The organism is Lentzea sp. NPDC005914, from assembly GCF_040629405.1.
GTDB lineage: Bacteria > Actinomycetota > Actinomycetes > Mycobacteriales > Pseudonocardiaceae > Lentzea.
In genome coordinates, this window is sequence record NZ_JBEXVQ010000050.1 from 1 (window position 1) to 57,272 (window position 57,272).

Below are 57,272 nucleotides of genomic sequence, written 5' to 3' on the forward strand. Positions count from 1 at the left end.
GGCCGCATCGACACACTGCTGCGCGCCGTCGCCGACGACGACGCCACCGCAGGAGTGCTGATCACCGATGCCGGTCTGCAACGGATCTACCACCCTTACGACGGCGGCGTCGACGTCATGCTCACCACGAACACCGAACGCGACCAACTGCGCTCGCGGCACACCGACTGGCTCTCCGCGCACCCGGCGGTGGCGGGAACAAGGGCCTCAGCAATCCGTCGGAAAGCGCGAGGTCAGGAAACGCCCTTGCGCAACGACGCGAGGAGGCGGTCGAGGTGCCCGCGTGCCGTGTACGTACGGATCGGGTCGATGTAGTCGCGAGACTCGATGATCTGACCGTCCCGCACCCGCATGACGAAGACGCAGGGCACCTTGGACCTGGAACGTGAACGCGTCTGGGCGACACCCACCGAAGTCCTCCGCATTGCAGAACAAGCCGCCGCACTCGGCGACGACACCGCCGGCATGCTCATCATCACCGCCGCATGGACAGGATGCCGCTGGGGCGATCTCACCGGACTGCGACGAGACAACGTCGACCTCGACCGTGGCGTCATCGTCATCGACCCGCGCACCGGGTCCCTGCACGAGAGTGCGCACACACGGTGGCTCGGCTCACCCAAAACCCCCTCGTCAGCCCGCACGATCACCCTGCCACCGTTCCTCATCACCATGCTGCGCAAGCATCTCGAACGGCACGACAACGAGTTCGTGTTCACCGCCGAAGGCGGAACCTGGTTGTGGCGCAGCACTTTCATCCGCCGCCTGCTCAAACCCGCGGTCAACGGCAACGAAGCACATCCGCGCGCAGGTGTCCGTACAGTGCCAATCCGACCCGGACTGACATTCCATGGACTGCGGCACAGCCACAAGACCTGGCTCATCGCCGGTGGCGCACCCGAGATCGCCCAGGCACGACGACTCGGCCACCACCTGCCCAACCGGGTCACCGAGGTCTACTCCCACGTCGCACCCGAAGTCGAACTCCGACTCCTCAACGATCTACAGCGGCGCTGGCACGAAGCTGGCCTCAACGTCAAAGCACACCCAACAGCACCATGGCCAACCGAACGCCATGTGCCCGGACCGCTTGCCGCGTAACAAACCTATGCCCCTTACACCGCTAGTGGGAGGGGCGCGACGATCACCCAGCCCAGCGACCAGCACACCGATCAAGCCGGAGAATCCTGCTCCAGATCTGCTCCATAGGGGCAGCACGACACGATCACCGAAGATCGACCCAGAACAGCAAGAAACCCGCCTGACCAGCGCAAATCGCCAGATCAGACGGGTTCTACCTACAAGTGGAGCTGAGGGGACTCGAACCCCTGACCCTCACACTGCCAGCGTGAGCCGGGGCAAGCCCTCACCTGCGACGATTAAGAAACCGCAGGTCATGCCGGTTCCGTTCACCGTCGTTGAGTGCAGTCTAACGCCGTTCGGCGCGAATGGACTCTCCGGATTTCTCCAGACCGATCCAGTGTGAGAGTCGCCTTAAATGGCCTTAACTCAACATCGAATCAGCTTCAGACAAGCCGCGTGGCGATGTCGAGTCCACACAGGAAAGAACAGTATCTGCAGTCATCACCGAACCCTGGAGTCAGCTGATGTCCATACAACACCCTCGCCGTCTCGTTGAGCCTCGTATCTCACGAAACGCCCTTAATATCACCCGTGATGCGTTCGCGGCCCTGAGCACCGGGCCTGATGCGATCCACCTTGACGGCGAGCTGTTCCCAGGGCTTCCTGATCGCCGGCTGCGGTTGGAGGAAGTCCGCAACATGCTGCTGGACCGGCAATGCCCGCAAGCCACCAGGGATGCCGTGTGGAGGCATCTGGTTCTGCGGGCTCGCACGGAGGAGGTGGCGTGGAGGACCGCTGCGGTCGGCATCGCCCTGCCCGCGTTGATCTCCGCGTCATCCAAGTTGACCTCGACCTTCGTTGGCGGTACCGCGGACGTGCACAGCGAGATCGTGACCGGGTTCCTCGCAGCCCTTGCGACGGTCGATCTACGACGACCAAGGATCATGCTTCGCATCAGGTGGGCGGTCTACCGAGCTGGCCATGCGGCTCTCGTGGAGGCCCGAAACCGGCCGACCCCGGCGGGCTTGGAAGCCTCCGCCGTGCCTGTGGCGGCTGTACCTGGCCATCCCGACCTCGTGCTCGCGCGAGCAGTTGCCGATGGAGTGCAGAGTCAGACCGACGCTGATCTGATCGGTGCGACCCGCCTGGAGGGTGTGTCCATCACCGACTGGGCAGAGCAGCACAACATGAGTCAGTGGGCTACTTACAAAGCACGACAGCGAGCGGAGGAACGTCTGCGGCACTACCTCGCAGGTACACGGTCGCCGCAACGCCCATGTACCGCTGCATGCACACCTGGCTGGGGCCACCGGCAGGCACAACGGCGGCCCCAGAACCCAGCTCGTCGGAGCGTTCACGCCGCCGAATCGGGTATGCGATCGTTCAGGAAGCCGAGCAGCTTCCGTTCTGCCCGCGCCAACTCTTCCTGACACCCGTACCTGCTCAGACCGCACCGACCTGCGACCACGTGCCGGTTCTCGCCATCGAGGTGTACCGCAGACAGCAATCCCGCCTGTTCCTCGGTCAGCGCGCTGCCGAGCACCGCGTCCGCGAGAATCAGATCTGGATGCCCATTGACCTTCCTTCGGATCCCGATCGCGTCGTCGACAGCGGTGTTCTGCCGGCGAAGCCGGCTCTCCCGGTTGCAGGCCTCGTGACCCTTGCGGAAGGCGCCGTAGTAGAGCTGTGAGTACACCTTCGACTGGTCGTCCTCAGCCAAATCCAGTGCCTGGAGGAATCCTTCCAGGATCTCCGAATCAAGGTCAGCCTTGTCACCGGGGTACCGCGGATTGAGTTTGCCGGCGATGTGCTTCAGACCGGGAACCATCATCCCGGCGGCCGCCATGATCCATGGTTCCGGCTCCGCGTGGGCGTGGCGAACGAGCTCCTTCCACACCGCGTCCTTGGTCAACCAAGCGGTCTGCCGCTTGAGCAACAACACACGGATCTCGTCGAGCGGCTCAAGCCGCGCCGGAAGTCCGCAACCGAGCCGCACACCGTCAAGAGCAAGGGCATTGGGGAAGGTCGTCAGCTCGGCGAAACGCCGCTCGACGACATCGAGGCAGGACAGAGCACGATCTTGCATTTGCGGTGATCCCTTTCCGTACTGGATTGTTCCCCGACACCCCCTAATCGCCCTGTTCGGAGTCAAAATGATGAGGAATCACCCGATTTGGTGATGCATCGCCAGCGTGTCGCTTCCAGGTTTCAGGCCATCGTGTGCAAGGGAGGCACACCAGCGAGGCTCCGTCACCGTGTCGCGTCTTGGAGCGCTGAGAAGGACACACGTTCCTGTTCAAGACGGACGGCGGTACCGAGCACATTCTCGACAAGATCGGTGTACAGCGCGGCCTCGTGTGGCTGGAGTGACCCGAGGTGTGCGTTGACCGGGGCGCTTTCGCTCACCCACTGGTCTTCGTGGGCCAGCAGTGTCGCCCGGTCCATCAACATCGAGCGAACGTGTCCGAACTTGGCCCGCAGCCGATCCAGGATGGCGAACCCGTGGGTGTCGATGTCACCCCAGTACACCAGTTGCCGCTCGGACAGCCAGGTCAGCGGCTCGAGTTGGGACAGCGCGTAGCCGCCCCCGAAGACCACGACGGAATCCGCCACTGGCGGGAACGCCAGGTACGTGACTTCGTTCTCCACCACGAACACCGTCGAAACCGGAAGAGGTCTCCTGGCGAGCTCGTCAACCCGGACGCCCAGTTCGCTGAACCCCTCGTGGCTGCCGAGCCAACGGAACCGCACGTAGCCGGGTTTCCGACGGAAGCGATATCGGCTGGCGAACTCCGAGTGCGGATAGGTGGAGTCGATCCGATGTGCGGGAAGCTGGTGGTCCAGGAGGAGGCCGAGAATCTTGCGGTGGCCTTCGATGAACTTGGTATCGACACCAGGAACGTCGACCTGGCGCACGTACATGTCGCGGGTCGCGTGGTTGTCGATCCAGAGCACGGTGGCGATCAGCTTGTCCCAGACACGGTCAAAACTCAGCGCCTCAAGAGGTTTCGCGACCATCCATCCGGCCGGTCCGGGCGCCAGTTCCTGTGTCGCGTGGAGCAGTTCGGTGAAGCGCCGCACGTCCGGTGTGCGGCGCAGCAGCGACCAGAGCTGGTCGTAGGAGTCGATCCAGACCCGGCCCGGCACTTCGTTCGTGCCAATGAGCCTCCCGCCCACGGTCCTCGTCTCGACTCGCTGCAAGCGCTGATCGACCTGGCGCCACTGGGAAACCCATTCCTGGACTTCGCCGAACCGGGTGGACAGGTCGCTGGCGGTGGGGCTGCGCAACGGGACTTCGAGCGGAACCCACTCGTCGCCGGCAGCGAACATCCTCAGGAAAACGCCGTTGTCCCAACGGCGTTTCAACCTGTTCACCACATCTGTGGGTGTCGACCAGGTCCGCGGCGCCGCCATCAGTCGCCTCGCTCAGGCGTGTCTTGCATCGCGTGCGCTAGTTGCCGCTGCTTGTACTCCTCGATCGTGAGGCTCTGCAGGCGCGAGTAGCTACCGGTCTTGTTGTCCACGAAGCCCACTGCGGACACGTGTGGCTCGATCACATGGATCTTCTGCAGTGGCGTGACGATCAGCAGCTGTAGTCCCAGCTGTGCGAACAGGTTCAACGCGAACCGGGTCGACTCGTCGGAGCCGCGACCGAACGCCTCGTCGATCACGACGAAGCGGAAGGTCTTCGACTTCCCTCGGCCGTGGTCGAGTTTGAACTGGTACGCGAGCGATGCCGCCAGGATCGTGTAGGCGAGCTTCTCCTTCTGCCCTCCCGACTTCCCGCCCGAGTCGGTGTAATTCTCGTGCTCCGAGTCGTCGGAGTGCCAGCGTTCGGAGGCCGAGAACATGAACCAGTTGCGGACGTCTGTGACACGTTTCGTCCACGCCCGATCTGTCTCGGTCTGGCCCTCACGTCCCTTGAACCGCTCAATGATCTTCTTGACCTGCAGGAACTTCTGCTCCGAGTACTGATCCGACTCGTCACCGCCAAGCGTGCCGGTTGTGCAGTCCCGCAGTTCAGTGCGGAAGTCACGGATCTCGACGTTGATCGTGGGCTGCAGATCCAACCGGATGTACCGGCCGGGGTTGTAGTCGATGCCGACCAGCGACTCGTTGATGGTCTCGACACGTCGCTTGATCAGGTCGACCTGTTTGTTCAGCTGGGAGTTGAACCCGGCGATGTCGCGGATGGTGTTGGTGTTGAGGTAGGTCTTGAAGTCTGTCTCGAACCTGGGCAGGTCGTCGTTGACGAGGCGGTCGTGGAACGCCCGGTACTCACCGGCCGAGTGCATCGAGTCGTCGGCTTCTTCCGTCTCCCGTGGGTACTTCTTGCGGAAGGCACTCATCTTGGCGATCGCCTTGTTGCCCGCCTTGGTCTGCTCACCCGTCCAGTACTCCACCAGTTTGGTGAGTTTTCTGTTCACCTCGTCCTGACAACGGTCGCAGTCCGCCGATGACCGCGGGTCCGCAGACTCCAGGTGCCGTGCGACGGCGTCGAAGATCTCCTGAGCCCGTGGATACGCGGGATCCGCGAGCATCTGCTCTACCGCGCGGAGCCCCGTCTCGGCTTCCTCCCGATCTCGGGAGAGACTGCCGATCCTGGTCGTGAGCGACTCCTGGTCCTTCTCCGCGGACTTGATGTCCGACGCGACGTGTTCAAGTTCCGTCGTCACCCGCTGCAACTCGTCGGATGACTGCTCGAGGCGGTGCTTCTCGTCAGTGAGCGCCGTGATGCCGTTGACCACCGTTTGCCAGTCGATCTCGGCGAACGAACCGAACTCGGTGAGCTTCGCCAGCGTGCCCTGCCGCTCCGTAGTCCTGCGGAAGTCCTCGCTCAGGCCTTGTTTCCTGCTCAGAAGGGCGTTTCGCTCGTTCTGCACCTTGCCTGCCTGGTCGAGCAGGGCATCGATCTTCTGCTCGTTGCTCCAGCCGAGAACGTAGGTACGCCGGTCGTCGATGCGCCGGGTGTCGTTCTTCTCGTGCCAGCCTCGCGCCCCCTTGATCTGTCCTTCACGCGTGATCGCCTTGGCTGCGCGGCGGAACTCGTCCATGGTGTCGACGCACTCGCAGTCGGCCCGATGCCTCAGTTCCCGTTCCAGCCATGCCGTGAAAGGAGATTCCTTGATCTCCAGCTTGGCGGCGAGAGTGCGGTCAACGGCGACCGTGTCAGCGTCGCGGCCAAGGCGATCAGGCACGCGGTAATAGACCAGCCGCGTGCCCAGGTTGTGGCCGTTGATCCAGTTCGACGCAGCGGTGTAGTGCTCGCTGGACACGAGCAGCGACAGACCGAAACCGTGCAGCAACCGCTCCGAGGCTCCCTCCCATTCCGCGCAGTCGGCACGAACCTGGATGAGCTCACCGGCGAAGGGCAGTTCCTCCTCGTCGACTCCTAGTTCGTCGCAGAGCTGTCCGCGCAGGTCCAGGCTGCGCTTCGGGATGTTGCTGCGCCGGTTCCGCAGGCTGACCAGTTCTTCGTTGAGCTCCTTTGCCTCAATCTCCAGGGTGTTGAGTCGCACGCCGAGCTCGGTGAGCCCGTTCTGCAGCTCGGCCTGGTCGTGGTCGAGAACGCTCGCCGCGCCGATGATGTCGCGTTGCCGGCCGGAGAACTGCTCCGCGGACTCGACCGGCCGGAGGCCCGCATCGGCCAGCAGCTGGTGGAAGCGGCCGGACCTGTCCTGACGGCGGCCCCGCTCCGCGGAGTCGGTCCTGAGTTGTTTCTCGATCTCCGCCAGCCTGCCGCCACCGAACCCCGCCCGCGCCACCTTCAGCTCGATCTCCTTGCCACGCAACGAGTCGAGCCGACCCTTGACCGCGTCGAGCTCGCCCTTGCGGCCGCCGAGATCCGACGTCAGCGTGGCGATCCGGTCGCGAAGCAGGTAGGCCTTGCGGTCCGCGAAGTAGAACGGCAGCGCTTCGCGCTGCTCCTTGAGCGACTTGATCTCGGTCGCGAGCTGGTCGTACACGTCGCACTCGGCGAGCAGCGGGCGAAGCTCGGCGAGCTGCTCGCGTGCCTTGCGCACCGCGTCATGCGCCTTCGTCAGGTCCTCGAAGTGATCGACCAGCCGCTTGGTCCAGTCGGCCGCGTCGAAGGGCTCCAGCATGTGGCTGCGGACGAAGTCGTTGAGATTGCCAACAGACTTCATCGACACGGTCTGATGGAACAGCTCCATCGCCTGCTCGGACGGGACGTCCAGTCGTCGCCGGAAGTCCTTGCTGTACTGGGGGAAGTGATCGTGCGTACTAGCACCGCCGCGACGCAGCCGCCGCTTGAGCGATGCGATGTCGCCGCCGAAGTCCGTGAAGTCCCCGGCGATCGTCAGATCCCGGTCCGCGGTCACGAAGAAGCGATTCGGCTGCCCTTCGCTGGCGCTGGCGAACCAGAACACCTGCGCGAGCGTGACCGTGGAGTCGTAGCCGACGTTGGTGAACACACCCAGGATGACCGAGAACGAGCGGCGGTCACGCAGGCCCACTGGCCTGGACGCGCCGGTCGCTTCACTGCGTTCCGACTTGTGGTAACCGAGAACGTACGACCGCAGGCTGCGTTCCTTGGCCTCGGCACCTGCCGCCTTGTTGTACGAGATGCGGTGCGCCGGCAGCAACAGGGTCGTGATCGCGTCCACGACCGTCGACTTCCCCGAACCGATGTCGCCTGTCAGCAAGGCGTTCTCGCCGCGCACGCCGAGGGCCCACACGCGCTGGTCGAACGTGCCCCAGTTGTAGACCTCGAGCCGGTCGAGCCGGTAACCGGCCAGCTCGGTGACCTCCTCGCTCACCGGTCCTCCCCTCCGAGCTGGCGCGCGTACTCGGCGAGGCGCTGGTCGAACTCCGAGAGCCACTGCCCGTCGACAAACGCCTTCAAGATCCGCCGTACTTCGAACGTCGCGTCCTGTCCCTTGATCCTGCGCAGGAACCCCAGGTCGACAACCTTGTTGAGCTGGGCGTCGATCTGGTCGACCATCCTCGCTTCGTTGCTGCTCTCCGGCATGAACAGCCGCACCATCTCCACGATCTGGTCACGGGTGAGGATCAGTCTCGTGTCGCTGTTGCCCGCGTCGAACTCGGCGAGCTTCTTGCGCAGCAGGGCCAGCAGCAGGCTGACCGCGAACGACAGCGCCCGCCGTGGGATCAGCCGGGGAACTGCGGCGTCCTCGTCGTCCACATCGGGTTTCGACCGCAGAAACGCGTACCCCTCAGCCTCGTCGATGACCACCGTGAGCCCCATGACGCCGACGTAGTCGCGCGCCTGTGCCTGAAGCGGGAGAAGGTGCTGCCATGCCTTCTCATGCGTATCGCGGTAGACCACCCCCTTGACCAGCTGCGTCACGGCCAACGACAGATCGAGTTCATCCTTGGCAGCGGATGTCATGCCCCCTCCATCTCGCCGGTCAGCATCTGGGTGAACGTGACCCGAGGAATGGTGGCCATTCGTTCGGCACCGTCGAGATCGCGCCAGTGCACCCGTTCCCGCACCTGCTCGTCGAACACCACGCGGAACGACGGATCGCTCAACGACAGGTACGTCACCAGCTCGGCCAACCCCTGCTCCAGTGGCTGCCTGTCAAGAACCTCGGCGAGACCGATCTGGTCCCGCGTGCGCAACACCCGGCGAACCCCCTCGCTCAGTCGTTCCGGGTCGACATAGACCTGCTCGAACAGCAGCGAGGAGTCGATGTCCTCGTCCGCGGCGACGATGTCGGCACTGTTCAACGCGACCTTCTCCGGCGGTGTGTACAGCGGTCGTTCCATCGGCAGCGTCACTACCGGAGCAGTCCCCTCGACCTCGATCACGAGATCCACATTGACTTGTTCCCGCACCTTGAGCGCGTTCGACTCGATGCTGCGCAGAATGTCCATGACCCGGCGGTTCTCCAACCACACCTGATCGTCGAGAAACCGGCGCAACTGCTCGGACAGCAGCCGGACCGTCGCCTGCGTGCGTTCCGCCGCGTCCATCCAGTCGTAATGGATGTGCCGCATCCTCGGGTCGGCTTCCCCGATGGCATCGAGTGCCTCCACGCGTTCGAGCAGTTCACTCAGCTCGGTCTGCTTCTCATAGGAGAGCAGGAAGTCGTAGAACGCCTGGAAACTCTTGCCCTGATCGGAGTCGGCGATGCTGTTGCGACTACCCAGCACCTCGTCGAGCAGGGCACCCTTGGCGCCGTCCCAGGACGCGATCCGTTCCCGCAGATCACGATCCAGTGCCCGGAAGTTGGCCTCGACCTCGCGGAAGTCGGCGAGCAGCTCCCGCGCGATCGCCGCAAACTGCTGGTAGCGATCCTTCTGGGCCGGCGAGTCGAGCACCGCGAAGTCCCCACGCTCGACCTGTGCGATTTCGACATCGATCTCGTGGCGTCGACGACGTAGTTCAGTCAGCCTGACCTCGGGATCGGTCTCGGCGCCGAACACCATTTGCCGAAGCAGCTCGAACACCGTGTTCAGCCGCGATTCGGTGCCGACGAACGATCGAGCATGGAGCGTTTCGACCCACGCCAAGGCTTTCTCGACAGCTGATGTCGCGTCGTAGTGCGCCTCCTCCGCACCAACGGGGTAGTACTTGCGCAACCATCCCTTGTCCGGGGCGGCCCAGTCGTCCAGGTACGCGCCAGCCGACTTCGGAAACCTGTGGTCGAGCCGCTCGTTCAGCGCGTGGAGCTCGTCCTCGAGCCTGCCGGCCAGTTCTCCGCGCGAGATGGACCGAACGTTGTCTTCGACGAACACCTTGCCCAGAAAGCTGAGGATGAACGGCGCGTTGTCCGCGAGCAGAAGTTTCCAGGCAGGGCTGTTCTTGCGCAGCGATTCGAGATCCTCGAACTCCACGACACCTGCCTTCCGCCTGCCACGGCGTCCGCCTTCTCGAGGGTAGGGGAAAGCACCGACAGAACCGGGACAACCCATCGATGACGCATGTCGACCTCAAGCACAAGATCGTTACGCTCCGTAGTACAACGGTGTGACTAGCCTGACTACTCGACTACGGCCGCGAGGGGAGAATTCGTGAAGAGACCGAACGGCCGATGGCGGATCGTGAAGATGACGAACTGGGACCAGGACGCCGTCGACCTCACCGAGCCAGGGTTCATCAAGTTCGCCAGGAACAGCACCGGCGAGTTCGGCTTCATTGCCATCCGCGGCTGGATGGACTGCCGGTGGACCAAACGCGACGGCCGCCCCTTCGTCGAGTTCAGCTGGGAAGGCCACGACGAGGGCGACCAGGTCAGCGGACGCGGCTGGGCCGCACTGGCCGAGAACGACTCCCTGACCGGACACCTGTTCATTCACCTGGGCGACGACTCGGGCTTCCACGCCACACCATTCGAGGATCGACATTGAGCGAATACCAGTACTACGAGTTCATTGCCATCGACCAGCCCCTCGACGCACAGGCGCAGGCCGAGGTGCGCTCGCTTTCCACCCGCGCACGAATCACCGCGACAAGCTTTGTCAACGAGTACCACTGGGGCGACTTCCGCGGCGATCCAAGCCGACTGATGGAGCGCCACTACGACGCGCATCTCTACCTGGCCAACTGGGGCACCCGGCGGATCATGCTCCGCCTGCCCTGCGGCCTGCTCGACCTGGAAGTCGCTGAGCAGTACTGCGTCAGCGACCAGGTCACGGCCTGGACCGCCGGCCAGCACCTCGTCCTCAGCATGACCAGCGAGGACGACTCCGGCGACTGGGACTACGACCCCGAGGTGTCCCTGTCGTCCATCGTCGGCATCCGTGACGAGCTCGCCGGTGGCGACCACCGGGCGCTCTACCTGGCCTGGTTGGCCGGCTACGGCACCTGGGAGGACGACGAGGACGCCTTCGACCAGGACGAGAACGAGGAACTCGAACCGCCGGTGCCTCCTGGCCTGCGCACACTCACCGCGTCACAACACGCGCTGGCGGGCTTCCTCCGGCTCGACGACGACCTGCTCGCGGCGGCAGCCGAGGCAAGCCCTCCGCTCCCTGATCGTGCCGACGATTCTGAGCTGCTCGCAGCCTGGCTGGCGGATCTGCCGGCCGGTGAGAAGGACCGGCTCCTGCTGCATGTCGCCCAAGGACGGGCCGCGACCGCGCGAACGGAGATACTGCGCCGATTCCGCAGCGTCATCGCCCCGGCTGCCGCCGCACCCGGCCGCCGGACCGTGGCCGATCTGCTGGACAGCGCCTGGCACAGGCGTGCCGACCGGCAGCGCAAGGAAGCCGCACAACACGCCGAAGAGGAAGCTCGCCGAGAACACGCACGGAATCTCGCCCGCCAGAAACGACTGGACGACCTGTCCCACGACGAAGAAGCCGCCTGGGCGAAGGTCGAGGCGCTGATCGCCGCCCGAAAGCCCGCCGAGTACGACGCCGCCGTAGCGTTGCTCAGCGATCTCCAGGCCTTGGCCGAACGCGACGACCGGTTCGACACCTTCACCCTGCACAGCATGGCATTGCGCAACGCGCACGCACGCAAGCCCAGCCTCATCGACCGCCTCGACCGGGCCAGGATCTGATCGTTCGTGGATGACGATCTCTGGTCAGCGGAGGCAGCGGGCCTCGCGGAGGAGCTCGCTAGCCTGCGCGCTCTGACCGCACAACTGCAGTCGGAGAACGCGCGGTTGCTGCGGTTGCTGGAGCTGACGCCGCAACAGGCGGCGCCACCCGGCCCGGCGCAGACCGGCTTCTTCGAGGCGCCTCCCGGCCCTGTCTACCGGCAGTCGACGCCAGAGGCGAAGGTGGACTTCTTCGCTGCCCTGTTCGCTGCCCGGACCGACATTTATGCCACTCGGTGGGAGAACACGCGTACCGGCAAGGCTGGATGGCTGCCGGCGGTGCGTGGCGGCTGGCGCAAGGGGGTCCGGCACGAGGACCGGGACTACCTGCCGCTCGACAAGGGGGTTGTGCGCGACCATCTGACCGGTGCCACGCATGTCGGGCTGTATCCGCTGCTGGACGGTGATCTGTGCTGGTGGCTGGCGGCCGACTTCGACGGGCAGGCAGCGATGCTGGACGCCCTGGCGTATCTGAAGGCCGCCCGCACGTGGTCGGTGCCCGCAGCACTAGAAGTGTCACGTTCCGGCGTCGGAGCACATGCGTGGGTGTTCTTCGCCGCTCCCACACCCGCCGAGACCGCACGCCGCCTCGGCACCGCCCTGCTGCGGGAGGCGATGGCAGTACGTGGCCGCATGGACTTGGCCAGCTACGACCGGTTGTTCCCTTCGCAGGACGTACTACCGGCGGGCGGCGTGGGGAACTTGATCGCCGCACCCCTGCACGGCAAGCCCGCCAGGACGGTGCGACGGTGTTCCTCGATCTGGCCACGATGGAACCCCACGAAGACCAGTGGGCGTTCCTGTCGTCGCTCGGCCGCATGAGCCCGGCTGAGGTCGGCCGGGTCGCTCGCCGCGCCGGGAAAGTCACCGTCGGTGCGAACATCAGTCGGCTCGATACACCGGTCTCGACTCGGATCCGGGTCGCCGCGTCCCCGATCGTGCACGCCCGGCTCAGCTCTGGAATCCGTGTGGAGTCGGACGAACTGACCCCGGCGTTGCACGCGACGCTGAAACACGCGGCGTCGATGACGAACCCGCTGTTCTACGAGCGCCAGCGCCTGCGAATGTCCACATGGGACACCCCGCGGTTCCTTCGCAGCTACAACGAAACGCTGGATGGCGGGCTCATCGTGCCTCGGGGCCTGGCGGACACGGTGGCGTCACTGGTACAGCAGGCAGGCAGCCGCCTGGAAGTGACCGACGAACGGCCAGCCGGAGAGACGCAAGAGTTCACGTTCACCGCCACGCTGACCTCCGCACAGCAAAGGGCCGTGGATGCCCTCCGCGAACATGATCTCGGTGTGCTGGTTGCGCCACCTGGAGCCGGCAAGACCGTCATCGCCTGCGCACTGATCGCAACCCATGCAACGTCCACACTCGTACTCGTCGACCGCAAAGCCCTCGCCGACCAATGGCGCACCCGCATCGGCGACCTGCTCGGCGTCAAGGCCGGCCAACTCGGCGGCGGTCGCAGAAAGACCCGCGGCGTCGTCGACGTCGCGATGCTGCAGACGCTGGCCAGGAAAACCGACCTCGAGCAGCTCACCAGCGGCTACGGGCTGGTGGTCGTGGACGAGTGCCACCACGTCCCCGCGGCGGCGTTCGAGCACGCCATCAAACAAATCCCAGTACGCCGCTGGCTCGGGCTGACCGCCACCCCATATCGCCGTGACAAGCTCGACGGCCTGATCGCACTGCAACTCGGCCAAGTCCGCCACACCATCGCACAGGCCACTCCCACCACGGACGACAGCACGCCCCAACTCGAGTTCGACAACGTTGCACAGCCGCCGACGCCCGTACTTCACGTGCATAACACCGCGTTCCGCTACCTCGGTGACGCCGACCCCGCGAAGCCTGGCGGAATGGCGGCCATCTACCGCGATCTCGTTGCCGACCAAACCCGGACAATCCAGGTTGTCGAGGACGTGACCGCGGCGCTGAAACGCGGCAGACACTGTCTGGTACTCACCCAGTGGACCACCCACGTCGAGCGCCTGACCGACGAGCTCCGCCAGCAGTCTCACGACCCGGTCGTACTGCGCGGCGGCATGAACACAAAAACCCGCCGGGACGCCCTCGCCCGGCTGCACGCGTCCGCAGACGGATCACCGCTGCTCGTCGTCGCCACAGGACCATTCGTCGGCGAGGGATTCGACTGCCCCGTCCTGGACACGCTGTTCCTCGCCGCGCCCATCGCGTTCAAGGGGCGCCTGGTGCAGTACGTGGGACGCGTTGTGCGCGCGCACCCAAGCAAAACCACCGCAGAAGTCCACGACTACCACGACATCAACACCGGCGTACTGGCTTCCTCGCTGTCCAAACGCGCGCCCGGTTACGTCAGCCTCGGCTTCCCCGACCCCCGCCGGTCGATATCGGGCCGCTGACCTCCAACCGTTCGAACCAACAACGCTCCGTGTGGGCGATCGAGTTGCGATCACGACCACGACGGCGCATCACATCTCTGTCCACAACCGACAGCCCACACCTCAAGGAGGAGATCATGGCCTGGACAGAGAAGATCGGCCCGCGCTCATGGCGAGTCCGCTACCTGCGCGGTGATAGTGGATACGGCTCCATTTCCGGGTTCGAGACCAAGACCGCCGCCGACGCCTATGCCACCCAGCTCGAAGCCGACCAGCGACGCGGAACCTGGCTCGACCCCAAAGCGGGACTCATCACTACCGCCGAGTGGGCCGCTCTCTGGGCCGACACACTCGACGTCGAGATCCGCACCGAGGAGAACTACCGCGGCCGGATCCGCAACCACATCCAGCCACGGTGGGGCACCATCCGCCTCGGCGCCATCACTCCACTCGCGGGTCACCTTGTGGGCCAAGCAACTGCGTCGCCGCTACGCCACTTCCACAGTCGGCGGCATCCTGACCGTGTTCTCCATGATGCTCGACGACGCCGTTGACGAACGCCTCATCCCAGCCAACCCCGTACGGCGCCGATCCCGCCGCGGCCGTCGCCGCGACAACGAACCCATGCCAGCCGAACGGATCTGGGCCACACCGGAACAGGTCGTCTGGATCGCAGACCAAGCAGCCCTGCTCAGCAACAGCCACGACTACTGGCTGCTGACCATCGCCACCGGCTGGACCGGCGCCCGCTGGGGCGAGATGACCGGACTACGCCGCGCCAACACCCACCTCGACGACGGCTGCATCGTCATCGACCCGGACACAGGATGCCTGCACGAATCCGTACACCGCATGTGGCTCGGACCGCCCAAGACACCGGCGTCCGCACGCACCATCACCCTGCCACCGTTCCTGATCACCTTGCTGCGCAAGCACTTGGAGTCCCACGACCACGAGTTCGTGTTCACCACTCCACGCAACTGTTGGCTTCGACGCAGCGATTTCGGCCGCCGGGTCTTCCGCCCCGCGATCGATGGCAACCTGCACCGCGTGAACGCCGCCGTCCGTACCTACCCGGTCAAGCCAGGCTTGACGTTCCACGGCTTGCGGCACAGCCACAAGACCTGGATGATCGCCGACGGCATCCCAGAGATCGCCCAGGCACGCCGGCTCGGCCACCGGCTGGACAACCGCATCATCGAGGCCTACAGCCACGTCGCGCCTGAGGTCGAGCGACGCCTAATGCGTTCCCTGGAACGCCGCTGGCACAAGGCACGCGCCGCCACCAACCCGGCTCTGCCACCCGCTGACGCCGCATGACCACCACCGCGCTGCAGTGGTGGGAAACGCCGCCTGAGCCAGGCAAAATGATCTCCGCGCGTCCGGCAACCTCAGCGGACATCCGCACCGAGATCATCATCGGCCCAGGTTGCCGATCACCGGCCGGCTCGGCGGCAAGATCAGGTCTCCAGATTTTCTCCAGCAGGACCAACTGAACCGGTCCGGAAACGATCATCAAACGATCACTGGTGATCAATCACAGAAACGAAAGAACCCCTCTGAGCTGCGTGAACATCGCAACTCAGAGGGGTTCTCCAGAGAATGGAGCTGAGGGGACTCGAACCCCTGACCCTCACACTGCCAGTGTGATGCGCTACCAGCTGCGCCACAGCCCCTTGAAGGTCCACGTTCCCGGCAGGTTTCCCTGTCGTTCTCGTGTGGGAATACCGTACATCAAGACGCCCACGAGATAAAAATCGGGGGTATCCAAACCGCATTCGGGCTGGTAGGACCGGGTGATGACCGCCGGAGCGCCGTTCGACCCGAAGATCGAGTGCATGGACCCCGAAGCCCGTCGCGAGCTGCAGGAACAGCGCCTGCGGAACCTCGTCGACCGGCTTCTGAGCACCGACAACTTTCAGGGTGCGAACCTCAAGGCCCACGGAGTGACGCGTGGCACAGATGTCACGCTCGACGAGATCCATCTGCTGCCGACGATCAGCAAGCAGGACCTGTGGGACCACTACCCGTTCGGGCTGCGGATCGCGCCGGAGGAAGACGTCGTCTGCGTGCACGGGTCGTCGGGGACGGGTGGGCGGCCGACGCTCATTCCCTACACCGCCAACGACATCGAGATCTGGGCCGAGGTCATGGCCAGGGCGTTGAAGGGTGCGGGGGCCACCAACCGGTCGACCATCCACAACGCTTACGGCTACGGGCTTTTCACGGGTGGGCTCGGGGTGCATCACGGTGGGCTGAAGCTTCAGGCCACGGTGATTCCCATGTCCGGGGGCATGACGGAGCGGCAGGTGCGGCTCATCGAGGACCTGAAGCCGGACGTGTTGTGCTGCACGCCGTCGTACGCGCTCAGGCTCGCGGAAGACTTGAAGGACAACAGCATCGAGGTCGGCATCTTCGGCGCCGAGCCGTGGACCGAGGAGATGCGCCAGGAGATCCAGCAGCGGTTGCAGATCAGGGCGCTGGACATCTACGGACTGTCCGAAGTGATCGGTCCAGGTGTGGCGTGCGAGTCCCTTGACTCCGAAGGACTTCTCAACATCGCGGAGGACCACTTCTACCCGGAGACCCAGGACGGCGAGCTCATCTTCACCACGCTCACCAAGACGGGTATGCCGCTGCTGAGGTACCGCACGGGCGACGTGGCCACGCTGCACGAACCCGCTGGGCAACGCACGCTCACCAGAATGAGCAAGCTCAAGGGGCGCAAGGACGACATGCTCATCATTCGCGGTGTCAACGTGTTCCCGACCGAGATCGAGGCGGTGGTGCTGGAGCACGCCAGCCCGCACTACCTGATCATCGAGGATCGCCGCACGACGACGGCTCAGCTGCACGTGGCGGTCGAGTCCACACAGGACATCAAGGGCAAGCTGGCCCAGGACCTCAAGGAACGACTGGGCATCACGTGTCAGGTGCACGTTCTCGAGCCGGGCAAGCTGCCGCGCACCGAGGTGGGCAAGGCACAGCGCCTGGCCCGGTGGAGTCAGGGCCAGGCGCCGATCGACGGACTCACTTAGTCAGGTCGGAAAGCCAGTTCTTGTTGTCGAGGTTGACGAGCTTGCCCCCCGCGGCGACGCTGGGCGTGCCGCGGAAACGGCCCGTGTCGGCGTCGCGCAGGGCGGGGTCGTTGCTGGTCTTCGTCATCAGCTCGTCCAGCTGCGACTTGTACGTGTCGTTGCGCACGCAGGACTCGAACGTGGCGGACGTGACGCCGAGGTCTTTGCCCAGCCTGATGAGCTGGTCCTTGGTGTAGCCGGCTTCGTTCTCCTCCGGCTGGAAGCTGAACAGCGCTCCGTGGAACGCGTTGAACTTGCCCTCGTCGGCCACGCACAGGCCCGCGTTGGCCGACTCGGACGAGTAGCCCTCGGGCTTCGAGAGGCGGTCCAGCAGCGGCAGGATGTGGTAGCGGACCTTGACCTTGCCGTCCTCGACCGCCTTCTTGATGTCGGCGCCGTAGGTCTTCTCGAACGTTCCGCAGATCGGGCAGAGGAAGTCTTCGTACACGTCGATCGTCACGGTGGCCGTGTCCTTGCCGACCAGCACGGTGCTGCCGTCGCGGACCGCGGGCGCCGAGATGATGTGGTCGGGCGAGGTCTGCGGGATCGCGTCCGTGGTGGACGTGGACGGCTTCATCTGCTGGAACACGACGTAGCCGATCACCGCGATGGCGAGCAACGCCACGACGGCGATGCCGGCGATCACTTTGGTCCTGTCAGAACCCGACGTACGGGCCTGGGCCACCGCACGCGCGGCCTGCTTCTTCTTCCGCGCACTGCGCTCTGCACCACCCACGGGGACGAGGGTAGCGACACAAACTAAAAGAAAGCTGAGCGGGCAATCACGCTTCCGGGTGGCGTGGCTTGCCGCCCACGCGTTCGCCCGTCGGGATCTCGGCACTTTCGTCGAGGCAGCCGCACTCCGGCGCGACCGCGGCGGCCGTGTGCTCCTCCTCGTGTGTGGGCAGGGTCTCGGGCGCGACGACCCAGAAACCGACCGCCAGCAGCAGCGCGACACCGGTGATGGCGAACGAGGCTTCGAAGCCGAACGAGTCGGCGAGCAGGCCCGCGCACATCGGGCCGATGATCGCGCCCAGGTCGGTCACCATCTGGAAGCCCGCCAGCACGGGGCCGCCCTTGCCCTTGGCGCCGATCACGTCGGCGACGACCGCGTTCTGCGGCGGGTTCAGCAGCCCGGCGCCCATGCCCGCGACCAGCGACACGGCCATGAACGTCCACATGTCACCGGTGAAGCCCATCGTGACCGTCGCGAGTCCGCTCACGATCAACCCGGCGACGGCGACCGGCTTGCGGCCGCGGGTGTCGGCGATCTTGCCGGACAGGAACAGCATCGAGGCGTTGCCGGCGGCGAACACCGACATCGAGATGCCCGCCACGGCCGCGCTGTGCTCCAGCGCTTCGATGACGAACACAGGCACCAGCGAGATCCGGACGCCGAACACGGCCCAGCCGTTCGCGAACCCCGAGGCCAAAGCCGCCCGGTACGCAGGATGACGCACGGCCTCACGCACCGACATCGGCACGTCGGTGTTCGTCTTGTCCAACGCGGCGAGAGTCGAACGACGGAGGAAGAACCAGACCACAAACGCGGCGAGGCACAGCATCGCGCCGTAGGAGACGAACGGCACCCACAGCCCGAGCGGCACGAGACCCGCGCCGACGATCGGACCGCAGACGTTGCCGATCAGGAAGCCCGCCGCCCACAGCCCGGACGCCCGCCCGCGCATCGGCGCTGGTGTGATGCGAATCAAGAGCCCGAGGGCGGCCACCGTGAACATCGTCGAGCCGACACCGGCCAGCGCACGCCACGCCAGCATCTCCGGGTAGCTCGTCGAGAAGCCGGACAGCGCGGTACCGAAGGCCACGATGAGGATGCCGACGATGTAGACGCGGGGCTCGCCGAACTTGTTCACCAAACGCCCGCTCATCGGCGCGAACGCCAGCCGAACGAACGCGAAAGTGCTGATCAGAGCCGCAACGGCCGTGTGCCCGACGCCGAACGACGCCGCGTACACCGGCAGCACGGGAGCCACGATCCCGAACCCGATGGCGATGATGAAGCTCGCCGCGACCAGAACCCAGACCTCGACCGGTAACCGCTCGCGCACAAAGCCTCCCTTAGCCCTGCTAAGGATATGTCACGCGGCAACTAAATAACTCAGTCGAGCAGCTCATCCACTCTGCGTACATATGCCGTCACGGGATAAGCCGCCACGAACCCGCACGCCTCGGCGAACCGCTCCCCCGGCCCCTCGTCGACCTGTGAAGCGACCAACGACGCACCGGCAGAACGCAGCGCCGTAGCAGCAGACACCACCAACGACCGTCCAACGCCCCGACGCCGCCGCGCGGGACGTACGACGCACTGCTCGACCAAACCCACACCGCGTTCGGCGAACCCCGACACGAATCCGCCGATCCGATCGCCGTCATCCACCACCAACAACAAACAACGCGGATCGTCCAACCGATGCCCGAGCCACCGAGCCAATCGCGCCCGGTTGCCGACCAGCTCGTCCGACAGCAGCTCGACGATCCCCGGCAGATCCGCGTCGACAGCCCGCCGGACACCCTCCGAAACGACAGCACGCTCGCGATGAACCACGGTCAACAACTCCTCGACCGCGTACCAGCCGGAGTCGTCGGCGATGCCCTCGATCTCGTCCACGGTCGTCGGCGACGCGAAAACGACCGCCTCCGCACGCCCCACGTCCGCGAACGTCTGCTCGAGCTGCAGCAACGTCGACGCGACCTCCACCGACGACCCGTCCAGCGCGCACCCGAAGTTCCCGGACGGCAGCGGGTTCTCGCGGTTGATCACCACGGCCGCGCAGCCGACCCGCCCCACCTTGCCGTACCGCACGGCACCGGACGCCAGACGAGCCCCTTCGACGAGGATCGCCAGCGACCGCGACTCGTACGGGTCGAGCAGCTCCGGGTCGTCCGGATCGCGCAGCGGGTCAACCATGACACCAACCCTGACACACTCATCGGTGTGCACCTGCCCGATCTCCCGGTGAGGTCCGTCCTACCGGAACTCCTCAAAGCCCTCGACGACCACGGTTCAGCCGTCCTGGTCGCCCCTCCGGGCACTGGCAAAACGACGCTCGTCCCGCTGGCCCTCGAAGGCAAGGTCGTCGTCGCCGAGCCACGCAGGATCGCCGCCCGAGCCGCCGCCGCACGCATGGCGAGCCTGCTGAACGAACCAGTCGGCCACACGGTCGGCTACTCGGTGAGAGGCGACCGCAAGACGAGCAAGCACACCCGCATCGAGGTCGTGACCAGCGGACTCCTGGTCCGCAGGCTTCAGCACGACCAGGAGCTCAAGGGCGTCGGCACGGTCCTGCTCGACGAGTGCCACGAACGCCACCTCGACGCCGACCTGCTCCTCGCGCTCCTCCTGGATGCCAAAGCAGGCCTGCGCCCGGACCTGAGACTCCTCGCGACGAGTGCGACCGTTGCCGCACAACGACTCTCCGACCTGCTCAACGCCCCGGTCCTGCACACCGAGTCGCGCATGTTCCCGACGGAGATCACCTACGTCCCACCCGCGCGCAACGAGCACATCGAGACCACCGTCGCCAGGGCCATCAACAGGGCTCTGTCCGAAGTGGACGGCGACGTGCTCGCGTTCCTGCCCGGCGTCAAGGAGATCAACCGCACGGCGAGCATGCTCAACGCCGAGACCGTGATCCTGCACGGCCAGCTCAAGGCCCAGATCCAGGACGCGGCCCTCAAACCCGGCACCACCCAGCGAGTCGTGCTCGCCACCAGCATCGCCGAGTCCAGCCTCACCGTCCCCGGTGTCCGGGCGGTCGTCGACGCGGGACTGGCCCGAGTCCCGCGCGTGGACCACCGCAGAGGCCTCGCCGGTCTCGCCACGATCCGCGTCTCCCAGGCCGTGGCGGAGCAACGCGCCGGACGAGCCGGGCGCGAGGCCCCGGGCCGCGTGTACCGCTGCTGGCCCGAGCACGAGCACTCGACGCTCCCCCGCTACCCGGAACCAGAGATCAAGACGGCCGACCTGACCAGGCTCGCCCTGGAACTGGCGGTCTGGGGCACCCCGGACGGCAGCGGCCTGAACTGGTGGGACGCCCCACCGGAAGGCGCCCTCAGAGCAGCTCAGGAAACCCTCGAAGCCATCGGCGCGCTCGCCCCGGACCGCCGCGACCTCATCGCGAGCGTCGGCCTGCACCCGCGGCTGGGCCGCGCGCTCATCGACGGCAGCGCACTCGCGGGCAACCGGACCGCCGCCGAAGTCGTGGCACTGCTCGACGACAGCACGCACACCAGCACGACCGACCTGGCCACGGCGCTGAAAGCCCCGGGCAAATGGCGTCAGGAAGCCAAAAAGCTCGAGAAGCTCGGCACCAACCCCGCGGGCAACGGCGACCCGGCGCTGGTCGTCGCCCTCGCCTACCCGGAACGGCTGGCGAAACGCAGGTCCAAGAACAGCAACGTCTACCTGATGGCCAACGGCACGGCCGTCGAGCACACCGACTCGCACTCCCAGTGGCTGGCGGTCGCGATCGCCGACCGCGAACCGGGCAGCAAGCACGGCCGCATCCGCCTCGCCGCCCCCGCGGACGAAGAGCTCGCCGTCACCGCCGCTCAGGCCCTCGTGCACACCGAGGACGACATCCGGTGGAACGGCGACGTCATCGCGAACAGCGTCCGCAAGCTGGGCGCGATCACCCTCGACGAGCGCCCGCTCAACGACCTGGCCAAGTCGCAGCAGGCACTCCGCCTGGGCCTCGAGGCCGAGGGTCTGGGCCTGCTCAAGTGGACCGACGCCGCCAAACGCTTGCGCGAACGCATGGCGTTCCTGCACCGCACCCGCGACTGGCCGAGCGTCGACGACGAGACCCTGATCCGCACGCTCGACCTCGGCAAGGCGAAGAAGCGGTCCGACCTGGCCAAGATCGACACGGTCACGTTGCTGCGGAACCTGCTGCCGTGGCCGGAGGCAGCGGAGTTCGACAAGCTCGCCCCGGAACGCATCGGCCAGGGCAAGGTCGACTACACGCAGGACCAGCCCGCACTCCACGTCCGCATCCAGGACGCCATGAAGTGGGCCGACACGCCGCAGATCGCGGGAGTTCCGGTGGTGGTGCACCTGCTCTCCCCCGCAGGCCGTCCCACCGCCGTGACCAGCGATCTCAGGTCTTTCTGGCGCAACGGTTACCTGCGGGTGCGCAGTGAGCTGAAGGGCAGGTATCCCAAGCACCACTGGCCCGAACGGCCCTACAGTAAGGGCACATGAGGGGATTTCAGGTATCACGCCGGCGCTTCCTGGGGATGACGGCACTGGCGGGCATGACCACGATCGGCACCGCCGAAGCCGACGCCGAGCACAGTGAAGCCGTCGTCATCGGCACCGGCTACGCGCCGTAGCCGCACTACGACTGGGCCACAAGGGCATCAAAACGACCATGCTGGAGATGGGCCAGCTCTGGAACCAGCCGGCCGCCGACGGCAAGATCTTCTGCCCGATGCTCAACCCGGACCGCCGCGCCATGTGGTTCAAGGACTGCACTGAGGCACCGCTCGAGACTCTGCTCGGCCTGCCGATCGTGAACCGCCCGATCGACCGCTACGCCGGCGTCCTCGACAAGGTCCACTTCGACGAGATGGCCGTCTACCTCGGCCGCGGCGTCGGCGGCGGAAGCCTGGTCAACGGCGGCATGGCCGTCACCCCGAAGCGCGAGTACTTCGAGGAGATCCTGCCGAACGTCGACGCCGACGAGATGTACGCGAAGTTCTTCCCGCTGGCCACCAAGACGCTGAGGGTCAACACGATCCGCGGCGCGTTCCTCGAGTCGACCAGCTGGTACCAGTACGCCCGGACCGCCCGCCACCAGGCCGCGAACGCCGGCTACAGAACGCAGGTCATCCCGAACGTCTACGACTTCGCCCACATGGAAGCCGAAGCCCGTGGCACCGCACCGAAGTCCGCGCTGGCCGGCGAGGTCATCTACGGCAACAACCACGGCAAGATGAGCCTGGACAAGACCTATCTCGCCGACGCGCTCGCCACCGGCAACGTCACCATCAGGACGTTGCACCACGTCAAGCGCATCCAGCGACAACGCGACGGCTACCTGCTGACCGTCGAGCAGCGCGACCCGTTCGGAAAGCTCCTGAACACCAAGGAGATCGGCTGCCGCCACCTGTTCCTCGGCGCGGGCAGCCTCGGCACCACCGAACTCCTCCTGCGCGCCCGCGAGAACGGCGACCTGCCCGAGCTCAGCGACGAGATCGGCCGCGGCTGGGGCCCCAACGGCAACGTGATGACCGCCCGCACGATGATCGGCGGCTTCCAGCAGTCCGCCATGCCGGTGCTCGCCATCGACGCCTGGCAGGACCGCAAGGTGTTCGCCGAGATCGCCCCGGTCCCGGCGGGCGTCGAGACCCTCGCCTCGCTCTACCTCGCGATCACCAGGAACCCCGAGCGCGGCACGTTCCACTACGACCGCGGCACTGACGGCATCACCCTCGACTGGCGGCGTGAGCAGATGGAACCGTCGATCCGCGCGGTCAAGGGCGTGTTCGACGAGATGAACCGAACAAACCTCAGTACATATCGCGCCGACCTCTTCGGAATCGGGAAAGTCTTCTCGGACGACTTCACCTATCACCCGCTGGGCCGCGCCACGGACGAATATGGCCGGGTCAGGGGCGCCAAGAACCTCTACGTCACGGACGGTTCGCTGATCGGAGGCTCGGTCGGCGCCAACCCGTTCGTGACGATCACGGCGCTCGCGGAACGGAACTTGAGTCGAATCACCACCACCGATTTGAACCATTAGGAATCGAACAACGTTAATCTCAGCTATGGCGCACATCGCGATCTTCCTCATGCCCGAGCGCGGACACGTCCTCCCCGCGCTCGGGATGATCGCTGAGCTCGTGCGCCGCGGCCACCGCGTGAGCTGCCCGGTCCCGGCCGCGTTCGCCGTGCCCGTGACCGAGTGCGGCGCGACCGCGATCCCTTGCGGAACAACGCTTCCCAGCGAGCTGCCGGAGTCCCTCTACGACGCGGCCCAGCTCGCACTCGTCGAGGCGGAGTCGGCGTTGCCGCAGCTGGAACCGGTGTTCCGGCAGGACCCGCCGGACATCGTGCTGTGGGACATCGCGGCCTGGGCCGGCGGCGTGATCGCGCGCAGGCTGGGCGTGCCGAACCTGTTGGTGGAGAGCCTGCTGACCAGCAACTCGCACTGGTCGCTCGGCGCTGCGGTGGTGCCCGCGCGCACGTTCGACACGGAGGCGATCCGGTTCTTCACGAAGGTCCAGGAGTTCGTCGGCAGCTCACTGCCGGAGTTCGTCTCGGGCGCCCGCCGCAGGATCGCCTTGTTCCCCAGGGAGTTCCAGCCGGAGGGCGACACGTTCGACGAGAGGTTCGCCTTCGCCGGCCCGTGCCTGACCGAGCGGAAGTTCCAGGGCACCTGGACGCCGCCGGGCGACACACCCGTGGTGCTCGCCACGATCGACGCGCAGACGTGCGCTGATGCGGCCCGTGGAATGCCGTGGCACCTTGTCACAAAAGGCAAGGTCGCGGACCCGGCACCGAACGTCGAGGCGCACGACGACGTCCCGCAGCTCGCCGTGATGGAGCACGCCAGCGTGTTCGTCACGCACGGCGGACTGAGCGGCGTCATGGAGGCGCTGCACCACGGCGTCCCCATGATCGTCGTGCCGCGCATGACCGACCAGAAGCTCAACGGCCAGCGCGTCGAGGAGCTCGGGCTCGGCGTCGTGCTCGACACCGTGACCGAGGAGGGTGTGCGCTCGTTGGTGAGTCAGCTGGTGTCCGACTCCGCGATTTCCGCGCGGGTGAAGGACATGCGGCGGATGATTCACCAGGCGGGCGGCAGCGCGTTCGCCGCGGACGTGGTCGAGGAGGAACTGGCGCGGTGAGACGGATCTGGGAAGACGCGGTCCGCACGCTCGGCGGAGCACCGGACGCGGGTGACCTGGTCGAGCGCTACTCCGAGCCGCATCGGGCGTACCACAACACCTTCCACGTGGCTTCCGTCGTCCGCGACTCGTGGGCGCTGGCCGACGCGTTCACGTTCACGACGGACGAGCGCGCGATCCTCACGCTGGCCGCCTGTGCGCACGACGTGATCTACGACAGCAAACCGGGCGACGACGAACGCGCCTCCGCCGCCTGGGCGCGGGAACGCCTGACAGGGCTCGAAGAAGAGGACATCCTCCGCGTGGAGTCGTTGGTGCTGGCCACGATCACACACTCGTCCGACGACCCGCTCGCCCACGTCCTGCTCGACGCCGACCTCGCCATCCTGGGCGCGGAACCCGAGCACTACGACCGCTACAGCCAGGCCGTGCGCCAGGAGTACTCGCAGTACGACGACGATCTCTGGCGAGCGGGGCGGGCCGGGGTGCTGAAGACCCTGCTCGACCGGGAGGACCTGTACGTGACCGAACCCGCGCGGCAGTTGTGGGACGCCGCCGCGCGGATCAACCTCGCGCGCGAGCTTCAGTCGTTGGCGTAGAGCACCTTCGTCGCCGTGGTGAAGCGCTTGAGCGTCTCCGGAATCGGCTCGATCCCGATGCCCGGCCCGGTCGGCACGTGCATGAAGCCGTCCTTCAGCTCGAACGGCTCGGTCAGGTCCTCCGCGAAGTACCGGCGTGACGCGGACACGTCGCCCGGCAGCACGAATCCCGGCAACGCGGCCAACGCGAGGTTCGGCCCGCGTCCGATGCCGGTCTCCAGCATTCCGCCGCACCACACCGGAATTCCGTGCGCGACCGCGACGTCGTGGATCCTGCGCGCTTCCAGGTAGCCACCGACCCGTGCGGGCTTGATGTTGATGACCCGGCACGCGTCGAGCGCGATCGCCGTCGCCGCGTCCTTGGCCGACGTGATCGACTCGTCGAGGCAGATCGGCGTGCGGACGCGCTCGGCGAGCAGCGCGTGGCCGCGGATGTCGTCCTCCTCCAGCGGCTGTTCCATGAGCAGCAGGCCGAACTCGTCGAGCCGGCGCAGGTGTTCGGCGTCGGCCAGCGTGTACGCGGTGTTCGCGTCGACCTGCAGCAGGATGTCGCCGAACCGTTCGCGCACGGCCCGCACCGGTTCGACGTCCCAGCCCGGTTCGATCTTGAGCTTGATCCGCGCGTAGCCCTCGGCCAGGTAGCCCTCGACGTCGCTGAGCAGCTCGGGGATCGAGTTCTTGATCCCGACCGACACCCCGGAAGGCACCTTGTCCGCCGTGGCACCGAGGAACGTGCCGATCGACATCCCGTACGACCGCAGCTCGGCGTCCAGGATCGCGGTCTCCAGCGTCGCCTTGGCGAGCTTGTGCCCCTTGATCGCATGCGTTCTCGACTGGACCTCGGCCGCCGTGACCTCGGGCGTCACCCGTGGCACGAGGTGCTGGTCCAGCACGAGCTCCGCGGCGCCGACGAACTCCGAGCAGTACAGCGGTTCCGGGTCGGCCGCGAACTCCGACCAGCCCTCCGCCGAGTCCGTGACGACCCGCAGCAGGAACGTGTCCTTGGTCGTCATCGTCCCGAACGACGTGCGGAACGGCGACACAAGCGGAATCGCGACGTGCAGCAGCTCAACCCGTTCGATCTTCACTGATCTGATTCCTTCTGGCGCACCAACTCGTACCAGCCATCCCGTGACATCGACGTCGCCACGTAACCCCGCTCGAACGCGTCGACGAACACGCCGCGCACCGCCTCTCGCCACTGCTTCGCGAGCGCAGCAGACTCCTTGCGCACCTCCACGACGTCGCGCGGCACCCGGCACCAGATCCGTTCGCCGTCCGTGCGCGCCAACGGTTCCCCGTCCGGCGCCACCGACAGGACCTCACCCGCCGGCTCGGACTCGTTCGGCTCTCGTGCCTGAGTGAGATCCCACTGCACGGTCAGGCGATCGCTCTCGTCGCCGTCGTTCACGCCGTCGCGCATCGGCCCGTAGAAGTCCACTGTGTACTCGGTGACGACCGCTCCGAGCTTGACCAGGTTGAACCGGGCGTTGCGCGAGACCAGCGGGTCGTAGGTCCACCGCATCGACTTCGCGCCGAGCCCGACCGCCCAGTCCTTCTGCGCCAGCTTCAACGGATGCCCGACGCCGGACCGTGCCGCGGCGATCATCGAGTACACCGATCCGTCCGGGCAGAACAGCCCGGTCGTGGCACCGATCAGCTCGTCGCCCTCGAACGCCCCGATCGTCGCGCCACCCGCGTGCCGGATGCAGTGCAGCGTCTCCGTCGACAGCACGTCCTCGGTCGTCTCCCAGACCTCGGCGTAGTAGGCGGCGACGCGGGCGATGCCCGGAACGTCACTGATCACGTGGAACCGCAAGGCGTGCCTTCCTGACGCTGTAACCGAAGTAGATGACGAACCCGAGCACCATCCAGGACAGGAACGCGATCCACGTGTCGAGCCCGAGGCTGAACATCATGTAGACGCAGAACGCCAGGCCGATCACCGGCGTGACCGGCGAGAACGGCACCCTGAACGTGCGCTGCCGATCCGGTTCGGTGCGACGCAGGATGATCACCGCGATGTTGACCAGCGCGAACGCGAAGAGCGTGCCGATGCTGGTCGCGTCGGCCAGCGACCCCAGCGGCACGAGCGCCGCGAGAATGGCGATGAACGAGCCGACGACCAGGGTGTTCACGAACGGCACACCGTTGCGGCTGAGCCTGGCGAAGATCGACGGCACCAGCCCGTCGCGGGACATGGCGTACAGGATGCGCGTCTGTCCGTAGAGGACGGTCAGCACCACCGAAGTCGTCGCCACCACAGCACCGATCGACAGCAGGATCGGCCAGATCGCACCGCTGACGTTGTCGGTGAGCACCCGGCTCAACGCGGCTTCCGTGCCCTCGAACGACTGCCACGGCATCGCACCGACGGCGGCCAGCGCGACGGCGCAGTACAGCGCGGTGATCACGACCAGCGACAGGATGATCGCGCGCGGCAGGTCGCGCTGCGGGTTCTTGGCCTCCTCGCCGGCGGTCGACGCGGCGTCGAACCCGATGTAGGAGAAGAACAACGTGGCCGCGCCGGCGCTCATGCCCGCGAGACCGAGCGGGAACAGCGGCTGCATGTTGCCCGCCTTGAACGCCGTGAACGCGACCGCGCAGAACATCAGCAGCGAGCCGACCTTGATCCACACCAGGATGGTGTTCGTGCGCGCGCTGCCCTTGGAACCACCGAGCAGCACCAACATCGAGAGCACCACGACCAGCACGGCCGGGACGTTGACGATCCCGCCCGAGCCCGGTGGCTGGCTCAGCACGTCCGGAATCCGCAGGCCGGTCACGAGGTGCAGCAGTTCGTTGACGTACTGCCCCCACCCGACCGCGACCGCCGCGACCGACACCCCGTACTCCAGCACGAGGCACCACCCGCAGACCCACGCGACGATCTCGCCGAGCGTCGCGTAGGTGTAGGAGTACGACGAGCCGGACGCGGGGATGAGGCCCGCGAGTTCGGCGTACGACAGCGCGGAGAACAACGCGGTGATGCCGGCGAGGATGAACGACACCACGATCGCGGGACCGGCGAGCGGCACAGCCTCCCCCAGCACGACGAAGATGCCGGTGCCGAGCGTGGCACCGATGCTGATCATCGTGAGGTGGCCCACACCCATGGTGCGCTTGAGTTCGCTGCCAGGGTGAGTCAGCTGGTCGATCGGCTTGCGCCGCAACACCCGCGCCCCGATGCGCTGTTCGTTGCTCATCCGGACAACATAACTGCCCGTCAGGCAGCTATCGGCCACCAACCGGGCGGAACGTGCGGCGATATGTATCCGGTGGCACACCGACCGTTCGGTGGAAGTGCCTGCGCAACGTCGTGGCGGTGCCCATGCCGGACGCCTCCGCGATCAGGTCGACGCTGTCGTCGGTCATCTCCAACAGCTCCTGGGCGCGCCGGATCCGTTGGGTGTGCAGCCATTGCAACGGCGTGGTGCCCGTGACCGCCCTGAAGAGCCGGGCGAGGTGGCGCGAGCTCATGTTCGCCTGGCGCGCCATGTCCTCCACCGTCAGCATCTGGTCGAGCCGCTTGCTCGTCCAGTCGAACAGCTCGGTCAGCGGATGACCTTCCTCCGACGGCACCGGCGCGAGCACGAACTGCGCCTGCCCGCCGTCGCGATGCGGTGGCACGACCAGGCGCCGTGCCGCGGTGTTGGCCGTCGCGGTGCCGTGATCGCTGCGGATCAGGTGCAGGCTCAGGTCGATCGCCGCCGCCTTGCCCGCGCTCGTCAGCACCTGGCCGTTGTCGACGTAGAGGACGTCCGGGTCGACCTGGACGCGCGGATACCTCTCGGCCAGCACGTCGGTGTGCGCCCAGTGCGTCGTCGCCTTGAGCCCGTCGAGCAGCCCGGCCTCCGCGAGCACGAACGCGCCCGTGCACAGCGACACGATCCGCGCGCCCTTGTCGTGCGCCGCCCGGACCGCTTGGACGAGCTCCAAGCAGATCTCCTGGTCGACGTCCGCGATGGCGGGAACGATCACCGTGTCGGCAAGGTCGAGCTGGTCGAGGGCCATGTCCGGCTCCATCGTGAACCGGCCGACGCGCACCGGACCGGTGCCGCAGATCCTGACGTCGTAGTCGAGCTGCGGGGCGGTGAAGATCTCGTACGTGGCGGCGAGCTCGAAGTGGAGCATCCCGTCGGTCACAGCGAACGCGAGCATGTCCGAAACTGTACGCATCATGTCGTTTCAGACACTAGTTCGTTTTCCGGTTCGACGCTTTGATGGTCCACATGGGACACAAGATCGCGGTGTACGGCGCTTCCGGACTGACTGGCCGCTTTGTGGTGGCAGAGCTGGAGAAGCGCGGCTTCGAACCGATGCCGTTCGGGCGAGCGCAGGCGACGGCCGACGATCCGGCCGCGCTCGACCGGGCTCTCGCGGGCGCTCAGGCGGTGATCAACACGGCCGGTCCGTTCGCGGTGACGGCTCTACCGCTGATCGCCGCGGCCGAACGCGCGGGCATCCCGTACGTGGACGTGGCCGCCGAGATCGAGGCGAACGCCGACACGTTCGCTCGCGGCGCCTCGATTCCGGTCGTGCCCGCCATGGCGTTCTTCGGCGGCCTCGGTGACCTGCTGGTCACCGCCGCGATGGGCGACTGGGCCTCCGCCGACGAGGTCCACGTCGCCTACGGCCTGTCCGGCTGGCAGCCCAGCGCGGGCACTCTCGAGGCTGGCGCTGTCTCCCGGGACCGCCGTGGTGGCCACAGCGTGCGGTTCCGCGACGGCGCGCTGGAGTACCACGACGACTCGCCGTCGGTCGTGACCTGGGCTTTCCCGTCCGGACCACGTGAGGTCATCGCCGAGTTCACGATGGCCGACGTGGTGACCGTGCCAAGCCACATCGCCGCTCCCGCCGTTACGACGTACATGTCCGTGAGTGCCGTCAACGACATGCGCGCCGCTGCCTCACGTGAGGACGCCGAGACGTTCGAGGTGGACGTCGTCGTCCGGCGCGATGGCGAGGAACGGCGCGTGACCGTCACCGGTCAGGACATCTACGCCGTGACCGCTCCTCTGGCCGTGGAGGCCGTCGGCCGCCTGCTGTCCGGCCGTTTCGCAGTCACCGGCGTGGCCTCGGCGGGGGCGATGTTCGACGCCCGCGACTTCCTCGACGCCCTCTCCGAGCACGTCACTCAGGCCACGCACTGCCCTTGATCAGGTCGACGAAGTCCGTCCGCTGAAACTCCGGGTCGAAGTGGGCGAGGACGTCGTCGTTCATCGTCCCGTAGGTGGTGCTCGGCCGGTGCGCCATGCCTGCGTAGAACGCCTCGAGAATGCGGTTCTTGAAGTCAGGCCGGGGATGTGCGGCCACCACCTCCGCGCGCTGCTCCTCGGTGAGCTCGTCCAGTCCGATGCCGAGCACGTCGGTCTTCACGCCGAGCGCGATCGCGGCCACCTCGGGCGCGAGATGCAGCGGCACCTCCGGCGTCGTGTGCAACGCGATGGCCAGCCACACCGTGCGCGCGTCCTCCTCCGACCGCCCGTGCTCCAGAAGGAACGTCCGCGCGGCCTCAGCACCGTCGATCTCGAACCGCAGATCCTTCGACCCGTAGAACTCGGTGAGCCCCAGATCGTGGAAAAGCCCGCCCACGTAAGCCAGTTCCGGATCGATGTCCAGTCCCCGCGCCTTCGCTTTCAACGCGCCCCACAGGAAAACCCTGCGCGAGTGGTGGAACAACGTGTCGTCGGTGACCTTGCGGACCAATGACGTCGCCGCCCGCACCAATTCCGTGCCGGGAATCTCCACACCAGCAATTACTTCAGCCATGCTTCCATGCTCGACCCGAGGCGACCAGGCTCCCACCGTCAATCAGGACCCCTTGCCCACAGATGTGGACATGCGCGCCCGGTACTCGCTCGGCGACGCCCCGAACCGCCCCACGAACACCCGCCGCATCGTCTCAGAACTCCCGAACCCGGCTTCCCGTGCCGTCTGCGCCACCCCGTGCCCGGCGTCCAAGAGCGCCTTGGCGTGATCGAGCCTGACCTGCTCCACGTACCGAGCAGGCGTCGTGTCCAACTCGCTGGCGAACAACCTCGCCAGGTGCCGCGAGCTCACGCCCACTCTCGCCGCCAGCGTGCGCGCGCTGTGGTCCAACGCGGGCTGAGCCGACACGAGGTCCACCACCTCCCGCAACGCCGGCGTGCGCGGCCTCCTGACCTGCAACGGCGCTGAGAACTGCGACTGCCCGCCCGGCCTCTGCATGAACATCACCAGGTTGCGCGCCACCGTCCGCGCCAGGTCGGGCCCGTAGTCCTGCTCGACCAGCGCCAACGCCAGGTCCATGCCCGCAGACACCCCAGCCGACGTGAACACGCCGCGGTCCTCGACGAACAGCGCGTCAGGCTCCACCTGCACGTCCGGGTAAGCCCGCGCGAGCCGATCTGCGACCCGCCAGTGCGTGGTGGCCCGCCGCCCGCTCAGCACCCCGGCCGCGGCCAGCGCGAACGACCCGGTGCAGATCGACACGAGCCGCCGCACACGTTTCTGCAGCACCCGGACGGCCTCGACGAGATCGGTCGGGATCGGCTCACGGGCGAGCTTGTCGCCGCCGGACACGATGACGGTGTCGGCCTTGGCCACGTCGTCCGCGGTGGAGTCGACGGGCAGGTGGATCCCGACTGACGTCATGACCGGCTCGCCGGACGCGGAGACGTACCCGATCGTGTAATCGGCCCCGGCGAGGCCGGCTTCCGCGAACACCTCCGCGGGCCCCGTGACGTCGAGCATCTTCATGCCGTCGAACACGAGGAAGACGATCTTGCGGACCACGCCTCCATCATGCATGACCTGACCTGCGCATTGCAGAAACCGTGCAAGGTCCGCCGGGCACAGTGCCGCCATGCGGATCTTCACTCAAATCGGCGTGACACTGCTGGCCGTGGTGGCACTGGCGGCCACCACAACGGGCGTGGCCTCGGCATCGACCGGCTACGCGGTGAACGTGTTCCACAGTTCGGGCGTGCTGGCCGCCAGCGGAAACGGCAATTTCGCCTGGTCGACCTCACGCCGGACGGTGTCGGTCACCACTCCGTCCCTCTCCGCCACGGCCGGCGAGTGGGCGGACGTGACCCTGACGGGACGCCAGGGCAACAAGGCGGTCACCGGGCAGGTGTGGGCCCAGGCGGACCAGCGCGGCAAGGGCTCCACCGTCGTGCAGATGAAGCCGTTCTCGCTCACGACGTCCACCCCGGGCGGAATCGAGTTCGTCCGCATCACAGTCCGCGACATCGACCACCAGATCGTCCGCACAGTCGACTGCTACTACTACGAAACCAGCTGCCCCTAACCCCACCCCAAGCAAGCGGGACCTCTTGGAGGTCCGGAGGCTGGCCCGATGGGGATCCACTCAAGGTGACCACGGTCGGGGGTCCGGGGGACCCCCCGGCGGGGGTCTGGGGGCTCGGCCCCCAGAAGACACCCGGAACGAGAAAGGGAGCGGCCGAAGGCTGCGAACAGCCTTCGGCCGAGTGGAGGTGCCGGGAATCGAACCCGGGTCCTGTGGCGGTTCATCAGGGCTTCTCCGTGCGCAGTCCGCTCTGTCTCTACTTGGCCCCATCAGTCATGCGAACGAGCTGATGTGACAGGCCCAGTCGCTGTGAGTTTCCCGAACAGTCTCCGCGACCGAGACTGCTGGTAAGCCTTCTAGCTGATGCCGGGAACTAGGCCGAAGGCGCTCCTAGGCCGACAACCGCTAGCTCTGCTGTCAGGCAGCGAGAGCGTACGCGGTGCGCGTGTCGTTAGACGTGGCGCTTATTGGTTTGCGATGACGCTTAACGGTGGTCTCTCGCCTGCACCGGCACGCTTCCCCTGAATCAACGTCCACAGTCGAAACCGTTCACCCCCTTGTAGTGGTACGCATAGCATAACGACCGGGGCCAACCAGTTCTTCCCGAGGCAGGTAGGGCTGTCCCCACCCCGGACCGCATAGCTAGCCAGATGGTCCCTGACCAGCGGGAACGACACGATGGACGGCATGAGGAAACCGAACGCGCTCGCAGCCGGGTTCTACCTGCTGACCCACCTGGTGACCGGCATCTTCTGGTTCACCCTCACTCTCGTTCTCACTGTCGTCGGGTTCGCGACGTCGCTGCTCTGGGTCGGTGTTCCGATCCTCTGGCTCGCGATGAACGTCGGGCGCGCGGGTGCGTCCGTCGAGCGGGCGTGGGTCAGGGTGGCGTTGCGCACGGACATTCCCCGGCCGTACCGCGAGAAGATCGACGGGTCGCCGTTGATGAGGTGGAAGCACCAGTTCACCGATCCGGCGACGTGGCGTGACTTCGGCTATCTGGCGTTGCTGGTGCCGGTGGGGGCACTGGAGTTCGCCTCGTTCATCACGATGTGGGCGGTCGCGGCGGCGTTCGTGGCCGTGCCGTTCTGGATCGGCGAGGCGCCGTTCGCGGTCATCGTGGGCGAGTTCTGGACGATCGACTCGTTCTACTCGGCGCTGCCGGTCGCGGCGATCGGGCTGGCGCTCATTCCGTTCGCGGTCATGGGCACGAAGTGGCTGGGTGCGCTGCACGGCAGGTTCGCGCGCGCCATGCTCGGGCCGACGCGTGCCGACGCGCTGGCGATCGAGGCGGAGCGGCTGCAGTCCAGCCGGGCGCGCGGTGTCGAGGCGGCCGAGGCGGAACGCCGGCGCATCGAACGCGACCTGCACGACGGCGCGCAGCAACGACTTGTCGCGGTGGCGATGGGTCTGGGCCGGGCGAAGTCCAAAATGGACACCGACCCGGAAGGTGCGGCGGTGCTCATCGCCGAGGCGCACGCGGACGCGAAGGAAGCCATCCGGGAGCTGCGGGACCTGGCGCGGGGCATCTACCCGTCCGTGCTCGGCGACCGCGGTCTCGACGCGGCACTGAGTGCGCTGGCCGCGCGCGTGCCGATCGAGGTCGAGCTGAGCGTCGACGTGAATCCGCGCCCGCCGACAGCGGTCGAGAGCGCCGCGTACTTCACCGTCGGCGAGGCGCTCACGAACATCACGAAGCACTCCCAGGCCACCAGGGCGACCGTGAAGGTCAACCGGGTCGAGACGGGCGTGCTGGTCGAGGTCACCGACAACGGTCAGGGCGGCGCCGAGCTGAAGCCGGGCGGCGGCCTCGCCGGTCTGGCCGACCGGGCTGCCACGATCGACGGTGTGGTTGTCGTCGTCAGCCCCACCGGTGGGCCGACCGTTATTCGAGCGGAGTTGCCGTGCGCGTGGTGATCGCCGAGGACTCGGTGCTGCTGAGGGAGGGCGTCCAGCGGTTGCTCGCCGACGAGGGCATCGAAACCGTTGCGGCGGTGGAGAACGGCGACAGGCTGCTCGACGCCGTGACCGAGCACAAACCGGACCTGTGCGTGGTGGACGTGCGGATGCCACCGACGTTCACCGACGAAGGCCTGCGCGCCGCGATCGAGTGCCGCCGCCGCTACCCCGGGCTGCCGGTGCTGGTGCTCTCGCAGTACGTCGAGGAGCGCTACGCCGTGGAGCTGCTCGCGGGCGGTGCCAGTGGCGTCGGCTATCTGCTCAAGGAGCGGGTCGCGGACGTGAAGGAGTTCGTCGACGCGGTGCGCAGGGTCGCTGACGGCGGCACGAGCATCGACCACGAGGTGATCACGCAGCTCATGGTGCGCAGCAAGAAGAGCCCCGTCGAGTCGCTGACGCCCCGCGAACGCGAGGTGCTCGGGCTGATGGCACAGGGACTGTCCAACACGGCCATCGCCGCGACGCTCGTGGTGTCCGACGGCGCCGTGGAGAAGCACGTCGGCAACATCTTCGCCAAGCTCGGCCTGGAGCCGTCGAACTCCGAGCACCGTCGCGTGCGCGCGGTCTTGGCCTACCTCGACAGCTGAAGCAGACGGGCGCCGTTGTCGTGCAGGATCGCCTGCTCGGCGGCGGCGTCCAGACCCCACGACCGGATCGCGTCGAGCTGCACCTCGTAGGGGTACGGGATGTTCGGGAAGTCGCTGCCGAGCACGACCCGGTCCGCCAGTCCGGCGATCCGCTGAGCCCACCCGTCCGGCAGCGGCACCATCTGCTCGCTGAACGGCGTGCCGACCATCGTGGTGTCGACGTGGACGTTCTCGTAGCGCTCGACCAGGTCGAGCGCGCTCAGGTAGTCCGGCATCCCGGCGTGCGCGATGACCGCCGTCAGCCGCGAATGCTTCTTCAGGACCTCTTCGAAGATGCCGAGCCCGGTGAACTCGCCGGGATACGGGCCCTCGCCACAATGCACGACCACCGGTGCACCGGCTTCGGCGAGCTGGCCCCAGACGCCGTCGAGCAGCTCGTCACGCGGGTCGTAGGCGCCGACCTGGACGTGCGACTTGAAGCACCGCGCGCCGGCGTCGAGAGCCTTGCGCACGTAGGCGTCCGCACCGGGTTCCGCGTAGAACGTGCCCGTGTGGACAGCTTCAGGCACTCGCACCGCGAAGTCGGCGACCCACTCGTTCAGCCACTCCGCCATGCCCGGCTTGTGCGGGTAGACCAGCGGTGCGAACGCGACGACGCCCAGCTCCCGCAGCGCGGTGAGCCGGGCGTCCTCGTCTGTGCGGTACTGGATGAACCAGTCGACACCGGACTCGCGCACGCGGTCGAAGTACGCCCAGACCTTGTCGAGGACGTTCTGCGGCATGAAGTGGACGTGGACGTCCACCAAGGCCATCAGTAACGACCCTTCAACGCCCGTCCGTGCGCCTTCGCGATCTCGCGGTTGGCGTCGCGCTTCGCGATGTCCTGACGCTTGTCGTAGGCCTTCTTGCCCTTCGCGAGGGCGATCTCGACCTTGACGTAGCCGTCCTTGAAGTACATCTGCAGCGGGACGAGCGACAGACCGGACTCCTTGGTCTTGCCGATCAGCCGTTCGATCTCCGCCTTGTGCATCAGGAGCTTGCGCTTGCGCCGGACCTCGTGGTTCGTCCAGGTTCCCGCGACGTACTCCGGGATGTGCAGCGCGTGCAACCAGATCTCGCCGTCGTCGACCTGGGCGAAGGCGTCCACGAGGGACGCCCGTCCCATGCGCAGGCTCTTCACCTCGGTGCCGACGAGCTGAATGCCCGCCTCGTAGGTGTCCAGAATGGCCCAGTCGTGCCGAGCCTTGCGGTTCGACGCGATGACCTTCTGCCCGCGTTCCTTGACCATGGCGACAACTTTACGTGGTCGTGCCAGCCGTTAAAGCCGCACGTAGAGACGCAGTGTCACGTAGCCGGTGGTCGCCGAGATGACGATCGCGACGAGGAACAGCCACGGCGAGACTATGAGGATGTCCAGGTACCCGATCGGCGGGATGATGCCCGACTCGGTGAGGTTCCTGGTGATCCGGTCGAGGAAGAACGCCTTGAACAGCACCAGGCCGGCGACCGCGGAGACCGCGCCGATGATGCCCGCGACGACCGCCTCGATGAGGAACGGCAGCTGCGTGTACCACCGGGTCGCGCCGACCAGGCGCATGATGCCGACCTCGACGCGGCGGGTGAACGCCGACACCTGGATGGTGTTCGAGATCAGCAGCAGTGCGGCGAACGCCTGGATGAGCGCGAGGATCAGGGCGACGTCACGCAGACCGTTGAGGCCCTCGAAGAACCGCTCGAGGAACTTGCCCTGGTCGTCGACACCCTTGACGCCCGGCTTGCCCTCGAAGGCCTGCTTGATGACGTCGGTGCGCTCCGGGTCCTCCAGCTTGACGCGGAAGGTCGCCGGAATGGCCTCCGGCCGCGCGAGCTTGAGCAGCTCCGGCTGGGCCTCGAAGATCCGCTTGAAGCGCTCGAAGCCTTCCTCGCGGTTCTGGAACACCACTGTCTCGACGCCGGAGGTCTGCTCGAGCTGGGAGCGCAGACCGGCGCACGGCTGTTGCGTGCAGTCCTTGTCGTTGGCGCTGACGTCGTTGGTCAGCAGCACGGAGACCTCGAGCTTGCCCGCGTAGTTGGCCTGCATCTTGTCGACCATGCGGACGACGAGCAGGCCACCGCCGAGCAGCCCGAGCGAGATGGCGGTCGTGAGGATCATCGCGATCGTCATCGTGACGTTCCGGCGAAGTCCGGTGACGACCTCGCTGAACACGAAGCTGGTACGCATCGGGGGCGGGGTTTCCTTGGGGGTCGGGGACTAGGAGTGTTTAGCGGCCAACGCCGTAAACACCGCGCGCGTCATCGCGGACGACCTTGCCGAACGCCAGCTCCACGACGCGGCGCCGCATCGAGTCGACGATGCCGTGGTCGTGGGTGGCCATGATGACGGTCGTGCCGGTGCGGTTGATCCGCTCCAGCAGCAACATGATGTCCTGGCTCGTGTCGGGGTCCAGGTTTCCGGTCGGCTCGTCGGCGATCAGCACCAGCGGCCTGTTCACGAACGCACGGGCGATCGCGACACGCTGCTGCTCACCACCGGAGAGCTCGGTCGGGAACCGGTCCTCCTTGCCGTCGAGGCCCACCAGCTGCAGCACCTCCGGCACCACCTTGACGATGGTGTTGCGAGGCTTGCCGATGACCTCCAGCGCGAAGGCCACGTTCTCGGCAACCGTCTTCGTGGGCAGCAGGCGGAAGTCCTGGAACACACAGCCGATGGACTGACGCAGGCGGGGGACCCTGCGCCGCGACATCTTGGCGACGTCGAAGTTGGAGACGTAGACGCGCCCCCTGGTCGGCACCTCTTCGCGCAGCAGCAGGCGCAGGAACGTCGACTTGCCGGACCCCGAAGGCCCGATCAGGAAGACGAACTCGCCCTTCTCCATCTCGACGGACACGTCGTCGAGCGCGGGACGCGTGGAGGTCTTGTAGACCTTGGAAACGTGTTCGAGACGAATCACGAGGCGCGAGTCTACCCATGGCCGCGGTAAAGCCCCCGTTCCGGTTAACTTCCGGCACCGGAAGGGCGGCCCCGACCCTCCACACGGCGTGGTCGAACCGCCACAACGGGTCGAAGAAAGGGCACGTTCGGGGCCCTTTGGTGGTCCGAACGTGCCCTTCGCCTCAGATCGCTCTGACTAGCCCTGCTGGGACTGCTTGCGCCACCGGATGCCGGCCTCGAGGAAGTCGTCGATCTCCCCGTCCAGCACCGCCGACGGGTTGCCGACCTCGTGGTTGTTCCGCAGGTCCTTGACCATCTGGTACGGGTGCAGCACGTAGGAGCGCATCTGGTTGCCCCAGCTCGAGCCGGAGTCCTTCAGCGCGTCCATCTTGGCCTGCTCCTCCTGCCTGCGGCGCTCGAGCAGTTTGGCCTGCAGGACGTTCATGGCCGTGGCCTTGTTCTGCAGCTGCGAGCGCTCGTTCTGGCAGGACACCACGATGCCGGTCGGGATGTGCGTGAGGCGCACCGCCGAGTCGGTCGTGTTGACACCCTGGCCACCGGGGCCGGACGAGCGGTAGACGTCGACGCGCAGGTCCTTCTCGTCGATCTCGACGTGGTCGGTCTGCTCGACGACGGGCACGACCTCGACGCCGGCGAACGACGTCTGGCGGCGGCCCTGGTTGTCGAACGGCGAGATGCGCACCAAACGGTGCGTGCCCTGCTCGACGCTCAACGTGCCGTAGGCGTACGGCGCGCTGACGCGGAAGGTGGCGGACTTGATGCCGGCCTCTTCGGCGTAGGACGTGTCGAACACGTCGACGCCGTAGTTGTGCCGCTCGGCCCAGCGCGAGTACATGCGCAGCAGCATCTCGGCGAAGTCCGCGGCGTCGACGCCACCGGCCTCGGCACGGATGGTGATGAGCGCGTTGCGCTCGTCGTACTCGCCGGACAGCAGCGTGCGCACCTCGAGGCTCGCGATCTCCTCGCGCAGCTTGGCGCGGTCGTTGTCCGCGTCGGCCTGCGCGTCCGCGTCCTCGGCCTCTTCGGCGAGCTCGTAGAGCAGGGGAAGGTCGTCGAGCCGCTCGCGAAGGCCCGTGACGCGGCGCAGCTCACCCTGCTTGTGGGAGAGCTGGCTGGTGACCTTCTGCGCCTTCTCCTGGTCGTCCCAGAGGTCCGGGCGGGCCGCCTGCTCCTCCAGGTCCGCGACAGCGGCGCGCAGCGCATCGAGGTCCAGCACCGCCTCGATGCTCGAAAGGGTGGCGGAGAGGTCCTTGATGTCTGCTTCGACGTCCGGGTTCACGCAAAAAGATTACGCCAGCACCGGTCGCAGTTCACGACCGGTGCTTCGCTGGCGTCCGCACGGTGGCCACGGGCTGGCGTCGCGCGCTTTCGACGTCCAGGTGGGTGCATCGTGGTGTCGGCCCCGCGTCCTCATATTGGACATGTGGGGGCGCGGGGCCGACGCCGCGAGGTGCCCTACTGGACGCCGGAAGCGACCGGCGTTAGCCCGTGGCCATCGTGCTCAAGCGGTGGGGATGGCGTCGAGCAGCTTGAGAACGGCCTTCGCGTGAGCGAGACCGAACTCGGCCACCGCCTTGGCGTAGGGGTCCTCCGCCGTCTTGGCCGCGCTCTTCGCGCTCTCCTGCTCCTGACCGTACGCGGAGCGCGCGGTCGTGATCAGGGACTCGCGCTGCTTCGCGGTCAGCGAGCCGGCGTGCACGAGGCGCAGGATGAGCGGGCTGCGCAGGTGGTCCGGGCCGGGCTCGGACAGCAGCCAGTTCTTGAAGGCCTTCTTGCCCGCCGCGGTCAGCACGTACTGCTGGCTTGACCGCGGTCCCTGCTTGCCGAGGCGCAGCAGGCCCTGGTCGGCCAACGCGGGAAGCTCGCGGTACACCTGGCTGCGGGTGACACTGAAGAACGCGCCGAAGCGGTCTCCTGCCTCCGCGACCAACTGGCCACCGGTCTTGGGTCCGTCGTGCAGCAGCCCGAGCAGGGCGGCTGCGGTCGCATTCAGGTCTGACACAACGACAACGTTCCCACGTCTGGGGGAAGCTGTCCACAATGGTCAGCCGTTCTGTCCACAGTGGCTGATCACCGGGCTAGTCTGATGGGCCATGCGGAGCAACGAAAAGTCTCGCTGAGTAAGCGGCAGTTTTCAGACCTCACGCGTTTGGCCGCTTGACCGTCTGTGTCCATCCCGGATGGAAAAACCCTTTCGCAGAAACGAAAGTCACCCGATCTCACTCGATCGGCGGTACGACTCTCACCGGCCGGAGCCACCCGAATGGACGGACGTGAGCCTTCGTCGCACGACCTGGTGATGTCCGCGCGCACCCCTTTCCCACGCCCGCACAACCGGGAAAATGATCATTGCCAGGCAGGGCGGAGCGAGACCAGGAGGTCGGGGACGATGAACATCAAGTGGCTGGACCACAAGAAGGTGGCGGCGCACACGGTGGCGTGGATGACGGGTGGCATCCCGGAGCAGGCCGGCAAGGACGAGTGCATGGTGTGCGGCAAACAGATCCGCAAGCACCGCACGGTCAACGGCGAGGGCCGGATCTGCTCGAGCATGCTGTGCGCCCAGTACTGGGCGGAGAACATGACCTGAAACACACCGGCCGCGCTCTTCGCGCTGATCGGGAATAAGCAGAAGGCCGGAGCCTGTTGGCTCCGGCCTTCTGTCTAGTAGCGGGGACAGGATTTGAACCTGCGACCTCTGGGTTATGAGCCCAGCGAGCTACCGAGCTGCTCCACCCCGCGCCGCTTCTTGCTTGTCTTGCTGTTGTAAGGAGAACTATACACCCTCTGGAAACGCTTTTTCACCACCCCCCACTAACCCGAATTTCCGCAGGTCAGCGACCTAAATCCTAGATGATCGCCCGCGAAGCCGAAGGCGAGCCGGGCGCGGGGGTCTGGGGGCTTGCCCCCAGGGTGGGGTTTGGGGGCTCCGCCCCCAATGCAAATGCGAAAAAGCCCTGTTCGCGATCTCCGCGAACAGGGCTCTCCCGGCTTTGTAGCGGGGACAGGATTTGAACCTGCGACCTCTGGGTTATGAGCCCAGCGAGCTACCGAGCTGCTCCACCCCGCGTCGGTAATTAGAACCTTACGCGGGGCGGAGCACTAAATGCAAATCGGGTGGTCAGCCCGATGGAGTGGGCGACGGAGCCACCGACGACTGGCCTGTCGGAGCGCTGGGCGCCGCGGTGTTGTACTGCTTGAACCTCTTCGAAGCGTCGTCCAGGCGCTGGTACGCCTGACCGAGCTCGGTGAAGTTGCTGTTCTGCTGAGCCCGCTTGATGTCCGCGAGCGCCGCGTCGATGTCGTTGACGGCCTTCTGCAGCTCAGGGCTCAGGGCCCCGTTGGTCGGCGGTGTCGTCGACGGCGGCGTGGACGTCTGGCCGTTGCCGTTGTTGTCGCTCGGCGGCGGCACGACCGCGCCCGTCCCGCTCAGCACCTGTTCCAGCGCGTCGCCCAGCGTGGACGCGTACCCGACCCTGTCGCCGTACCAGACGAGCACCTTGGACAGCTGCGGATACGAGGTGTTGTTGGACGCGCGCTCGATGTAGACGGGTTCGACGTAGAGCAGCGCACCACCCACCGGGAGCGTCAGCAGGTTGCCGTAGACGACTGTCGTCTTCTGCAACGCCAGGACGTTGAGCTCCTTGCTGACGTTGTCGGAGGTGAGGAACTGCGTCTGGATCTGCTGCGGGCCCTTCGCGTCCTGGGTCAGCTGCAGCACGCTTATCTTCCCGTAGTTGTCCGGGTCGGACCCCACCGAGACGTAGGCCGCCATGAACTCCCGGTTCTCACGCACGAGCGGGCTGGTCAGCTGGAAGCGGACCTTGTTCGTGTCGCTCGGGTCACCGGCGAGGACGTAGAACGGCGGCTGGGCGTCCCTGCGCTTGGCCGCGGCGTCGCGCTGGGCGTCGGCCGAGGTCACGTTGTCGATCGTCGGGTCCTGCGCCGTCTGCCAGTAGGAGACACCGGAGTAGAAGTCCGACGGGGACTGGACGTGGTACTTCGACAGGATCTGCCGCTGCACCTTGAACAGGTCCTCGGGGTAGCGGAAGTGCTGGCGCAGCTCGTTCGAGATGTCGCTGGACGGCTTCACCGTGTTGGGGAAGACGCCCATCCACGCCTTGAGGACCGGGTCCTTCTCGTCGATCGCGTACAGGCTCACGGTGCCGTCGTAGGCGTCCACAGTGGCCTTGACCGAGTTGCGGATGTAGTTGACGGGCTTGTTGACCTGCGAGATGACCACGCCGTCCGCGGTGAGCGAGTCGTTGGTCGCGTCACCGAGCTGCGTGCGCTGCGCGTACGGGTAGTTGTCGAGCGTGGTGTATCCGTCGACGATCCACGTGATGCGGCCGTTCACCACGGCCGGGTACGGGTCGCTGTCCACCGTCAGCCACGGCGCGACGGCCTGCACGCGGTCCCGCGGAGCACGCTTGAACAGGATCTTCGAGTCGTCCGCGATCGACTGGTTGAAGAGGATGTTCCGCTCGCCGTAGTAGGCCGCGAACGCGAGCTTGTCGATCAGGCCACCGATCGGCACGCCACCGGAGCCGGTGTACGTGTAGGACTTGGCGTCCGTGTCGTACTCCGCCGCCGAGCCCTGCGGCCGGCCGCCCACGATCGAGTAGTCGTTGGGACCGAACAGCTCGCCGTAGTACGTGCGCGGCTGGCTGACCTTGATGCCCTTGTCGGCGTTGCGGATCGAGCCGTCCGGCGCGACCTCACCCGTCTTGAACTCCGGGTACCCGCCGTTGGACTGGTCGGCGACCGCGTTCACCTTGTTCGCCTCGGCGTAGACGAAGCCGTTGCCGTGCGTGTAGATGAGGTGCTGGTTGATCCAGTCGCGCTGGCCCTGCGGCAGGCTGTCGAGCTTGAGCTCGCGGACCGCGACGATGTAGTCGCGCAGCTGTTCGTCCACTGTGTACCGGTCGACGTCGAGCTTGTTCGGGAACCCGTAGAACGGCCGCAGCTGCGTGAACTGCGTGAAGGTCCGCGACAGCACGGCCGGGTCGAGCAGGCGGATGTTGCCCAGCGTCGCCGCGTCGTTCGTCTTGATCTGGTCGTTGGTGACGGTCTGCTTGCCCTCGTAGGGCTTCGTCGTCACCTTGTCGTCCGTCAACCCGAACGACTGCCGTGTCGCCTCGATGTTGCGGGTGATCGACTGCGCTTCCTTCTGGATGGCGTTCGGCTTGACCGAGAACTGCTCCAGCACCGCGGGCCACGCCGCGCCGACGAGCACGCTCGACAGAACCAGCAGGACGGTCGCGATGGCGGGCAGCTGCACGTTGCGCATGAACGCGCCCGCGAAGAACGCGACGGCGCAGAACACCGCGATGCACAGCAGGATCAGCTTGGCGGGCAGCACCGCGTTGAGGTCGGTGTAGCTCGCGCCGACGAACTTCTCGTTCTCGTGCAGCAGCAGCTCGTACCGGTCGAAGAAGTACGCGACGGCCTTCAGCAGCACGAACGTGCCGGCGACGAGCGCCAGGTGCAGCCGCGCGGGCCCGGAGAGCTGACCGCCGCGACCGGCCAGCCGGATCCCGCCGAAGAGGTAGTGCGCGATCACGGCGCCGATGAACGACACCGCCGTCACGATGAACAGCCACGACAGGAGCCACTCGTAGAACGGCAGCTGGAACGCGTAGAAGCCGATGTCGTGCCCGAACTGCGGGTCCGTGACCCCGAACGGCTGGGCGTTGAGGAAGAGCTGGATCTGCTGCCAGTCCGCCTGCGCCGACGCGCCCGCGATCAAGCCGACGAACACGGGGATGCCGATGGCGAACAACCGCATCCGCCGCATCACGACCGTGCGGTAGCGGGCCACCGGGTCGTCAGGTCCGGAGACCGGTACGAACACCGGGCGCGCCCGGTACGCGAGGTACAGGTTGAGCGCGACGATGCCGCCGACCACGACCCCGGCTGCGACGAACAGCCCGAGCCTGGTGAGCAGCACTGTGCTGTAGACGTCGCGGAATTTCACCTCGCCGAACCACAGCCAGTTCACGTAGGTGTCGAGCAGCCGCGATCCCGTGATGAGACCGAACAGGAGCACGACACCGACGATGAGCAGGATTCGGCTGCGTCGGGACAGTTTCGGCAGTCCGACTGGAGGCCGTGTGGCCACGAGGCACGCTCCTGGATCGCGGAATTTCAATACGTACGTTTAGTCCAACTCTACGGACGACGCCCTGGGTTCCCGTGAAGTCCGCAGTCTTACGATGACACGCGTGTCAGCGAGTGAAACGCCAGCGGTCATCCTCCCGACGGTCGCCCGTGAGGTAGAGGAGTTCGTATCGGCGGGCGGCTGGGAGCAGCCCCCGCAACTCTTCGCCCTCGTGCCCACCTCAGACCTGATCGCCCAGCAACCGGAGCTGCGGGACCAGCTGGACGCGGAGTCGTCCCCGCTGACCCCGATCGCCCAGGACCCCCTGGAGGGCGACCTGGACGAGGCGCTGGCGGGCATCGAGTGGCCGCCGGCCGTGATCGGCTGCGCCCTGGCCCAGGAGATCGTCGTGCTGCCACCGGAGGCGGAGACCGAACTCCACCACGGCGAACTGGACGACGAGGCGGCCCGCAAGTTCGCGGCCGAGCACCCGGCCCGCCGCGAGGCCCGCCTGGTGGCGGCCGTGCTGCGCGACGGCTCGGTCTCCTGCGTGCTGCGGCTGCGCGGAACGGTCGAGGTGCCCGAGGAGGTCGTCGAGCACCCGGAGCTCGCGCCCAACCTCACCGACGCCCTGCTCGCCACGCTGCGGCCCTAGTCGTCACACCCTCAGGCTGACACAACCCCGGCGCTTGATCGCGCCGGGGTTGTGATCTCGCGTGTTCGCGTGAAGCGGACAGCCGTCGGGAGCGTCAGCATCCCAGGCTGGTGCAGCCGAGCACCAAGATCGCGACCGTGTGCACCGCATTCCGGAAGTCGGCTTGCCCACTCCCGGACCCCACCCTTGTTCTCCCAAGCGACACCGAAGAGCCGTTGGGAGCGTCAGCAGCTCGGCGTCGACTCGCCCTTGTTCAGCGCCTCCAGCGACGACACCGCGTCCTTGAGGTTCTCGACCTTGATCAGCTTGAGGTCGTCGGGCGCCTGCTGCTTCGCGTCCTGGCAGTTGGCCGACGGCACGAGGAACGCCGTCGCGCCCGCCTCCTTGGCCGCCACCATCTTGAACGCGATGCCACCGATCGGCTTGACCGTGCCGTCACCCGCGATCTCGCCGGTGCCCGCGATGGCCTTGCCGCCGTTGAGCTCGCCCGGCGTCAGCTTGTCGACGATCGCCAGCGCGAAGATCAGGCCGGCGGACGGGCCGCCGACGTCGGAGAGGCTGATCTTGATTTTGAACGGCACGTCGGCGCGGTCCACCGGCGAGATGCCGATGAAGCCCGCGGGGCGGCCGTCCTCGCGGGTGCCGAGGGTCAGCTGGGTCGACTTCGAGGTGCCGTCCTTCTCGAAGGCCACCTCGATGTGGTCGCCGGGCTTGGTGTTCTCCAGGGCGGCGCTCACGTCGGCGGAGCTGCCCACCTGCTTGCCGTTGACCGAGATGATGCGGGCGCCGAGCGGGATGACGTTCTCCGCGGGGCTGCCCTTGGTCACCTGGTTGGCGATCACCTTGCCCGGATAGCCGAGGTAGTGCAGTGCGGCGACCTCGGCGGAGGTCTGCGACTCGCTGAACGCGAGCTCGTTGTTCTTCTGCACCTCCTCCTCCGACTCACCGGGCTTGAAGAACTCCTCGCGCGGTGCCAGGGCGTAGCGGCCGGACAGCCACAGGCCGAGGGCGCCGAACAGCGACACGTCGTCGGTGAGCGAGACCGTCGTCATGCGCAGGGTTCCGGCTGTGGGGAAGGTGTTCTGGCCGTCCACCGAGACCACGTCGGTGTCCTTGACCTTGCCTAGCACGTCATATGTCGGGCCGGGGCCCAGCGCGACGTACGGGACTCTGGCGAAACCGCCGAGCAGTCCGAGTGCCGCCACCACTAGGAAGCTGACGATCAGCGTCCACGTCCGGCGGGTCAGTCCGCGTTCCCTCGGCGGGGGCGCGGGTGGGGGTGCGGTCGTGACGGTTTCACTCACGGCTGAACAGCGTACGACCATGTGGATCCGCGTACGGTAGAGGCATGAGTGACGTGCCGTTCGGGTTCAGCCCGCACGACCCCGACGACAAGAGCGGGAAGCCGGGAGACAACCCGTTCGACTTCAGCCAGCTGGGCAACATGCTCAGTCAGCTGGGCGCGATGCTGAGCAGCGCCGGGACGTCGAGCGGGCCGGTCAACTACGACCTCGCCAAGCAGATCGCGTTCCAGCAACTGTCCTCGACGACGACCACGATCGGGTTCGCCTCCGACCAGTCGAGCGCGGTCACCGACGCCGTGCACCTGGCCGAGATGTGGCTGGACCCGGCCACCTCGCTGCCCGCCGGCACCCGCACGACCGAGGCGTGGACCGCGCGCGACTGGATCGAGCGCACCATCCCGACGTGGCAGCGCCTGTGCGACCCGGTCGCGCAGCGCATGTCCGGCGCGTGGGTCGAGGCGATGCCCGCCGAGGCGAAGCAGGCGGCCGGTCCGCTGCTGTCGATGCTCGGCCAGATGGGCGGCATGGCCTTCGGCTCCCAGCTCGGCAACGCACTGGCGCAGCTCGGCTCCGAGGTCCTCACCTCGACCGACGTCGGCCTGCCGCTCGGTCCCGAGGGCACGTCGGCGCTGCTGCCCGCGAACATCGAGAAGTTCACCGAGGGCCTGGAGCGCCCTGCCTCCGAGGTGATGGTGTTCCTCGCCGCCCGCGAGGCCGCGCACCAGCGCCTCTTCACGCACGTGCCGTGGCTGCGACAGCGCCTGCTCGACACCGTCGAGGAGTTCGCCAAGGGCATCAAGGTCGACACCTCCGCCCTGGAGCAGCTCGCCGGCCAGATCGACCCGTCGAACCCGGCCTCCATCGAAGAGGCCATGGGCTCGGGCCTGCTCGAACCGCAGACGACGCCCGAGCAGCAGGCCGCGCTGACCCGCCTGGAGACCCTCCTGGCCCTGGTCGAGGGCTGGGTCGACGTCGTGGTCGACGCCGCCGTGGCCGACCGCCTGCCCGGCGCACCAGCGTTGCGCGAGACGCTGCGCCGCCGTCGTGCCTCCGGTGGCCCGGCCGAGCAGACGTTCGCCACGCTCGTGGGTCTGGAGCTGCGGCCGCGCAAGCTGCGGGCAGCTTCGGCGCTGTGGAAGCTCGTCGGTGACCAGCACGGCATCGAGGTGCGCGACAGCGTGTGGGAGCACGCCGAGCTCGTCCCGACCGCGGAGGACCTGGACGACCCGCTCGAGTTCGCGGAGCGCCTCGCCAACACCCGCAAGGCCCTCGAGGACCCGATGGCCGAACTCGAACGCACCATGCGTGAGCAGGACGGCGACAAGCCGGAGGACGGCAAGCCCGAAGAGAGCTGAACCAGTCCCTGAACATGCGAAACGCCCGGCGAGCACACCCTCGCCGGGCGTTTCGCGTAGTAGGTCGTCAGTCTTCGGAGATGCCCCAGCCTGCGGCAGCTGAGAGACCTTCCAGGTAGCCCATGGCCCGCTCGGTCTTCGGGTAGCGGTGAACCCACTCCCAGAAGTCCTTGCCGTGCCCTGGTACGAGCAAGTGCGCGAGCTCGTGCACCAGCACGTAGTCGAGCACCCACGGCGGCACCTCACGCAGACGCTCGGACACGCGGATCGTGCCCTCGGTCGGCGTGCAGGACGCCCAGCGCGTGCGCATGGGCGGCACCCAGCGCACGCTGACGGGGTCGGCGAGCGAGTCCAGGTACCGCGCCGACAGCTCGGCACAGCGCTCCATCAGCGCCTCGTCCGACGTTCGCGCAGGGGATCTCCTGCGCGTCTCGCTGCGCTGGAGGCGGCTCAACATCTCCGCCACCCAGTGCTTCTCTTCCCCCTTGGTCATCCGTGCCGGCAGAAGGACGACGACCGTGTCGCCCTCCCGGTACGCGCTGACCATGCGGCGGCGCCGGGGGCTCCGCCGCACCTCCACCCGCGGTTCGGCCATGCAGTCACCGTAAACGTCGGCACCGACAATTTTCGGCCCCCAACCGGCCGCACGCCCGCACCCGGCGGGTGAAGTTCCACCGAACGGCGGCTGGACACGCGCGGATGAACCTGCGCGGATTCGACGTCTCGCCCAGGTACCGTCGCGCCAAGGTCCCCGAGTGTGTCCGCACTCACAACTGCAAGGGAGGGGCTGTGGCCGAGACCTACAACGGCTACTGCGTCAAGTGCCGCGAGAAGCGCGACTTCGAAGGCAAGGTCGAGGAGACGAACGGCCGGCGCATGGCGAAGGGCACCTGCCCTGTCTGCGGTACGAAGATGACGCGGATCCTCGGCAAGGCCAAGGTCTGACGTTTCCGCTGGCAGGGGGTCCCGCCCCCTGCCAGTCTTTCTCATGTGGACACGAGACCTCGCGTACGAGCAGGACTGGCCGTGGTGCGCCGCGGACCAGGCGTCGTGCAGGTCGGCACCGACCCGAAGCACGCCGTGGTGATCGACTCGCTGTCCGAGGCGCTCATCGACGAGCTGATCACCCTCGACGGCCGCCACACCGTCGCTGAACTGGGTGAAAGACTGAAAGTACGGGGCGAGGACCCGGACCAGTTGAGCGCCGTTCTCGAGTCGCTCGAAGAGGCCGGTCTGCTCGACACCGGCTCCCCCGCGAAGGGCGCGACGGCCGCCGTCCACGGTGCCGGACACCTTGCACTCTCAATTACTTCGCTTCTAGCTGAATCAGGCGTGCGGCTGGCTCATCACGCCGATCTGGCGGTGCTGGCGGCGACGCTCGTCCCGGATCCGAACCTCGTGAACGCGCTCATGGCGTCCCGCACACCGCATCTGGCCGTGCGCGTGCGTGAGGGTGTGGGCATCGTCGGGCCGTTGGTGCTCCCCGGCCGCACGAGCTGCCTGAACTGCGCCGATCTGCACCGCGCCGACCATGATCCGGCGTGGCCCGTCATCGCGACGCAGCTGGCGGGCCGCCCGGCGTCCACCGACGTGCTGTTCGCCACGGGAACGGCGGCGCTGGCGGTCGTGCAGATCCTGGAGTCGTTGATCTACGTCCGGGGCCGCGACCTGGCCCCGCCGCCCGTGCTCAACGCCACCCTCGAGCTGGACCTCGTGACGGGTGTTGCTGAGAGGCGAAGCTGGTATCCGCACCCTGACTGTCAGTGCGCCGCACATAACATGGCCGAGTGACCGAGATTCCGCGCAAGGCAGTGCAGCGCACCGCCAAGCTGGCAAGCCTCCCGCTCGGGGTGGCGGGCCGGGTGGTGGGCGGCTGGGGGAAGCGACTGACCGGACGCGCGGCCGACGAGGTCAACGCCGAGGTGACGGCCAAGACGGCGGAACAGGTCTTCGCGGTGCTCGGCCAGCTCAAGGGCGGCGCGATGAAGTTCGGCCAGGCGCTGAGCGTCTTCGAGGCGGCTGTCCCCGACGAGCTCGCGGCCCCGTACCGCGAGGCCCTGACGAAGCTGCAGACCGCGGCCCCGCCGATGCCCGCCCGCACGACTCACCGCGTGCTCGCCGAACAGCTCGGCGCCTCCTGGACGAAGCGCTTCAAGGAGTTCGACGACGACCCTGCCGCGTCGGCGTCCATCGGCCAGGTGCACCGCGCGGTGTGGCACGACGGCCGCGACGTGGCGGTGAAGGTCCAGTACCCCGGCGCCGACGAGGCCCTGCGCGCCGACCTGAAGCAGCTGCTGCGGTTCTCCCGGCTGCTGCAGGCGATCATGCCCGGCACCGACGTGCGCCCGCTGCTGGAGGAGCTGCGCGACCGGTACCTCGAGGAGCTCGACTACCGCGACGAGGCCGCGAACCAGCGCACCTTCGCCAAGGCCTTCGAGGACGACGCGCACGTGGTGGTCCCGCGCGTCATCGCCTCGTCGCCCAAGGTCATGGTGACCGAGTGGACGTCCGGCGTCGGCCTGTCGACGATCATCCGCTCCGGCTCGGTCGCCGACCGCGACCTGGCCGGCCAGCGCCTGGCCGAGTTCCACTTCTCGGCCCCGTCACGCTCCGGCCTGCTGCACGCCGACCCGCACCCCGGCAACTTCATGCTGGGCGAGGACGGCCGCCTGCGCGTGATCGACTTCGGCGCCGTGGCCCGCCTGCCCGACGGCCTGCCCAAGACGCTGGGCCTCATGACCCGTCTCGCCCTGGACGGCCGTTCCGCGGACTTGGTCGAGCTTCTGCGCACCGAGAACTTCATCCGCGAGGGCATGTCCCTGCACGGCGAGGACGTCCTCGGCTACCTGGCCCCCTTCGTCGAACCGCTGCGCACCGAGTCGTTCCACTTCACCCGCCGCTGGCTGCAGTCCCAGGCCGAGCGGGTGGGCGACCTGCGCAGCCCCGACTCACAAACCGGCCGCTCCCTCAACCTGCCGCCGCAGTACCTCTTGATTCACCGCGTGACATTGGGCGCGACGGGCATTCTCTGCCAGTTGGACGCCCACGTGAACGCACGCGAAATCGTCGCGCGCTGGCAACCGGGATTCGACGACTAACTCGGCCGGGTGAACCCCGCGAAAGTTGTCCACAGGTTGGGTCTCACCCCGTTTTCCCACCCTCCGCATGGGCCACGATCTCCCCATGGCACCCATCGCAAGCACCGCTGACCTGCGCCTCTCCGGACTCTCCGCCAGGGAGATCCTCCGCCACTGCACGCCCGCCGGCCCCTGGCAACAACTGCTCCCCGGCGTTGTTCTGCAGAAGCCCTCACCCCCGACCCGGCTGGACCGACTGCGCGCAGTCCAGTTCTTCGCGGGCCCTGATTCGGTGATCACAGGAGCCGACGCGCTGTCCCGCCAAGGCGCTCGACTAGCACTCCCCCGGCACATTCACGTGCTGACGGGAAAAGACGTGCGCCGCGCACATCCGTCGATTCTCTGCGAACGCACAATCCGCCCTCCAGCCATCGTGGAGCACCAAGGCCTGAGACTGGCCGGCCCAGCCCGCGCCGCGCTGGACATGGCTCGCCGCGAGACCAACCCACGCGCAGTCGTCGGCATCCTCGACGCGGTGCTCGACGCGCGCCTGTGCTCGCCCAATGATCTTCACGAGGAGCTGCAGCGATGCAGCCGACGAGGAACAGCCCTGGTCAGACAGGCCTTACGCCACCTCCACCCAGCCGAGGGCTCACTGCCCGCGGGGTAGCCGCCGACGCTCTCGCCCCCAAGTCGAGGAGACGACAGCGCCCCACTCGAGTCGTGCACCAGAGGACAGTCAACTCGGCTCAAGGTGTGCCCCGACCGGGCCAGCCCCGAGTCGCCGAGTCACGCCGAACCCTGAGTTCAGCGCGCCACGCCGACCCGCTCGACCGCATGGGCTCGTCGCCGCATCCGGTGGCAGGTGGCCGACCCATGCCGAACCCCACATCCGAGTCAACCCCCGCTGCCCCAGTCGGCAGCACCTCAATCGGCGCCATCCCAACCAACCCCGCCAGCCCCAACCGGCGGCGTCTCAACCACTGGCGTCCCAGCCAGCAACGCCCCGCCGTTTCCGACCCAACCAGCAACGCCCAACCAGCCAGCCCTATCGACAGCGCCCCAGCCGCAGCCGGCCCCAAACAACACCGCCCAACCAGCAGCGTCAGCGCCAGTACTCGTCCGGCAACTTGCCCTCGATGTCCCGCACATGAGCCTTCGAGCAAACGTGACACAACCACCGGACCGTCCCACCGGTCCGCTCAGACGACCAGGCCAAGAACTCCAGGTCGGAAACGGAGGCACGCGACCGACCACATCTGTGGCAGGCCGTCACCGCCGCCGTCCCAAGTGGACCGTGTCGGTCTCCAGCAGGAACACGTCCTCCCGAGCCCCGACGTACTCGGAGTCGGAGGGATTCAGCAGCCGCCTCAACGCATCGCGATCAGCGGCGTGCAGACGAGACGAGGTGATCTCGGACAACCAGGTCAGCCGGTCGACAGCCCACTCCCGGACGAGGTGCTTGGCCGGAGCGGGGTGGTCGACCAGGAAGCTGAACGCGCTGATCTCGCCCAGGCCCGCGTCCGCCAGCGCCACGTTCCAGCCGACGGGCAGGCGCACCGAGCCGGTCATGTTCTCGCGCATCGACACGAACCACTCGGCGCGGGCCGCGGCTATGCGGTCGGCGAGACCCGGTGAGCCGACGCCGAGGTCCCACGGCAGGAAGCGGGTTTCGAGGCCACCCTCGGCCAGCGCCAGCCAGCCGCCGGGGGCCAGGGCTTCGACCAGGCGTTTTACCCCGCGCAGCTGATCAGGGAGGTGATGGATCACCCGCGAGCCCCAGACGAGCTCGACCGGTCCGGCGAAGGACAGCGGGTTCTCGGAGGCGAGGTCGGCCAGCACCGGCTTCACCGACACGGCGCCGTCGGCTTCGGCGCGCGCCGCGGTGCAGGCTGCGTCCAGCAATTCGGGCGTGGCGTCGACCAGGACCAGGACGCCGCCGCCGTGTTCGCGCAGTGCCGAGACCAGCGGCACGCTCATGGAGCCGGCGCCGCAGCCGACGTCCATGACCACCGGTGAGTCGGGCAGCAAGGAGACCAGTCTGCGGGCGACGGCGGAGAGCGCTTCGGACTGCAGCGAGCCGTAGCGCCTCATCGCGTGAAGCCGGGCGGACCAGTCGATTCCGTCGTGGGTGTGGTGCGGCACAAACGCAAACGGTACGGAGGAACGGCCGAGGCCGCCATCCACCTTCTCGTGGATGACGGCCTCAGCTCGAGACTGTCAGAGGTCGAAGCGAGCCGCTCTGCGACCGGCCCATCGCGCCAACCTGCGCCAACGTTGCGCTGACGCGAGGCGGTTCGCCAGGCGTTGCTCTTCTGCGAACCTCTGGGCTTCTTGTATTCGTATTCGTACGAGTTCTTCATTCAGAGACATGGGAGTCAGGCCCTCGTTCAGGTAGGTGGGGAACGCGCTCGTGCTGGTCACGGTGTTCACGCTGCTGCCTCCGTCTTGTCAGCGGTGACGACAGCTGCCGCGTCCTTGCGCGGACGGCCACGGGGCCGCTTCCGCGCGATCACGACACCGCGCTCGAAGATCTCTCCACCCCAGACACCCCACGGCTCGTGACGGGCGATCGCGCCGGCAAGGCACTCCGCCAACACCGGGCAGGTCCCGCAGAAGGACTTCGCCTTCTCGAGGTCGGTCGGCGCGTCAGCGAACCAGAGGTCGGGGTTGTGGGTGCGGCAGGGCAGGTCAAGCCCCTCCGCGAGGTCCGGAAGTGTCTCGCCGGTGAGCGGGACAGTTGCCGTCAACATCAGGGTTTTCTCCTTGTGTGGGGTACTGCAAAAAACACGAAAGCCGCGGACTCTGTACGAGTCCGCGGCTTTCGTGAGCCTGGTGGTCCTTCGACCCCTTCTATGGGGTCGGCAGGAGCCTTCTCACTTGATGCGCGGACAGCGCAGTCGTGTAGTTAGGAACGTCATCGCTGGTCGGCCGGACAATCGGCTGCTCGTTGAACAGTCCGGTGCCGCGCTCACGACCCAGCAGTGCCGCCGACTTGTGGGCAGACTTCTGCCACACGGTCAGAGCGGTGGTGGGCATGCAGAGGTGCTCGGACACAGAGGTGCCGAGGGTGGATTCGATGCTCAAGATCTTCTTCACAACGGGCACCTCCCTCGAGAGCTCTGCGAGCTGGTAGTAGTTCTTCTTCCCCAGACGGGTCCTCCGGACCCGGCATGAGCAGGTTATGACCCCGTCCCACGGGCTCGCAACCTATTTAACGAAACTTGTTCCGATCAGGTGGCGGAGTACCCGACACCGGCCCGGACCAGGCCCAACACATCGTCACCGAACTTATCAAGCTTCGAGGCGCCGATGCCCGAGATCGCGACAAGTCCGGCCGAATCCGTGGGTCGCTGCTCCGCGATCGCCATCAGCGTCGCGTCGGTGAAGACGACGTACGCGGGCACCTTCAACTCCCGCGCCCGCCCGGCACGCCACTGACGCAGCGTCTCGAGCAGTTCTTCGTCCACATCGGACGGGCAGGACCTGCATCGGCCGAGCTTGACGGCCTGCGCCTCGACCAGCGTCGACGCGCACACCCGGCAGGTCGGCTTCTCCTTCTTCATGAGAGGTGGCCGTTGCGCGCCGCCAGATACTCGGGCGGCCGGGTGGTTCTCGGGCACGAGGCTGTAGAGGAAGCGGGACCGGCGGCGGTATTTGCGTCCACCGGCTGCACGCGACAGCGCCCACGACAACCAGAGGTGCTCACGCGCGCGCGTCACGCCTACGTACAGAAGGCGGCGTTCTTCTTCGACCTTCGCCTCGTCACCGTCGGCGTACTGGATCGGCATCGTGCCTTCGACCAGCCCGACGAGGAACACGGCGTCCCACTCCAGACCCTTCGACGCGTGCAGCGACGCCAGCGTCACGCCCTCGACGGTCGGCGGGTGCTGCGTCTCGGCCCGCATGTCCAGCTCCACGCAGAACCGCGGCAGATCGGCCTCGGGCATCGCCGCCGCGAACTCCTCGGCGAGCTCGACCAGTGCGAGCAACGACTCCCAGCGTTCGCGTGCGGAGCCACCCGTCGGCGGCTCGTCGGTGAGCCCGACCCGGCCGAGCGCCGAGCGGACGACCTCGGGAAGCGATCCGGAGACGTCGCCCGCCGAGCGCAAGGTGATCATGGCCTGGCGCACCTCGGCGCGCTCGAAGAACCGCTCGCCACCGCGCACCAGGTACGGGATGCCGAGCGACGCGAGCGCCTGCTCGTACACCTCGGACTGCGCGTTGACGCGGTAGAGGATCGCGATCTCGGAGGCCGCGACCCCCTCGTCGAGCAACGTCTTGATGCGCCGCGCGACCGAGTCGGCTTCGGCGGGCTCGTCGTCGAACTCGTGGAAGCGGGGCAGAGGACCCTCCGGCCGCTGCCCGATCAGCTGCAGCCGCGACCCGGCCGGACGTCCGCGCGCCCACTTGATCACGTCGTTGGCCAGCGCCACGACCTGCGGCGTCGAGCGGTAGTCGCGCTCCAGCCGCACGACGACGGCGTCGGGGAACCGGCGGCCGAAGTTGAGCAGCGGCTGCGGTGAGGCACCGGCGAACGAGTAGATGGTCTGGTTCGCGTCGCCGACGACGGTCAGGTCGTCGCGGTCGCCGAGCCACGCGTCGAGCACGCGCTGCTGCAGCGGCGTCACGTCCTGGTACTCGTCGACGACGAAGCAGCGGTAGCGGTCGCGGAACTCCTGCGCGACCTCCAGGTTGTCTTCCAAGGCGGCGGCCGTGTGCAGCAGCAGGTCGTCGAAGTCGAGCAGCTGGGCCTCGTTCTTGAGCTGCTCGTACATCGCGTAGAGCTTCATGATCTGCTCGGCGGGCGCGGGGATGTCACGCGAGGCGCGCGAGGCGGCGGCCGGATACGCGTCCGGCGTCAGCAGCGACGACTTCGCCCACTCGATCTCACTGGTGAGGTCGCGCAGCGCGTCGGCCTCCGTCGGCAGTCCCAGCCTCGACGCGGCGCGGCCGACGACGCGGATCTTCTGGTCGATCAGGTCCCAGCGCGGGCCGCCGACGACCCGTGGCCAGAAGTAGCGCAACTGACGGGACGCGGCCGCGTGGAACGTCACGGCCTGAGCGCCGTGCACGTCCAGAGAGCGCAGACGGGTGCGCATCTCCCCTGCGGCGCGCTTGGTGAACGTGACGGCGAGGACCTGCGTCGGGGCGATGTGACCGCGTTGGCACAGATAGGCGATGCGGTGCGTGATCGTGCGAGTTTTGCCGGTACCGGCTCCCGCGAGCACGCACACCGGGCCGCGCGGCGCTTCCACCGCTGCGCGCTGTTCCGGATCAAGACCCTCCAGCAACGCGTCCATGCCCGGCAGTCTCGCACGAGGCGCGCGCGTGTTCAGCCAGGCTGCCGCTGTGTCCGATTTTTCCGGGGACGTATCCTGATGGGTATGGCAGGTAAGCAGGACAAGGCGGCGGCAAAGGAAGCGGCGAAGGTTCGCCGCGCGGCTTCACGCGAACGGCGCAAGCAGATCTTCGAGGCGTTCAAGATGCAGCGCCGCGAGGACAAGGCGCTGGTTCCGCTGATGCTGGGGTCCGTCCTCGGCGTCACCGCGATCGCCGTGGTCCTGGGCCTCGTCTTCCACGCGGTCTGGATGTTCGTGCCGCTGGGCGTCGCGATCGGCGCGCTGCTGGCCGTGATCATCTTCGGTCGCCGCGTGCAGAGCAACGTCTTCCGCAAGGCCGACGGCCAGCCGGGTGCCGGTGCGTGGGCGCTGGAGAACCTGCGCGGCCGCTGGCGCGTGACGCCTGCCGTCGCGGGCACCACGCAGCTCGACGCCGTGCACCGCGTGCTCGGCCGTCCGGGCGTGATCCTCGTGGCCGAGGGTGCTCCGCAGCGGGTGAAGCCGCTCCTCGCGCAGGAGAAGAAGCGCATCTCGCGCGTCGTCGGCGAGACCCCGATCTACGACTTCATCATCGGCAGCGACGAGGGCCAGGTCCCGCTGAAGAAGCTGCAGTCGAAGCTGATGAAGCTGCCGCGCAACATCACGGCCGCCCAGGTCGACGCGCTGGAGACCCGCCTCGCCGCGCTGTCGAGCCGTGGCGCCGCGCTGCCCAAGGGCCCGATGCCCGCGGGCGCGAAGATGCGCAACGTCCAGCGCACGCTCCGCCGCCGCTGACCCCGGCTCCCGCCACGTGAAAGGGCCCGCCGCACTTCTCGTGCGGCGGGCCCTTTCACGTGCTGGGCTGTGTCGGCCGTCCAGGGCTAGCGGACCTTGATGACGACCGTGCCCGCCGCCTTGTCGTGCAGGCACCGGCCGTCCGCGTCCCAGACCAGCGCCGGGATCAGCGGGAAGATCAGAATCGTGCGCAGCAGCGCGCGGGGCAGGTGCACGAACGTCTTGCCGTCGATGCGCGCCACCCGCAGCCCGAGCAGCGCGTGCCCCGGCGTGAACCCGAAGAACGCCACCGCGACGACGGTGATGACGAACCAGGCCAGCAGGCTCCAGTTCTTCG

Annotated in this window: 52 protein-coding genes, 4 tRNA genes, 1 other RNA gene and 2 pseudogenes (1 of these 59 running past the window's edge); 26 read left to right on the plus strand and 33 right to left on the minus strand. The window is 67.1% G+C overall.

All coding sequences use genetic code 11. From position 1 onward, the window contains the following. Both ABZ345_RS42640 and ABZ345_RS42645 read left to right on the plus strand, forming a co-directional pair. Positions 1-315: pseudogene (locus ABZ345_RS42640) on the plus strand (hypothetical protein); the annotation flags it as partial. Positions 316-351: 36 nt separating this feature from the next. After that, entirely contained in the window at positions 352-1,101 is a 750-nt protein-coding gene (locus tag ABZ345_RS42645) for a site-specific integrase (RefSeq protein ID WP_359860673.1), read from the plus strand. A 204-nt stretch (positions 1,102-1,305) separates the two neighbouring features. Here ABZ345_RS42645 and ABZ345_RS42650 read toward each other — a convergent pair. From ABZ345_RS42650 to ABZ345_RS42675, 6 genes are all read right to left on the minus strand, one after another. Then, positions 1,306-1,407: transfer RNA gene (locus ABZ345_RS42650), tRNA-Ala, on the minus strand. Between the two features lie 1,030 nt (positions 1,408-2,437). Beyond that, complete coding sequence (locus ABZ345_RS42655; protein WP_359860675.1) at positions 2,438-3,169, minus strand: hypothetical protein; 732 nt, start codon at positions 3,167-3,169, stop codon at positions 2,438-2,440. A gap of 164 nt (positions 3,170-3,333) precedes the next feature. After that, on the minus strand, positions 3,334-4,497 hold the full coding sequence (locus tag ABZ345_RS42660) for a Wadjet anti-phage system protein JetD domain-containing protein (protein WP_359860677.1): 1,164 nt from the start codon (positions 4,495-4,497) through the stop codon (positions 3,334-3,336). Further along, a complete protein-coding gene (locus tag ABZ345_RS42665) occupies positions 4,497-7,862 on the minus strand; it encodes an SbcC/MukB-like Walker B domain-containing protein (protein WP_359860679.1) in 3,366 nt (1,121 codons plus the stop codon). Before ABZ345_RS42665 ends, ABZ345_RS42660 begins: the two co-directional genes overlap by 1 nt. Next, positions 7,859-8,455: a DUF4194 domain-containing protein gene (locus ABZ345_RS42670; RefSeq protein ID WP_359860681.1), complete on the minus strand. Its 597-nt coding sequence runs from the start codon at positions 8,453-8,455 to the stop codon at positions 7,859-7,861. The genes ABZ345_RS42665 and ABZ345_RS42670 overlap by 4 nt, the downstream gene beginning before the upstream one ends. After that, on the minus strand, positions 8,452-9,906 hold the full coding sequence (locus tag ABZ345_RS42675; protein WP_359860682.1) for a DUF3375 domain-containing protein: 1,455 nt from the start codon (positions 9,904-9,906) through the stop codon (positions 8,452-8,454). Before ABZ345_RS42675 ends, ABZ345_RS42670 begins: the two co-directional genes overlap by 4 nt. Positions 9,907-10,083: 177 nt before the next feature. On the opposite strand from ABZ345_RS42675, the gene ABZ345_RS42680 reads away from it, so the two are divergent. The 7 genes from ABZ345_RS42680 to ABZ345_RS42710 all read left to right on the plus strand — a co-directional run bounded on the left by ABZ345_RS42680 (position 10,084) and on the right by ABZ345_RS42710 (position 15,477). Continuing rightward, entirely contained in the window at positions 10,084-10,419 is a 336-nt protein-coding gene (locus ABZ345_RS42680) for a hypothetical protein (protein ID WP_359860684.1), read from the plus strand. Continuing rightward, the gene (locus tag ABZ345_RS42685) at positions 10,416-11,576 is read left to right on the plus strand and encodes a hypothetical protein (RefSeq protein ID WP_359860686.1); all 1,161 of its coding nucleotides are present in this window, start codon (positions 10,416-10,418) and stop codon (positions 11,574-11,576) included. Before ABZ345_RS42680 ends, ABZ345_RS42685 begins: the two co-directional genes overlap by 4 nt. Before the next feature lie 6 nt (positions 11,577-11,582). Next, positions 11,583-12,437: a hypothetical protein gene (locus tag ABZ345_RS42690; RefSeq protein ID WP_359860688.1), complete on the plus strand. Its 855-nt coding sequence runs from the start codon at positions 11,583-11,585 to the stop codon at positions 12,435-12,437. Then, a complete protein-coding gene (locus ABZ345_RS42695; protein WP_359860690.1) occupies positions 12,365-14,002 on the plus strand; it encodes a DEAD/DEAH box helicase family protein in 1,638 nt (545 codons plus the stop codon). The genes ABZ345_RS42690 and ABZ345_RS42695 overlap by 73 nt, the downstream gene beginning before the upstream one ends. A gap of 116 nt (positions 14,003-14,118) precedes the next feature. After that, entirely contained in the window at positions 14,119-14,535 is a 417-nt protein-coding gene (locus tag ABZ345_RS42700) for a hypothetical protein (RefSeq protein WP_359860692.1), read from the plus strand. A 70-nt stretch (positions 14,536-14,605) separates the two neighbouring features. Then, entirely contained in the window at positions 14,606-15,301 is a 696-nt protein-coding gene (locus ABZ345_RS42705) for a tyrosine-type recombinase/integrase (RefSeq protein ID WP_359860694.1), read from the plus strand. Continuing rightward, complete coding sequence (locus tag ABZ345_RS42710; RefSeq protein ID WP_359860696.1) at positions 15,298-15,477, plus strand: hypothetical protein; 180 nt, start codon at positions 15,298-15,300, stop codon at positions 15,475-15,477. Before ABZ345_RS42705 ends, ABZ345_RS42710 begins: the two co-directional genes overlap by 4 nt. 107 nt (positions 15,478-15,584) lie before the next feature. On the opposite strand, the gene ABZ345_RS42715 is transcribed toward ABZ345_RS42710, so the two are convergent. Continuing rightward, positions 15,585-15,657, minus strand: a tRNA-Ala gene (locus ABZ345_RS42715). Between the two features lie 123 nt (positions 15,658-15,780). Here ABZ345_RS42715 and ABZ345_RS42720 point away from each other — a divergent pair. Then, positions 15,781-17,019, plus strand: coding sequence for a phenylacetate--CoA ligase (locus tag ABZ345_RS42720; protein WP_359860697.1), 1,239 nt, complete (start codon positions 15,781-15,783; stop codon positions 17,017-17,019). On the opposite strand, the gene ABZ345_RS42725 is transcribed toward ABZ345_RS42720, so the two are convergent. The 3 genes from ABZ345_RS42725 to ABZ345_RS42735 are packed head-to-tail and all read right to left on the minus strand — an operon-like array spanning position 17,012 to position 19,987. After that, positions 17,012-17,794, minus strand: coding sequence for a thioredoxin domain-containing protein (locus ABZ345_RS42725; RefSeq protein WP_359860699.1), 783 nt, complete (start codon positions 17,792-17,794; stop codon positions 17,012-17,014). The genes ABZ345_RS42720 and ABZ345_RS42725 overlap by 8 nt on opposite strands. A gap of 46 nt (positions 17,795-17,840) precedes the next feature. Continuing rightward, on the minus strand, positions 17,841-19,127 hold the full coding sequence (locus tag ABZ345_RS42730) for an MFS transporter (protein ID WP_359860701.1): 1,287 nt from the start codon (positions 19,125-19,127) through the stop codon (positions 17,841-17,843). Positions 19,128-19,177: 50 nt separating this feature from the next. Then, positions 19,178-19,987: a GNAT family N-acetyltransferase gene (locus ABZ345_RS42735; protein ID WP_359860703.1), complete on the minus strand. Its 810-nt coding sequence runs from the start codon at positions 19,985-19,987 to the stop codon at positions 19,178-19,180. Between the two features lie 27 nt (positions 19,988-20,014). Between ABZ345_RS42735 and hrpB the strand changes: the two genes are divergently transcribed. The 4 genes and pseudogenes from hrpB (at position 20,015) to ABZ345_RS42755 (ending at position 25,535) form a co-directional block, all read left to right on the plus strand. Further along, complete coding sequence (gene hrpB, locus ABZ345_RS42740; protein ID WP_359860705.1) at positions 20,015-22,282, plus strand: ATP-dependent helicase HrpB; 2,268 nt, start codon at positions 20,015-20,017, stop codon at positions 22,280-22,282. 35 nt (positions 22,283-22,317) lie between these two features. Continuing rightward, a pseudogene (locus tag ABZ345_RS42745) lies at positions 22,318-23,828 on the plus strand (GMC family oxidoreductase N-terminal domain-containing protein). 25 nt (positions 23,829-23,853) lie between these two features. Beyond that, positions 23,854-24,936, plus strand: a complete 1,083-nt coding sequence (locus ABZ345_RS42750; RefSeq protein WP_359860707.1) for a macrolide family glycosyltransferase — start codon at positions 23,854-23,856, stop codon at positions 24,934-24,936. Continuing rightward, positions 24,933-25,535: a hypothetical protein gene (locus ABZ345_RS42755; protein ID WP_359860709.1), complete on the plus strand. Its 603-nt coding sequence runs from the start codon at positions 24,933-24,935 to the stop codon at positions 25,533-25,535. The genes ABZ345_RS42750 and ABZ345_RS42755 overlap by 4 nt, the downstream gene beginning before the upstream one ends. Here the strand turns inward: ABZ345_RS42755 and menC are convergent. Genes menC through ABZ345_RS42775 form a run of 4 tightly spaced genes read right to left on the minus strand, consistent with a single transcriptional unit; the run spans position 25,520 to position 29,714 of the window. Beyond that, complete coding sequence (gene menC / locus ABZ345_RS42760; protein ID WP_359860710.1) at positions 25,520-26,623, minus strand: o-succinylbenzoate synthase; 1,104 nt, start codon at positions 26,621-26,623, stop codon at positions 25,520-25,522. The genes ABZ345_RS42755 and menC overlap by 16 nt on opposite strands. Continuing rightward, positions 26,620-27,342, minus strand: coding sequence for a hypothetical protein (locus tag ABZ345_RS42765; protein ID WP_359860712.1), 723 nt, complete (start codon positions 27,340-27,342; stop codon positions 26,620-26,622). Before ABZ345_RS42765 ends, menC begins: the two co-directional genes overlap by 4 nt. Continuing rightward, a complete protein-coding gene (locus ABZ345_RS42770) occupies positions 27,332-28,741 on the minus strand; it encodes an amino acid permease (protein ID WP_359860714.1) in 1,410 nt (469 codons plus the stop codon). Before ABZ345_RS42770 ends, ABZ345_RS42765 begins: the two co-directional genes overlap by 11 nt. 28 nt (positions 28,742-28,769) lie before the next feature. After that, positions 28,770-29,714, minus strand: a complete 945-nt coding sequence (locus ABZ345_RS42775) for a helix-turn-helix domain-containing protein (protein ID WP_359860797.1) — start codon at positions 29,712-29,714, stop codon at positions 28,770-28,772. Between the two features lie 53 nt (positions 29,715-29,767). Between ABZ345_RS42775 and ABZ345_RS42780 the strand changes: the two genes are divergently transcribed. After that, positions 29,768-30,694 carry a saccharopine dehydrogenase NADP-binding domain-containing protein gene (locus ABZ345_RS42780; RefSeq protein ID WP_359860716.1) on the plus strand — a complete coding sequence of 309 codons (927 nt, stop codon included), beginning with the start codon at positions 29,768-29,770 and terminating at the stop codon, positions 30,692-30,694. Here ABZ345_RS42780 and ABZ345_RS42785 read toward each other — a convergent pair. Both ABZ345_RS42785 and ABZ345_RS42790 read right to left on the minus strand, forming a co-directional pair. Then, complete coding sequence (locus tag ABZ345_RS42785; protein ID WP_359860718.1) at positions 30,669-31,307, minus strand: HD domain-containing protein; 639 nt, start codon at positions 31,305-31,307, stop codon at positions 30,669-30,671. The two genes, ABZ345_RS42780 and ABZ345_RS42785, sit on opposite strands and share 26 nt — an antisense overlap. 42 nt (positions 31,308-31,349) lie before the next feature. Next, a complete protein-coding gene (locus ABZ345_RS42790; RefSeq protein ID WP_359860720.1) occupies positions 31,350-32,312 on the minus strand; it encodes a GlxA family transcriptional regulator in 963 nt (320 codons plus the stop codon). A 70-nt stretch (positions 32,313-32,382) separates the two neighbouring features. Between ABZ345_RS42790 and ABZ345_RS42795 the strand changes: the two genes are divergently transcribed. Next, positions 32,383-32,829 (plus strand): hypothetical protein, encoded by a 447-nt coding sequence (locus tag ABZ345_RS42795; RefSeq protein ID WP_359860722.1) that lies wholly within the window; start codon positions 32,383-32,385, stop codon positions 32,827-32,829. A gap of 179 nt (positions 32,830-33,008) precedes the next feature. On the opposite strand, the gene ssrA is transcribed toward ABZ345_RS42795, so the two are convergent. Next, positions 33,009-33,386, minus strand: a transfer-messenger RNA (tmRNA) gene (gene ssrA, locus ABZ345_RS42800). Between the two features lie 130 nt (positions 33,387-33,516). Between ssrA and ABZ345_RS42805 the strand changes: the two genes are divergently transcribed. After that, positions 33,517-34,746: a sensor domain-containing protein gene (locus ABZ345_RS42805; RefSeq protein ID WP_359860724.1), complete on the plus strand. Its 1,230-nt coding sequence runs from the start codon at positions 33,517-33,519 to the stop codon at positions 34,744-34,746. Then, entirely contained in the window at positions 34,734-35,375 is a 642-nt protein-coding gene (locus ABZ345_RS42810) for a response regulator transcription factor (RefSeq protein WP_359860726.1), read from the plus strand. The genes ABZ345_RS42805 and ABZ345_RS42810 overlap by 13 nt, the downstream gene beginning before the upstream one ends. On the opposite strand, the gene ABZ345_RS42815 is transcribed toward ABZ345_RS42810, so the two are convergent. The 6 genes from ABZ345_RS42815 to ABZ345_RS42840 all read right to left on the minus strand — a co-directional run bounded on the left by ABZ345_RS42815 (position 35,360) and on the right by ABZ345_RS42840 (position 40,330). Then, positions 35,360-36,187 (minus strand): amidohydrolase family protein, encoded by an 828-nt coding sequence (locus ABZ345_RS42815; RefSeq protein ID WP_359860728.1) that lies wholly within the window; start codon positions 36,185-36,187, stop codon positions 35,360-35,362. The genes ABZ345_RS42810 and ABZ345_RS42815 overlap by 16 nt on opposite strands. Further along, complete coding sequence (gene smpB, locus ABZ345_RS42820) at positions 36,187-36,663, minus strand: SsrA-binding protein SmpB (RefSeq protein ID WP_359860730.1); 477 nt, start codon at positions 36,661-36,663, stop codon at positions 36,187-36,189. The genes ABZ345_RS42815 and smpB overlap by 1 nt, the downstream gene beginning before the upstream one ends. Positions 36,664-36,693: 30 nt before the next feature. Continuing rightward, complete coding sequence (gene ftsX, locus ABZ345_RS42825; protein WP_359860732.1) at positions 36,694-37,596, minus strand: permease-like cell division protein FtsX; 903 nt, start codon at positions 37,594-37,596, stop codon at positions 36,694-36,696. A 40-nt stretch (positions 37,597-37,636) separates the two neighbouring features. Then, positions 37,637-38,326, minus strand: a complete 690-nt coding sequence (gene ftsE, locus ABZ345_RS42830) for a cell division ATP-binding protein FtsE (protein WP_359860734.1) — start codon at positions 38,324-38,326, stop codon at positions 37,637-37,639. Between the two features lie 177 nt (positions 38,327-38,503). Further along, positions 38,504-39,607: a peptide chain release factor 2 gene (gene prfB / locus ABZ345_RS42835; protein ID WP_359860736.1), complete on the minus strand. Its 1,104-nt coding sequence runs from the start codon at positions 39,605-39,607 to the stop codon at positions 38,504-38,506. Between the two features lie 222 nt (positions 39,608-39,829). Further along, complete coding sequence (locus ABZ345_RS42840) at positions 39,830-40,330, minus strand: helix-turn-helix transcriptional regulator (RefSeq protein ID WP_086666928.1); 501 nt, start codon at positions 40,328-40,330, stop codon at positions 39,830-39,832. Positions 40,331-40,717: 387 nt separating this feature from the next. On the opposite strand from ABZ345_RS42840, the gene ABZ345_RS42845 reads away from it, so the two are divergent. After that, complete coding sequence (locus ABZ345_RS42845; RefSeq protein ID WP_030470381.1) at positions 40,718-40,918, plus strand: hypothetical protein; 201 nt, start codon at positions 40,718-40,720, stop codon at positions 40,916-40,918. Positions 40,919-40,996: 78 nt separating this feature from the next. Here ABZ345_RS42845 and ABZ345_RS42850 read toward each other — a convergent pair. The 3 genes from ABZ345_RS42850 to ABZ345_RS42860 all read right to left on the minus strand — a co-directional run bounded on the left by ABZ345_RS42850 (position 40,997) and on the right by ABZ345_RS42860 (position 44,449). Continuing rightward, positions 40,997-41,070 (minus strand) — tRNA-Met (locus ABZ345_RS42850). A 254-nt stretch (positions 41,071-41,324) separates the two neighbouring features. Continuing rightward, positions 41,325-41,398: transfer RNA gene (locus ABZ345_RS42855), tRNA-Met, on the minus strand. A gap of 51 nt (positions 41,399-41,449) precedes the next feature. After that, positions 41,450-44,449 carry a UPF0182 family protein gene (locus ABZ345_RS42860; protein ID WP_359860738.1) on the minus strand — a complete coding sequence of 1,000 codons (3,000 nt, stop codon included), beginning with the start codon at positions 44,447-44,449 and terminating at the stop codon, positions 41,450-41,452. A gap of 94 nt (positions 44,450-44,543) precedes the next feature. Between ABZ345_RS42860 and ABZ345_RS42865 the strand changes: the two genes are divergently transcribed. Next, a complete protein-coding gene (locus ABZ345_RS42865) occupies positions 44,544-45,083 on the plus strand; it encodes a PPA1309 family protein (RefSeq protein WP_359860740.1) in 540 nt (179 codons plus the stop codon). 224 nt (positions 45,084-45,307) lie between these two features. Here the strand turns inward: ABZ345_RS42865 and ABZ345_RS42870 are convergent, their stop codons facing one another. Beyond that, a complete protein-coding gene (locus ABZ345_RS42870) occupies positions 45,308-46,387 on the minus strand; it encodes a PDZ domain-containing protein (protein WP_359860742.1) in 1,080 nt (359 codons plus the stop codon). Between the two features lie 44 nt (positions 46,388-46,431). Between ABZ345_RS42870 and ABZ345_RS42875 the strand changes: the two genes are divergently transcribed. Beyond that, positions 46,432-47,742, plus strand: coding sequence for a zinc-dependent metalloprotease (locus ABZ345_RS42875; protein WP_359860744.1), 1,311 nt, complete (start codon positions 46,432-46,434; stop codon positions 47,740-47,742). 67 nt (positions 47,743-47,809) lie between these two features. On the opposite strand, the gene ABZ345_RS42880 is transcribed toward ABZ345_RS42875, so the two are convergent. After that, complete coding sequence (locus tag ABZ345_RS42880) at positions 47,810-48,337, minus strand: M48 family metallopeptidase (protein WP_359860746.1); 528 nt, start codon at positions 48,335-48,337, stop codon at positions 47,810-47,812. A 194-nt stretch (positions 48,338-48,531) separates the two neighbouring features. On the opposite strand from ABZ345_RS42880, the gene ABZ345_RS42885 reads away from it, so the two are divergent. The 4 genes from ABZ345_RS42885 to ABZ345_RS42900 all read left to right on the plus strand — a co-directional run bounded on the left by ABZ345_RS42885 (position 48,532) and on the right by ABZ345_RS42900 (position 51,489). Then, positions 48,532-48,687 (plus strand): DUF5679 domain-containing protein, encoded by a 156-nt coding sequence (locus ABZ345_RS42885; RefSeq protein ID WP_167979751.1) that lies wholly within the window; start codon positions 48,532-48,534, stop codon positions 48,685-48,687. 45 nt (positions 48,688-48,732) lie between these two features. Continuing rightward, a complete protein-coding gene (locus ABZ345_RS42890; RefSeq protein WP_359860748.1) occupies positions 48,733-49,533 on the plus strand; it encodes a TOMM precursor leader peptide-binding protein in 801 nt (266 codons plus the stop codon). Then, positions 49,530-50,840, plus strand: a complete 1,311-nt coding sequence (locus ABZ345_RS42895) for an AarF/UbiB family protein (RefSeq protein WP_359860750.1) — start codon at positions 49,530-49,532, stop codon at positions 50,838-50,840. The genes ABZ345_RS42890 and ABZ345_RS42895 overlap by 4 nt, the downstream gene beginning before the upstream one ends. An 85-nt stretch (positions 50,841-50,925) precedes the next feature. Next, on the plus strand, positions 50,926-51,489 hold the full coding sequence (locus ABZ345_RS42900; RefSeq protein ID WP_359860752.1) for a hypothetical protein: 564 nt from the start codon (positions 50,926-50,928) through the stop codon (positions 51,487-51,489). A gap of 602 nt (positions 51,490-52,091) precedes the next feature. Here ABZ345_RS42900 and ABZ345_RS42905 read toward each other — a convergent pair. The 4 genes from ABZ345_RS42905 to ABZ345_RS42920 all read right to left on the minus strand — a co-directional run bounded on the left by ABZ345_RS42905 (position 52,092) and on the right by ABZ345_RS42920 (position 56,122). Then, complete coding sequence (locus tag ABZ345_RS42905; RefSeq protein WP_359860754.1) at positions 52,092-52,964, minus strand: methyltransferase; 873 nt, start codon at positions 52,962-52,964, stop codon at positions 52,092-52,094. Positions 52,965-53,248: 284 nt separating this feature from the next. Next, entirely contained in the window at positions 53,249-53,572 is a 324-nt protein-coding gene (locus tag ABZ345_RS42910) for a WhiB family transcriptional regulator (protein WP_045316024.1), read from the minus strand. Positions 53,573-53,672: 100 nt separating this feature from the next. Continuing rightward, entirely contained in the window at positions 53,673-53,918 is a 246-nt protein-coding gene (locus ABZ345_RS42915) for a hypothetical protein (protein WP_359860756.1), read from the minus strand. A gap of 134 nt (positions 53,919-54,052) precedes the next feature. Continuing rightward, on the minus strand, positions 54,053-56,122 hold the full coding sequence (locus tag ABZ345_RS42920) for an ATP-dependent DNA helicase UvrD2 (protein WP_359860758.1): 2,070 nt from the start codon (positions 56,120-56,122) through the stop codon (positions 54,053-54,055). Positions 56,123-56,206: 84 nt separating this feature from the next. On the opposite strand from ABZ345_RS42920, the gene ABZ345_RS42925 reads away from it, so the two are divergent. After that, positions 56,207-56,935: a DUF4191 domain-containing protein gene (locus ABZ345_RS42925; protein ID WP_359860759.1), complete on the plus strand. Its 729-nt coding sequence runs from the start codon at positions 56,207-56,209 to the stop codon at positions 56,933-56,935. 86 nt (positions 56,936-57,021) lie between these two features. Here ABZ345_RS42925 and ABZ345_RS42930 read toward each other — a convergent pair whose 3' ends face one another. Then, positions 57,022-57,272, minus strand: partial view of an RDD family protein gene (locus ABZ345_RS42930; RefSeq protein WP_359860761.1) — the 3' portion only. Its footprint extends 223 nt past the window's final position; the window shows 251 of its 474 coding nt (coding positions 224-474); its start codon lies off the right edge, out of view; its stop codon occupies positions 57,022-57,024.

What these genes read in the sequence shown, in the direction of transcription:
- ABZ345_RS42925 (WP_359860759.1), top strand. Translation starts at nt 56,207, where the DNA reads ATGGCAGGTAAGCAGGACAAGGCGGCGGCAAAGGAAGCGGCGAAGGTT.
- ABZ345_RS42780 (WP_359860716.1), top strand. Translation starts at nt 29,768, where the DNA reads ATGGGACACAAGATCGCGGTGTACGGCGCTTCCGGACTGACTGGCCGC.
- ABZ345_RS42815 (WP_359860728.1), bottom strand. Translation starts at nt 36,187, where the DNA reads ATGGCCTTGGTGGACGTCCACGTCCACTTCATGCCGCAGAACGTCCTC.
- ABZ345_RS42900 (WP_359860752.1), top strand. Translation starts at nt 50,926, where the DNA reads ATGGCACCCATCGCAAGCACCGCTGACCTGCGCCTCTCCGGACTCTCC.
- ABZ345_RS42670 (WP_359860681.1), bottom strand. Translation starts at nt 8,455, where the DNA reads ATGACATCCGCTGCCAAGGATGAACTCGATCTGTCGTTGGCCGTGACG.
- ABZ345_RS42705 (WP_359860694.1), top strand. Translation starts at nt 14,606, where the DNA reads ATGCCAGCCGAACGGATCTGGGCCACACCGGAACAGGTCGTCTGGATC.
- ABZ345_RS42805 (WP_359860724.1), top strand. Translation starts at nt 33,517, where the DNA reads ATGAGGAAACCGAACGCGCTCGCAGCCGGGTTCTACCTGCTGACCCAC.
- ABZ345_RS42770 (WP_359860714.1), bottom strand. Translation starts at nt 28,741, where the DNA reads ATGAGCAACGAACAGCGCATCGGGGCGCGGGTGTTGCGGCGCAAGCCG.
- ABZ345_RS42875 (WP_359860744.1), top strand. Translation starts at nt 46,432, where the DNA reads ATGAGTGACGTGCCGTTCGGGTTCAGCCCGCACGACCCCGACGACAAG.
- ABZ345_RS42865 (WP_359860740.1), top strand. Translation starts at nt 44,544, where the DNA reads ATGACACGCGTGTCAGCGAGTGAAACGCCAGCGGTCATCCTCCCGACG.
- ABZ345_RS42880 (WP_359860746.1), bottom strand. Translation starts at nt 48,337, where the DNA reads ATGGCCGAACCGCGGGTGGAGGTGCGGCGGAGCCCCCGGCGCCGCCGC.
- ABZ345_RS42785 (WP_359860718.1), bottom strand. Translation starts at nt 31,307, where the DNA reads ATGGCTGAAGTAATTGCTGGTGTGGAGATTCCCGGCACGGAATTGGTG.
- ABZ345_RS42660 (WP_359860677.1), bottom strand. Translation starts at nt 4,497, where the DNA reads ATGGCGGCGCCGCGGACCTGGTCGACACCCACAGATGTGGTGAACAGG.
- smpB (WP_359860730.1), bottom strand. Translation starts at nt 36,663, where the DNA reads ATGGTCAAGGAACGCGGGCAGAAGGTCATCGCGTCGAACCGCAAGGCT.
- ABZ345_RS42750 (WP_359860707.1), top strand. Translation starts at nt 23,854, where the DNA reads ATGGCGCACATCGCGATCTTCCTCATGCCCGAGCGCGGACACGTCCTC.
- ABZ345_RS42735 (WP_359860703.1), bottom strand. Translation starts at nt 19,987, where the DNA reads ATGGTTGACCCGCTGCGCGATCCGGACGACCCGGAGCTGCTCGACCCG.
- ABZ345_RS42845 (WP_030470381.1), top strand. Translation starts at nt 40,718, where the DNA reads ATGAACATCAAGTGGCTGGACCACAAGAAGGTGGCGGCGCACACGGTG.
- ABZ345_RS42795 (WP_359860722.1), top strand. Translation starts at nt 32,383, where the DNA reads ATGCGGATCTTCACTCAAATCGGCGTGACACTGCTGGCCGTGGTGGCA.
- ABZ345_RS42710 (WP_359860696.1), top strand. Translation starts at nt 15,298, where the DNA reads ATGACCACCACCGCGCTGCAGTGGTGGGAAACGCCGCCTGAGCCAGGC.
- ftsX (WP_359860732.1), bottom strand. Translation starts at nt 37,596, where the DNA reads ATGCGTACCAGCTTCGTGTTCAGCGAGGTCGTCACCGGACTTCGCCGG.
- ABZ345_RS42700 (WP_359860692.1), top strand. Translation starts at nt 14,119, where the DNA reads ATGGCCTGGACAGAGAAGATCGGCCCGCGCTCATGGCGAGTCCGCTAC.
- ABZ345_RS42775 (WP_359860797.1), bottom strand. Translation starts at nt 29,714, where the DNA reads ATGCGTACAGTTTCGGACATGCTCGCGTTCGCTGTGACCGACGGGATG.
- ABZ345_RS42720 (WP_359860697.1), top strand. Translation starts at nt 15,781, where the DNA reads ATGACCGCCGGAGCGCCGTTCGACCCGAAGATCGAGTGCATGGACCCC.
- ABZ345_RS42655 (WP_359860675.1), bottom strand. Translation starts at nt 3,169, where the DNA reads ATGCAAGATCGTGCTCTGTCCTGCCTCGATGTCGTCGAGCGGCGTTTC.
- ABZ345_RS42910 (WP_045316024.1), bottom strand. Translation starts at nt 53,572, where the DNA reads ATGTTGACGGCAACTGTCCCGCTCACCGGCGAGACACTTCCGGACCTC.
- ABZ345_RS42920 (WP_359860758.1), bottom strand. Translation starts at nt 56,122, where the DNA reads ATGGACGCGTTGCTGGAGGGTCTTGATCCGGAACAGCGCGCAGCGGTG.
- ABZ345_RS42645 (WP_359860673.1), top strand. Translation starts at nt 352, where the DNA reads ATGACGAAGACGCAGGGCACCTTGGACCTGGAACGTGAACGCGTCTGG.